Annotated in this window: 51 protein-coding genes and 2 other RNA genes (1 of these 53 running past the window's edge); 8 read left to right on the plus strand and 45 right to left on the minus strand. The window is 40.3% G+C overall.

The features are described from left to right. Positions 1-61: 61 nt before the first annotated feature. Positions 62-1,831: an aspartate--tRNA ligase gene (aspS, locus tag DBT50_RS05235; protein ID WP_111853234.1), complete on the minus strand. Its 1,770-nt coding sequence runs from the start codon at positions 1,829-1,831 to the stop codon at positions 62-64. After that, entirely contained in the window at positions 1,831-3,129 is a 1,299-nt protein-coding gene (hisS, locus tag DBT50_RS05240) for a histidine--tRNA ligase (RefSeq protein ID WP_111853235.1), read from the minus strand. The genes aspS and hisS overlap by 1 nt, the downstream gene beginning before the upstream one ends. Positions 3,130-3,570: 441 nt before the next feature. Between hisS and DBT50_RS05245 the strand changes: the two genes are divergently transcribed. Beyond that, positions 3,571-4,953 (plus strand): N-acetylmuramoyl-L-alanine amidase, encoded by a 1,383-nt coding sequence (locus DBT50_RS05245; protein WP_253286044.1) that lies wholly within the window; start codon positions 3,571-3,573, stop codon positions 4,951-4,953. An 82-nt stretch (positions 4,954-5,035) separates the two neighbouring features. Here DBT50_RS05245 and dtd read toward each other — a convergent pair whose 3' ends face one another. The 4 genes from dtd to DBT50_RS05265 form a co-directional block, all read right to left on the minus strand. Next, positions 5,036-5,482, minus strand: a complete 447-nt coding sequence (gene dtd, locus DBT50_RS05250; RefSeq protein WP_111853236.1) for a D-aminoacyl-tRNA deacylase — start codon at positions 5,480-5,482, stop codon at positions 5,036-5,038. A 79-nt stretch (positions 5,483-5,561) separates the two neighbouring features. Next, the gene (locus DBT50_RS05255; protein WP_111853237.1) at positions 5,562-7,808 is read right to left on the minus strand and encodes a RelA/SpoT family protein; all 2,247 of its coding nucleotides are present in this window, start codon (positions 7,806-7,808) and stop codon (positions 5,562-5,564) included. Positions 7,809-7,902: 94 nt separating this feature from the next. Beyond that, positions 7,903-8,853, minus strand: a complete 951-nt coding sequence (gene prmA / locus DBT50_RS05260) for a 50S ribosomal protein L11 methyltransferase (RefSeq protein ID WP_181566076.1) — start codon at positions 8,851-8,853, stop codon at positions 7,903-7,905. Positions 8,854-8,869: 16 nt separating this feature from the next. Further along, complete coding sequence (locus DBT50_RS05265; RefSeq protein WP_111853239.1) at positions 8,870-9,367, minus strand: hypothetical protein; 498 nt, start codon at positions 9,365-9,367, stop codon at positions 8,870-8,872. Positions 9,368-9,586: 219 nt separating this feature from the next. Between DBT50_RS05265 and gpsB the strand changes: the two genes are divergently transcribed. The 3 genes from gpsB to DBT50_RS05280 all read left to right on the plus strand — a co-directional run bounded on the left by gpsB (position 9,587) and on the right by DBT50_RS05280 (position 11,619). Next, positions 9,587-9,952 carry a cell division regulator GpsB gene (gene gpsB, locus DBT50_RS05270; protein ID WP_070560071.1) on the plus strand — a complete coding sequence of 122 codons (366 nt, stop codon included), beginning with the start codon at positions 9,587-9,589 and terminating at the stop codon, positions 9,950-9,952. 65 nt (positions 9,953-10,017) lie between these two features. After that, an RNA gene (gene rnpB / locus DBT50_RS05275) (RNase P RNA component class B) lies at positions 10,018-10,373 on the plus strand. Between the two features lie 103 nt (positions 10,374-10,476). Continuing rightward, positions 10,477-11,619: a THUMP domain-containing class I SAM-dependent RNA methyltransferase gene (locus DBT50_RS05280; protein ID WP_111853240.1), complete on the plus strand. Its 1,143-nt coding sequence runs from the start codon at positions 10,477-10,479 to the stop codon at positions 11,617-11,619. 136 nt (positions 11,620-11,755) lie between these two features. Here the strand turns inward: DBT50_RS05280 and DBT50_RS05285 are convergent, their stop codons facing one another. The 7 genes from DBT50_RS05285 to DBT50_RS05315 form a co-directional block, all read right to left on the minus strand. Then, the gene (locus DBT50_RS05285) at positions 11,756-12,280 is read right to left on the minus strand and encodes an AmiS/UreI family transporter (RefSeq protein WP_111853241.1); all 525 of its coding nucleotides are present in this window, start codon (positions 12,278-12,280) and stop codon (positions 11,756-11,758) included. 182 nt (positions 12,281-12,462) lie between these two features. Then, on the minus strand, positions 12,463-13,308 hold the full coding sequence (locus tag DBT50_RS05290) for an inositol monophosphatase family protein (protein WP_111853242.1): 846 nt from the start codon (positions 13,306-13,308) through the stop codon (positions 12,463-12,465). Then, entirely contained in the window at positions 13,283-14,758 is a 1,476-nt protein-coding gene (locus DBT50_RS05295; RefSeq protein ID WP_111853243.1) for an alpha-amylase, read from the minus strand. Before DBT50_RS05295 ends, DBT50_RS05290 begins: the two co-directional genes overlap by 26 nt. Positions 14,759-14,931: 173 nt before the next feature. Beyond that, entirely contained in the window at positions 14,932-16,194 is a 1,263-nt protein-coding gene (locus DBT50_RS05300) for a YkvI family membrane protein (protein ID WP_111853244.1), read from the minus strand. 188 nt (positions 16,195-16,382) lie between these two features. Beyond that, positions 16,383-18,200, minus strand: coding sequence for an FAD-dependent oxidoreductase (locus DBT50_RS05305; RefSeq protein ID WP_111853245.1), 1,818 nt, complete (start codon positions 18,198-18,200; stop codon positions 16,383-16,385). Positions 18,201-18,314: 114 nt separating this feature from the next. Continuing rightward, complete coding sequence (locus tag DBT50_RS05310; protein WP_111853246.1) at positions 18,315-19,199, minus strand: mechanosensitive ion channel family protein; 885 nt, start codon at positions 19,197-19,199, stop codon at positions 18,315-18,317. 137 nt (positions 19,200-19,336) lie between these two features. Next, positions 19,337-19,981 carry a TetR family transcriptional regulator gene (locus DBT50_RS05315; protein WP_111853247.1) on the minus strand — a complete coding sequence of 215 codons (645 nt, stop codon included), beginning with the start codon at positions 19,979-19,981 and terminating at the stop codon, positions 19,337-19,339. Between the two features lie 211 nt (positions 19,982-20,192). Here DBT50_RS05315 and DBT50_RS05320 point away from each other — a divergent pair, with 211 nt between their 5' ends. After that, complete coding sequence (locus DBT50_RS05320) at positions 20,193-21,041, plus strand: FMN-binding protein (protein ID WP_111853248.1); 849 nt, start codon at positions 20,193-20,195, stop codon at positions 21,039-21,041. Here the strand turns inward: DBT50_RS05320 and DBT50_RS05325 are convergent. The 27 genes from DBT50_RS05325 to DBT50_RS05455 form a co-directional block, all read right to left on the minus strand. Next, entirely contained in the window at positions 21,024-21,431 is a 408-nt protein-coding gene (locus DBT50_RS05325; RefSeq protein WP_111853249.1) for a ribonuclease HI family protein, read from the minus strand. The genes DBT50_RS05320 and DBT50_RS05325 overlap by 18 nt on opposite strands. Further along, the gene (locus DBT50_RS05330; protein WP_111853250.1) at positions 21,412-22,359 is read right to left on the minus strand and encodes a hypothetical protein; all 948 of its coding nucleotides are present in this window, start codon (positions 22,357-22,359) and stop codon (positions 21,412-21,414) included. Before DBT50_RS05330 ends, DBT50_RS05325 begins: the two co-directional genes overlap by 20 nt. A gap of 130 nt (positions 22,360-22,489) precedes the next feature. After that, positions 22,490-23,299 (minus strand): acetyl-CoA carboxylase carboxyltransferase subunit alpha, encoded by an 810-nt coding sequence (gene accA / locus DBT50_RS05335; protein WP_111853251.1) that lies wholly within the window; start codon positions 23,297-23,299, stop codon positions 22,490-22,492. Then, positions 23,289-24,170, minus strand: coding sequence for an acetyl-CoA carboxylase, carboxyltransferase subunit beta (accD, locus tag DBT50_RS05340; RefSeq protein WP_111853252.1), 882 nt, complete (start codon positions 24,168-24,170; stop codon positions 23,289-23,291). Before accD ends, accA begins: the two co-directional genes overlap by 11 nt. Before the next feature lie 12 nt (positions 24,171-24,182). Continuing rightward, complete coding sequence (gene accC, locus DBT50_RS05345; protein WP_111853253.1) at positions 24,183-25,586, minus strand: acetyl-CoA carboxylase biotin carboxylase subunit; 1,404 nt, start codon at positions 25,584-25,586, stop codon at positions 24,183-24,185. Positions 25,587-25,598: 12 nt separating this feature from the next. Continuing rightward, positions 25,599-26,057: a 3-hydroxyacyl-ACP dehydratase FabZ gene (gene fabZ / locus DBT50_RS05350; RefSeq protein ID WP_064292834.1), complete on the minus strand. Its 459-nt coding sequence runs from the start codon at positions 26,055-26,057 to the stop codon at positions 25,599-25,601. A gap of 101 nt (positions 26,058-26,158) precedes the next feature. After that, positions 26,159-26,641 (minus strand): acetyl-CoA carboxylase biotin carboxyl carrier protein, encoded by a 483-nt coding sequence (gene accB, locus DBT50_RS05355; protein WP_111853254.1) that lies wholly within the window; start codon positions 26,639-26,641, stop codon positions 26,159-26,161. After that, positions 26,641-27,885, minus strand: coding sequence for a beta-ketoacyl-ACP synthase II (gene fabF, locus DBT50_RS05360; RefSeq protein ID WP_111853255.1), 1,245 nt, complete (start codon positions 27,883-27,885; stop codon positions 26,641-26,643). Before fabF ends, accB begins: the two co-directional genes overlap by 1 nt. A gap of 33 nt (positions 27,886-27,918) precedes the next feature. Continuing rightward, positions 27,919-28,650, minus strand: coding sequence for a 3-oxoacyl-[acyl-carrier-protein] reductase (fabG, locus tag DBT50_RS05365; protein ID WP_111853256.1), 732 nt, complete (start codon positions 28,648-28,650; stop codon positions 27,919-27,921). Between the two features lies 1 nt (position 28,651). Next, on the minus strand, positions 28,652-29,596 hold the full coding sequence (gene fabD, locus DBT50_RS05370; RefSeq protein ID WP_111853257.1) for an ACP S-malonyltransferase: 945 nt from the start codon (positions 29,594-29,596) through the stop codon (positions 28,652-28,654). A gap of 105 nt (positions 29,597-29,701) precedes the next feature. Beyond that, positions 29,702-30,655 carry an enoyl-[acyl-carrier-protein] reductase FabK gene (gene fabK / locus DBT50_RS05375; RefSeq protein ID WP_256374787.1) on the minus strand — a complete coding sequence of 318 codons (954 nt, stop codon included), beginning with the start codon at positions 30,653-30,655 and terminating at the stop codon, positions 29,702-29,704. Positions 30,656-30,696: 41 nt separating this feature from the next. Further along, on the minus strand, positions 30,697-30,924 hold the full coding sequence (locus tag DBT50_RS05380; RefSeq protein WP_013668481.1) for an acyl carrier protein: 228 nt from the start codon (positions 30,922-30,924) through the stop codon (positions 30,697-30,699). A 56-nt stretch (positions 30,925-30,980) separates the two neighbouring features. Next, positions 30,981-31,949 carry a beta-ketoacyl-ACP synthase III gene (locus tag DBT50_RS05385; RefSeq protein WP_111853258.1) on the minus strand — a complete coding sequence of 323 codons (969 nt, stop codon included), beginning with the start codon at positions 31,947-31,949 and terminating at the stop codon, positions 30,981-30,983. Between the two features lie 253 nt (positions 31,950-32,202). After that, the gene (locus tag DBT50_RS05390; RefSeq protein ID WP_064292829.1) at positions 32,203-32,565 is read right to left on the minus strand and encodes a DUF2187 domain-containing protein; all 363 of its coding nucleotides are present in this window, start codon (positions 32,563-32,565) and stop codon (positions 32,203-32,205) included. A 248-nt stretch (positions 32,566-32,813) separates the two neighbouring features. After that, entirely contained in the window at positions 32,814-33,866 is a 1,053-nt protein-coding gene (gene sctE, locus DBT50_RS05395; RefSeq protein ID WP_111853259.1) for a type III secretion system translocon subunit SctE, read from the minus strand. Between the two features lie 206 nt (positions 33,867-34,072). Continuing rightward, entirely contained in the window at positions 34,073-35,398 is a 1,326-nt protein-coding gene (gene brnQ / locus DBT50_RS05400; RefSeq protein ID WP_111853260.1) for a branched-chain amino acid transport system II carrier protein, read from the minus strand. Between the two features lie 791 nt (positions 35,399-36,189). Next, the gene (gene greA / locus DBT50_RS05405) at positions 36,190-36,669 is read right to left on the minus strand and encodes a transcription elongation factor GreA (RefSeq protein ID WP_060778338.1); all 480 of its coding nucleotides are present in this window, start codon (positions 36,667-36,669) and stop codon (positions 36,190-36,192) included. Positions 36,670-36,751: 82 nt separating this feature from the next. Beyond that, the gene (gene mltG, locus DBT50_RS05410; protein WP_258521923.1) at positions 36,752-37,894 is read right to left on the minus strand and encodes an endolytic transglycosylase MltG; all 1,143 of its coding nucleotides are present in this window, start codon (positions 37,892-37,894) and stop codon (positions 36,752-36,754) included. A 232-nt stretch (positions 37,895-38,126) separates the two neighbouring features. Further along, entirely contained in the window at positions 38,127-38,423 is a 297-nt protein-coding gene (locus tag DBT50_RS05415) for a DUF1292 domain-containing protein (RefSeq protein ID WP_049776749.1), read from the minus strand. Position 38,424: 1 nt separating this feature from the next. After that, positions 38,425-38,847, minus strand: a complete 423-nt coding sequence (gene ruvX, locus DBT50_RS05420; RefSeq protein WP_070560030.1) for a Holliday junction resolvase RuvX — start codon at positions 38,845-38,847, stop codon at positions 38,425-38,427. A gap of 2 nt (positions 38,848-38,849) precedes the next feature. Continuing rightward, on the minus strand, positions 38,850-39,113 hold the full coding sequence (locus DBT50_RS05425) for an IreB family regulatory phosphoprotein (protein ID WP_013669229.1): 264 nt from the start codon (positions 39,111-39,113) through the stop codon (positions 38,850-38,852). 62 nt (positions 39,114-39,175) lie between these two features. After that, positions 39,176-41,827 (minus strand): alanine--tRNA ligase, encoded by a 2,652-nt coding sequence (alaS, locus tag DBT50_RS05430; RefSeq protein WP_111853261.1) that lies wholly within the window; start codon positions 41,825-41,827, stop codon positions 39,176-39,178. A 318-nt stretch (positions 41,828-42,145) separates the two neighbouring features. Further along, positions 42,146-42,964: a formate/nitrite transporter family protein gene (locus DBT50_RS05435; protein ID WP_111853262.1), complete on the minus strand. Its 819-nt coding sequence runs from the start codon at positions 42,962-42,964 to the stop codon at positions 42,146-42,148. Between the two features lie 237 nt (positions 42,965-43,201). After that, a complete protein-coding gene (gene recD2, locus DBT50_RS05440) occupies positions 43,202-45,667 on the minus strand; it encodes an SF1B family DNA helicase RecD2 (RefSeq protein ID WP_111853263.1) in 2,466 nt (821 codons plus the stop codon). 278 nt (positions 45,668-45,945) lie between these two features. Then, positions 45,946-47,070, minus strand: coding sequence for a tRNA 2-thiouridine(34) synthase MnmA (gene mnmA, locus DBT50_RS05445; RefSeq protein WP_111853264.1), 1,125 nt, complete (start codon positions 47,068-47,070; stop codon positions 45,946-45,948). 196 nt (positions 47,071-47,266) lie between these two features. After that, positions 47,267-47,614: a DUF1831 domain-containing protein gene (locus DBT50_RS05450; RefSeq protein ID WP_111853265.1), complete on the minus strand. Its 348-nt coding sequence runs from the start codon at positions 47,612-47,614 to the stop codon at positions 47,267-47,269. 31 nt (positions 47,615-47,645) lie between these two features. After that, positions 47,646-48,770, minus strand: a complete 1,125-nt coding sequence (locus tag DBT50_RS05455) for a cysteine desulfurase family protein (protein WP_111853266.1) — start codon at positions 48,768-48,770, stop codon at positions 47,646-47,648. A gap of 140 nt (positions 48,771-48,910) precedes the next feature. Between DBT50_RS05455 and DBT50_RS05460 the strand changes: the two genes are divergently transcribed. The 3 genes from DBT50_RS05460 to DBT50_RS05470 all read left to right on the plus strand — a co-directional run bounded on the left by DBT50_RS05460 (position 48,911) and on the right by DBT50_RS05470 (position 51,078). Then, entirely contained in the window at positions 48,911-50,185 is a 1,275-nt protein-coding gene (locus tag DBT50_RS05460; protein ID WP_111853267.1) for a replication-associated recombination protein A, read from the plus strand. A 94-nt stretch (positions 50,186-50,279) separates the two neighbouring features. Continuing rightward, positions 50,280-50,462, plus strand: a non-coding RNA gene (ssrS, locus tag DBT50_RS05465) — 6S RNA. A gap of 139 nt (positions 50,463-50,601) precedes the next feature. Further along, positions 50,602-51,078, plus strand: a complete 477-nt coding sequence (locus DBT50_RS05470) for a universal stress protein (RefSeq protein WP_111853268.1) — start codon at positions 50,602-50,604, stop codon at positions 51,076-51,078. An 83-nt stretch (positions 51,079-51,161) separates the two neighbouring features. Here the strand turns inward: DBT50_RS05470 and ltrA (DBT50_RS05475) are convergent, their stop codons facing one another. The 5 genes from ltrA (DBT50_RS05475) to ltrA (DBT50_RS05495) form a co-directional block, all read right to left on the minus strand. Further along, a complete protein-coding gene (gene ltrA / locus DBT50_RS05475; RefSeq protein WP_224785078.1) occupies positions 51,162-52,550 on the minus strand; it encodes a group II intron reverse transcriptase/maturase in 1,389 nt (462 codons plus the stop codon). Positions 52,551-53,045: 495 nt separating this feature from the next. Continuing rightward, positions 53,046-53,753 (minus strand): MIP/aquaporin family protein, encoded by a 708-nt coding sequence (locus DBT50_RS05480; RefSeq protein WP_070560020.1) that lies wholly within the window; start codon positions 53,751-53,753, stop codon positions 53,046-53,048. Between the two features lie 32 nt (positions 53,754-53,785). After that, positions 53,786-55,624 carry a type 1 glycerol-3-phosphate oxidase gene (glpO, locus tag DBT50_RS05485; RefSeq protein ID WP_070560018.1) on the minus strand — a complete coding sequence of 613 codons (1,839 nt, stop codon included), beginning with the start codon at positions 55,622-55,624 and terminating at the stop codon, positions 53,786-53,788. A gap of 36 nt (positions 55,625-55,660) precedes the next feature. Further along, on the minus strand, positions 55,661-57,160 hold the full coding sequence (glpK, locus tag DBT50_RS05490; protein WP_111853496.1) for a glycerol kinase GlpK: 1,500 nt from the start codon (positions 57,158-57,160) through the stop codon (positions 55,661-55,663). 228 nt (positions 57,161-57,388) lie between these two features. Continuing rightward, a protein-coding gene (ltrA, locus tag DBT50_RS05495; RefSeq protein WP_224785078.1) for a group II intron reverse transcriptase/maturase crosses the window boundary here: on the minus strand, positions 57,389-57,671 show its end. The gene runs 1,106 nt beyond the window's last position; only the last 283 of its 1,389 coding nucleotides appear in the window; its start codon lies beyond the right edge, outside the window; the stop codon is at positions 57,389-57,391.

The raw sequence follows: 57,671 nt of genomic DNA on the forward strand, positions 1-57,671 counted from the left end.
CTCTCTGACTAATAGTTACATTTATTTCTTACTTAATCAGGAATTTTCTTGCAAGCAGGAATTAGTCAAGGTCAATTTTAGTCACTTCTAAATTAAGTTCATCCAATTGCTTGTCAGAAACAGGACTTGGAGCATCGGTGAGCACATCCACCGCACGACCATTCTTAGGAAAGGCCATCACTTCACGAATATTGTCTTCTCCGGCTAAGAGCATCACTAAGCGGTCTAAGCCAATCGCTAAACCACCATGAGGAGGGAAACCATAATCCAAAGCATCTAATAAGAAACCAAATTGTTGGTTAGCTTTTTCTTCTGAAAATCCTAAAGCCTTTAGCATAGCTAATTGAACCTCTTTTTGGTGAATACGGATCGAACCTCCACCAATTTCATAACCATTCAAAACAATATCATAGGCTTGAGAATAGACAGATTCAGGTTCACTTTCTAAACGGTCAAGATCTTCTTCATTTGGCATAGTGAAGGGGTGGTGCATGGCAGTATAACGTTTTTCATCAGCATTGTATTCTAATAAAGGCCAGTCAACTACCCATAAGAAATTAAATTGATTCTTATCCATCAAGTCTAATTCACGACCAAATTTTAACCGGACTTCCCCTAATGAAGCGTTAACTACCGAAGCTTGGTCAGCAGAGAAGGCCAAAATGTCCCCTGGTTCAGCATTCATCCGTTCCATTAATGGTTGTGGGTTTTCTTTAAAGAATTTACCAATTGGCCCTGTTAGTCCATCTTCAGTCACTTTAATCCAAGCGATCCCTTTTGAGCCAAATGGTTTGGTGTAAGGGGTCAAGCCATCCAGATCTTTTCTTGAATATTGATCAGCAGCTCCCTTAATATTAATTCCCTTAACAATTCCCCCATTTTCAATGGCCATATTGAAGACCTTAAAATCATATTGGTCAACGATATCTGATAAATCAACCAATTCTAATCCAAAGCGAGTATCAGGTTTATCAGAACCATAGCGGCTCATGGCTTCATCATAAGAAATCACTGGGAAATCTTCTGTCATGTCAAGGCCTTTAACTTGTTTCATGACTGCTTTTAACATGTTTTCGACGATATCCCGAATTTCTTCTTGGCTCAGGAAGCTGGTTTCTAAGTCGACCTGGGTAAATTCAGGTTGGCGGTCCCCACGGAGGTCCTCATCTCTAAAACAACGCACAATTTGATAATAGCGGTCAAAGCCACTGGCCATTAAAAGTTGTTTTAATAATTGTGGTGATTGAGGTAAGGCATAGAATTCACCTGGATGAACCCGGGAAGGTACTAAATAGTCACGCGCCCCTTCTGGAGTTGATTTTGATAAGTAAGGGGTTTCAATATCTAAAAAGCCATCTTGGTCTAAGAATGAACGAATGGCGTGGGTCACTTGAGACCGTAAGCGGATATTATCTTGCATTCTCTGACGGCGTAAGTCGATATAACGGTATTGCATCCGTTTATCTTCATTAACATCGATAGTATCTTCTACAGGGAATGGTGGTGTTTTAGCGCGATTGAGAATGGTCAAATCACTGGCCATCACTTCAATATCCCCATTTTTTATTTTAGGGTTAATTTCCCCTTCTGCCCGAGCGACAACTTGTCCTTGGACTTCGATTACATATTCAGAACGTAATTTTTCTGCCCGATTAAAATGATCGCCCAGGTTGGCTTCATTAAATACCACTTGGACAAAGCCTTCGCGGTCACGCATATCGACAAAGATAACTCCACCTAAGTCACGGCGACGTTGTACCCAACCCTTTAAGGTCACTTCTTGGCCGATCATTTCATTAGAAACGAGGCCACAATAACTTGTTCTTTTCATTAATCATTTCCTTCTTTCATTGCTTCTTTTACCTGGTCAAAGTGTTCAATCACATCATCAATAGCGAAGTGACGCTCTTGACCAGAAGTCATATTCTTCACATTAATATTTTTATCCGCTAGCTCACTTTCACCTAAAGTTAAGGTATAGGCGGCACCATGGCGGTCTGCATCACGAAATTGTTTCTTAGGCTTACGTTGGTTGAGGTCAAATTCAACATTTAAGCCTTGGCGTCTTAAGGCTTGAACAATTTGTAAAGCTTCACTCACAACGCTTTGCCCAATGGTGACCAGATAGATATCGAGAGGATTTTCAACTGCTAAATCTGATTTTTGTGCTTCCAGTAATAAAATCAAGCGTTCCATCCCAATCGCAAAACCGAATCCCGGCACATCTTCCCGACCTTCGGAAAGTTCTTTCACTAATCCGGAATATGAACCCCCACCACAAATGGTAGTTTCCGCACCAAAGACTTCACTATTAGTCATAATTTCAAAAATAGTATCTTGGTAATAGTCGAGACCGCGAACCATATTAGAGTCAATTTGATAAGGAATATTAAGGGCTGCTAATAAGCTTTGGACTTGTTCAAAACGCTCTTTAGAAGCTTCTGATAAATAATCAAGAATGTTGGGCGCATCTTTAACAATTTCCTTATCCTTGGGGTCCTTACTATCAAGCACGCGCAAAGGATTTTGATAAAGACGGGTCTTAGAATCTTCGCTCAGTTCCTCTTCAAAAGGTTTTAAGTAATTAATTAAGGCTTCACGGTAGTCCAAACGCGCTTCATTGTCGCCTAGGGAATTAATCACTAACTTCAAGTCTTTTACTCCAAGAGTTTCAAGAATTTCCCAAGCTAAAGCAATCGTTTCAACATCACTAAGGGCAGTTTTCCCATCAAAAACCTCAACCCCTAACTGATGAAATTGACGTTGCCGGCCACCTTGGGGACGCTCATAACGAAACATGGGACTAATGTAATAGACCTTATAAGGCTTAATGTGTTCAGGGCCATACAGTTTATTTTCAATAAAGGCCCGCACAATGGGTGCTGTTCCTTCAGGTTTCAAAGCAATATGACGGTCACCTTTATCATAGAAATCATACATTTCCTTAGTGACGACGTCAGTTGTTTCTCCTACACCACGAGCAAAAAGATCATAAGATTCAAACATGGGTGTGCGAATTTCATTAAAGCGATATTTGGCCATAATATCTCGGGCTGTTTTTTCAATTGCTTGCCAAATTTCAACTTGACCCGGTAAAATATCCACAGTCCCTTTAGGTTTTTGAATCATATCCTGCCTCCTTTAAATATTTAGTGGTAATAAAAAACGCCCCTATTTCTGTTCAGAAATAAGGACGATGACAATCGTGGTACCACCTTAGTTTAGTAGTCTTACTACCCTTGTCGACTAACGCGCGATAACGGAATAGCTTTGCACTATCCACCTCAGGGGTTGTCTAAAAGTGTACGAAGTGACTCCCAGCAAATATCACTCTCTCTAAACCACACTTATCTAATGCTTTACTTGCATCCCCGTCATAGGTATTCCTTAGTAAGATTACCTAATTGTCTTAAAAATGTCAACTGATTTAATAAGTTTCCGCTGTTTTTATTAGGAATTTTTATTATAATGAATCATATGTATTCTTTCCAACACTTATTATTTATTCGAAAATCTATCATCTCTTAAAAAAGGCTAGACTTAAAAGAAAGTTCTAAGGGGGTTCAACTCTTGTCCAAAAATTCTCCTTCACAAACAAAAGATAAGAAAAAAAATACCTATTTAGTTTTCTCTATTATTATTCTGACCTTATTCATTATTGCTTTTGCCCTGATTTATCACGTTAAAGTCAAGTCGACCAAAGAAGTGACCACTGGTGTCATTAATATGCGAAATGGTCCCGGAATCACCTATGATATCTCCCAGCAAATTGACCAAGGAAGTCAATATCAGGTGCTTGAAGAAAAGCACGACTGGAAGCATATCATCCTTGATAATGGTCAAAGCGGCTGGATTCCCAATTGGTTAGCTAATGATAGCTTAGCTAATAATGAAGAAGAAGCGAAGGCAGGAACAGGATTTATTGCCACGGTTTTATCCGACCAGGTTAATGTTTATCAAGATGATTCCACCAATTCTCAAGTGATTGGCCAAGCCAATGATAATGAAAAATATAATATCCTCTACCAGTCGGGTGATATGATCAATATCCAATACAAGGACGACATTGGCTGGATTCCCCAAAATCAAATTGAAATCACTCCGGGAGTCATTACCCAAGCCCCAGGACGCCAACAGACTAAGGAAGAAAAAGCAGCAACAGACGCTTTCTTAGCTAATTATGACGCCTCAGTGACCGCTACCGCTGCCGGTGTCCATATCCGCAGCCAGGCAAGTAATGACTCAGAAATTATCTATAAGGGTCAAATCCATGAAAAATTTGCCTATCTTGGCCAAGAAGGTGCCTATTACCATGTCAAAGCCCAAGACGGTACGGAAGGTTACCTAGCCAATTGGTTAGCAGAATCGGATTCAACCGCCATGGAAGAGAAGGCAAAATCCCTAGCCAATACCTCAACCATTAAAGGGAAAACCATTGTCTTAGACCCTGGTCACGGGGGGAGTGACCCAGGAGCCATACGCGGTGATAAACAGGAAAAAAATGTCACCCTAAAAACCGCCCAAGTTGTTAAAGGGCTGCTCGAAGATTATGGAGTTAATGTCTTAATGACTCGGGAAGATGATACTTTCGTTGACCTAGCGCCGCGTGCAGACATCTATAATCAAGCCCAAGCGGATGCCTTCATTAGTCTTCACTATGATGCTGCTGAAGAAACGACAGTATCGGGAACCACCGTTTACTACTATGATGACGCTTCTATTCCTTTAAGTGAAAATGTCCAAGCGCAATTGATGGAAAAAATGCCCCTGGCAAGTAATGGCACTCGTTTCGGTAATTTCCAAGTCATTCGTGATTCAAGACCCCCTGCTATTCTGATTGAATTGGGCTACATGAGTAATCCAAATGATGTCAAGGCCTTTAGCCAAGATGAATATTACCAAAAAGTTGCCCAAAGCATTCTCAATGCCTTAATTATTAATTACCAAGAATAAAGTAAATAATGACAGAAAAAAACTCACTCAGGATTTAAAATTCTTGAGTGAGTTTTCATTTTATCGAATAAAATCGTGCAAGTTATTCATCTGAATCTAAGATAATCGTTATCGGACCGTCATTAGTTAATTGAACCTGCATATCTGCTCCAAACTGGCCAGTTTCAACTTCTAAACCATAGCTCTTGCGAAGTTCTTCATTCAGTTGTTGATAGATGGCATCTCCATGGTCTGCTTTAGCCGCATCAATAAAGCTTGGTCGGTTGCCCTTCTTGGTTCTCGCATAGAGGGTAAATTGAGAAATCGATAAGATCTTCCCGCCAACTTGATTAATATCCAAGTTCAATTTATCGTTTTCATCAGCAAAAATTCGCATTTTGGCAATCTTTTTAGCCATATATTTAACGGTCTCTTCAGTATCACTATCATGGACACCCACGAGGAGCACAAAGCCATGGTCAATGTGACCGACTGTTTCGCCATCAATACTTACACTAGCCTCTTTAGCCCGTTGGATAACAATTCGCAAAAAATCTCCCTTTCTATTCAATAAATTTTTATTCACTCAACTATTCTCTCATCGATCACTGACATTTTAAAGACATTCACTAAACCCGTTCAACATCATAAACATCGGGAACATTTTTAATGCGGTCAATAATCTTTTCTAGCTGGTCTAAACTTTGAATAACAATTCTAATGCGTACCTTCAAGTTATTGGTCTTATGATCAACATTTCCGTTGACGTTAGAAATATTGGTTACCAAAGGCGTAATAACCTGCAAGATATCGTTAAGAAAACCGTTACGGTCAAATCCATCGATCATAATTTCTACGGCATAGGAATTATTGTGGGTAGCCGCGTCTTCCCAATAGACTTCAATCAATCGTTGAGATTGAACCTCATTCATATTTTGGATATTTTGACAGTCTTGGCGGTGAATGGTTACCCCCCGTCCCATGGTGATAAAGCCAATAATTTCATCACCTGGTATGGGGTTGCAGCAATGAGCTAGGCGGAAGAGAACATTATCTTCACCTTCCACCACAATTCCATCATTGTGGCGAACGGCCATCCGCTCGGACTTGCCCCCCCGGCTGGATTGACCGTTATTTTTACGCTCCTCTTCTTCTTGGAGGAAATCTTCCAGTTTCGACTGGTGCTCTTCTTTATCACGGCGTTTCCGTTCATTTTCAGTGATCTTATTGGCGACAGCGGAAGCGGATAGTTCACCAAAGCCCACTGCTGCAAATAAGTCGTCGATACTTGAAAAATTAAAGCGTTCCAAACATTTAGCCTGCATATCCTTGTTGAATAATTCATTAAAGGAAAAGTCCATCTCTTTAACGGTTTTAATCACGGCTTCCCGGCCACGTTCAATATTTTCATCACGATCTAATAATTTAAAATGCCGTTTAATCTTATTTTTAGCCCGATTAGTCACCACGAAATTCACCCAGTCCCGACTAGGACCAGCAGAATTCTTAGAGGTTAAGATTTCAACAATATCACCGGTATGTAAGCCATAGTTCAAAGGAACAATCTTTCCGTTAACCTTAGCTCCTACCGTACTATGCCCGACTTCGGTATGGATTTGATAAGCAAAATCCAGTGGGCTGGCGCCTGAGGGTAATTCGCTCACATCACCTTTGGGGGTAAAGACATAGACCTTATCCTTAAAGATATCCTCTTTAACGCTTTCCACAAACTGAGTGGCATCATCCGAATCGTCTTGTAAATCCTCAATTTGATGGAACCACTCTAATTGTTTATCTAAATCGTCAGTTTCTACCTTGTCGGTAACCCCTTTTTTGTAAGCCCAGTGAGCTGCTACCCCATACTCAGCCACCTCATGCATATCAAAGGTTCTAATTTGAATTTCAACAGGTTGGCCATGTTCACCTAAGACCGTGGTATGGAGAGATTGGTAGCCATTGGCCTTAGGCATAGCGATATAGTCCTTGAAGCGTCCAGGTAGAGGCTTCCAGCTGGTATGGACAATGCCTAAGACAGCATAGCAATCCTTTACGCTAGGAACCAAGACACGGATAGCTAGGAGGTCATAAATTTCGTCAAAGGTTTTCTTTTGCTGGTGCATCTTTTTATAGATGGAATAGATATGCTTAGGACGGCCATAGATATCGTATTCGCCATCAATAATGGGCTTGACATATTTATTTAAAACATCAATCGTCGCGTCAATATAAGCTTCCCGTTCTTCTCGTTTTGAGTTCATCAAGTGAACGATCTGGTAATAAGCCTCGGGATTAATATAGCGCAAACAGGTGTCCTCTAGTTCCCATTTGATCTGACTCATCCCTAGACGGTCAGCTAAAGGGGCATAGATATCGAGGGTTTCTTCGGAAATGCTGACTTGCTTTTCAGGACGGTGCCATTTTAAGGTGCGCATATTATGTAAACGGTCAGCCAGTTTGACCACAATTACCCGCAAATCATTGGCCATGGCTAAGAGGAGCTTTTGGTGGTTTTCAGCTAGCTGTTCCTCTTTCGAACGATACTTCACCTTTCCTAACTTCGTCACCCCATCAACCAAAGTGGCAATGGTTTTAGAGAAAAAGTATTCTATATCATCTAAAGTAATACCAGTATCTTCAACCACATCATGCAAGAAACCAGTGGCTACAGTATCCGGGTCCATTTGTAAATCAGCCAGAATACTGGCCACTTGGGTGGGATGGATAAAAAACGGTTCCCCCGATTTACGTTTTTGTCCTTCATGCGCCCTCTCCGCAAAAGCACAGGCTTTTTTTATCATAGCTACTTTATCTTCAGGCATATATTGTTCACATGAAGCGATGACTTCTTCTTTACTTTTGTTTTTAATTTCTGACATAAGAAGCCCTCCATTCTACAAGATCTTTTAGACAGATATCTAAGTATATTATATCCATTATAACGCGCCTGAATGAATGTAGGCAATCATTTACTTACAAACTATTCTTATCCTTATGTTCTCTACCTTTTTTGGCTAAAATCCCATACCAATCCCCTGCCCGCATAATCCAAGGGAGATAGAAATCATTAGCAATTAATGCATCCTTTAGCTTGTCAACTTCAGTATAGTAGATGCCGGATAAGATAAAAGATCCATTATCTTTTAAGTTGTCATAGGCTTGGGGGATGAGCGGCAGGAGAATATCCGCTAAAATATTGGCAGTGATCACATCTACCTGGTCATGGATACCGTTGAGCTTATCGTTAGACTGAACAGTCACCTGATCCATGCCAGCATTGAGGTTGATATTAGCCTTAGCAGTTTCGATAATGCTCTCATCATAGTCATAGGCAGCGACACTTTGAGCCTCTAAGCGTTTTGCCGTAATCGCTAAAATACCTGAACCGGTCCCCACATCAATCACCCGATCACCCTTTTGTAAGACAAGCCCCATTAAATGAATGGCTAACTGGGTCGTGGGATGGTCTCCGGTGCCGAAAGCCATGCCCGGATCCAAATAAATAGCATTGGAATCAGCCTGTTGACTGTCTTTTTCCCAAACCGGAATAATTGATAACCAATGATTGACTTGAATCGGTTGATAATAGTCTTGCCAGTTCGACGCCCATGATTGGTCTTCCAGGCGGTTAATGCTTAGTCCTTGTGAGGACCAAGCAGGATCAAGTGCCTGTAATTTTTCGGCAACCACTTCTTTTAAGGCAGCTTGGTCCGTTTCGGCTGAAAAATAGCCTTTTACAATGGGGGAGTCCCCATATTTTTCTAGGACATCATCGCTTTTAAAGACACCAAAGGCTGAGGGAAGCTTTAAATAATCTTCGATATCTTGGATAGCGACCCCATTAGAACCGAGCGCCATTAAACAATCCGATACCAAGTCAGAGGGAATATTTTGACAATGTATAATTATTTCTAACCAGTCCATAATCTCACTCCTCCCTCTAGAAACAGAGTAAGGAAGCATCGTAACGATTGGCTACCTTCAAGTTATCAATAATGGTTGCTAAGGCTTTAGTGGACCAATGAATTGTCATTTGCTGGCGTACATTAGCTTCTAAGCCCCGTAATTGGTGAGCGGTTTCATTAACAAGTTGGTGAATAAGTTGTAAGCAAGCGTCAATATATGACTTTTCAAAAGCATTAGGCGCTTGATTAGCGGGAATGACAATGTGGTTACTTTGACTATCATTCTTCCTAGCATGTTTGGAAAATGAAAAGCTCAGGGCATAATAATCGAGATCATTATAGTATTGGCCAAAATGATCCTCAAAAGTCACTGGAGCAGTACGGTATTCACCAGCTGGGTTAGCAATAAAAAATTGTAATAATAGTTCGCCTCGCTGGCCATCTTCAATTAGGCGCCAAGGAAAAGCGCTGGGCTCTTTTTCTAGTTGTTCTTGAAGGTACTTTGCTAAGGAATAAAAACGTGTATTTGGCATGTCAATCTCCTTTTTAACTATCCCTTGCTCCCCTATTTAAAATAAAATGTCTATTGATTAGGAAAGCGAATTTTTATAATTAAATTTATTATAACAGTTATTGGTCAATCAAAAAAATTTCTTAATAATTTTCTTAAACCCAAGAGACCCAGTCTTAATAGATCTTCTTTTATGCTATAATGGTTTTATTACAATTATTACTAATTTGAGGTGTCTGGAATGTCTGCTCGTAACTTAACAACCAAAGATATACTACAAAAAGAATTTAAACCAGCCTTGCGTGGCTTTAATACCGAAGAAGTTGACGCGTTTTTAGATTTAATTATTCGTGACTATGAATCCTATGAAAAGGAACTAGCCTTTTTACGCCAAGAAAATAATCGCTTAAAACAAAATATCGAAAGTGAAAGCAAACAGACGAACAACACTAGCAGGAGTTCTAGTCAAGCGGCAACGACTAACTACGATATACTCAAGCGCCTTTCTAAACTGGAAAAAACGGTCTACGGACAAAGCATTCGCAAACAAAATGAGAACTATCAAGAAGACCCTGTTGAAGAAACTCGTATTTACCGTAGCGAATAAAAGTCAACAGAAAACACTAGCAATTTAATCGTATTTACGGTAGAATTCTAGAGTTGAACATTGTAAATTTCGGGTAATCGCGGGTACCCCGAGGTATCTGAGGAAAGTCCATGCTCGCACAAGCTGAGAGGCTTGTAGTGATCGTGCTTAGCGAAACCATAAGCTAAGGCTCAGACGGCGGACAAAAAAGCTAAGGACTTAGTCTAGGCTTGAGTCATCCTGAAAAGTGCCACAGTGACGAAGTTGAATGGGAAACCCTTCAAGTGGAACGCGGTAAACCCCTCGAGCGAGCAACCCAAACATTGGTAGGGGCACTTGACGAATCGGAAATGAACGAATTCGTCGGGGCAGTAATGCAGATAGATGATTACCGATCAAGTAGCTTCCTGATCTACTTGTGAACAGAACATGGCTTATAGAAATTTACATCAGGCAACATAAGAGGCTGGAACAATGTTCCAGCCTTTTTATCATAGCGATTTTCATGTTAAGATGTAACAGACAAATCAAAAAAGGAGACTATTATGAAACAATATTCCTTAATTGCCACCTGCGCTAGCGGGATTGAGGCCTTAGTATCCAAAGAATTAAAAGATCTGGGCTACTCAAGGCAAAATGAGAATGGCAGAGTTCGCTTTCAAGGTGACCTTAGTGATGTTGCTAAGACTAATATTTGGCTAAGAACTGCTGACCGGATAAAAATAGTTATGGGAGAATTTAAAGCGACCACTTTTGACCAACTTTATGAACAGACCAAAGCCATTGCTTGGGAGGATATCCTCCCCCTCGACGCTGAATTCCCCGTTTCAGGGAAATCAGTAAAATCTAAACTCCACCATGTGCCGACTTGCCAGAGTATGGTTAAAAAAGCGATCGTCGATCGCTTGAGTGAGGTCTACCATCGTCGTGGTCATTTACCAGAGACCGGTGCTCGCTACCCCATTGAGATCAGTATTCATAAGGATAAGGCCCTGCTGACCTTGGATAGTTCGGGAACTAGTCTTTTTAAACGAGGTTACCGTCAAGAAAAAGGCGGAGCCCCTCTAAAAGAAACTTTAGCTGCAGCCTTGGTTGATTTAACCACATGGTTTCCGGACCGCCCCCTTTATGATCCGACCACTGGCTCTGGAACCATCGCCATTGAAGCGGCTATGAAAGGGATGAATATTGCACCTGGTCTTAAGCGGTCATTTGTATGCGAGGACTGGGATATTTTTCCTAAAGAAGTCTTTGACCAAGTCAGAGACCAAGCGCGGGCTGCTATTGACCATGAGGTTCAATTAGATATTCTCGCTTGCGATATTGACCATCGCATGATCGAGATCGCTCAGAAAAATGCTGAAGCAGCTGGTGTTAGTCACCAGATCCACTTTAAACAAATGCAATTAGCTGATTTTACTACCCAAAAAAGCTTTGGCATTATTATCTCCAACCCACCCTATGGTGAACGCCTAAATGATGAGGACTATGTCCATGACCTTTATGAAAAGATGGGAGAAATTTACCGACCACTCAAAACTTGGAGTAAGTATATTTTAACCAGTGATGAAAATTTCGAAAGTTACTATGGCCAAAAAGCCACTAAAAAACGTAAGCTCTACAATGGGGCCCTTAAGGTGGACTATTACCAATACTGGGGCGAAAAACGTCCTCGTAACAAAGCATAAAGACTAAAAAAGACTGTCATTACCGCTTTCTCTTCACTTAGTAAGATTGACTAGGTGAATAAGATTGCTAATCACAGTCTTTTTATATGCCATTAATTTTTCTTTTAAAGTCAGGCCATGCCTATTTACCCTAAAACTATAAAGTACTTGGCCAGTTTCCGGTGAGAATGAGCAAGGCTGGAATCCAGCATGTCACTACCCCGGCAAAAATAGTCAAATAATATAACCAATCGCCGTATTTACGACCTAGATTGTGACTAAAATAGTTGGTTGCCCATAGGTAGCCCCACATGATCCAGTTAAAAACATCCCAATAATTACCGCCATTCCCCATCAGGATCCATACAGCAAAGAAAATCGAGTTAAAGGTAACAAATATGGAAAAGTAGCCTAGATTCCTGTTATCCCACTGTTTTATCCGGTTGACACCGTAGGATAAGTAGGTGTAACCAAATAAAAGACCTGAAATCGCTGTATAATAATAGGTGGAGTCTTTTTCAGCAAAAATTCCATGAACACAAATCATGACATTTAGAAAGATATACAAGAGACCAGTAAAAATATTAATCAGTGCGTTGGAATTATCCTCAACCTTATCGAGGTAGTTTAACCCATTAGAAATCAGAACAATTCCAGAAAACATTAATGTTATCCCTGACATTTGGACATTCTCCTTTGCATGTTAATGTATTTATCTTAACTATAGCAATTTGCCAATAACTTTCAATTGATAATTTGCCAGGGACGAACACTCTGATGATATTGTATCTATTGAATCTTTATTTAAAGTATATTTTATTTACTTATTCATTAATTATTGGAGTGGATCATTTAAGGATGATTTTAAATACTATAATTGCCCGTATCTGTATAAGACTGAATGAGGGGCTCAAGCTCATTAAAACAAGCTGGACTAGCGATGATAAAATTAGAGGGCTTAGTGTAATCAGGCATTTGATTAGAAAAATTTGAAAAATGAAGCCCCATCTCCTGAGCCATCAAAATGAAAGGCGCATAATCCCAGGGTCCCCCACCAGGGTTGACAAAGGCGCCATATTGGCCCTTGATTACACTGATTCCATCTAGTGAAGAGCAGCCATAATTTCGGATATCGAAGGCATTATCAGCAATATAATAGAAATAGTCGCGTTTGATATTATGTTGAGGAGAAATACCAATAAGAGAGTCTCTTAGACTAAGATCAGCCACTGGTTCTAAGCGCTTGCCATTACAATACACCCCGTCACCTAAACTGGCAGAGTATAGTTCATCACCAAAGACATCATAAACATAGGCTAGTTTAGCCTGTCCATGGGAAAAATAAGTGATCATCGTGGCGTAATTTTCTTTTTGCTTAACAAAGTTTGCTGTGCCATCAATCGGGTCAATAATCCATAGATGACTAGCCTCGGGATCTACCTCTGTTTGGCCATAAGTTTCTTCACCAATAATGGTCTGATGGCCGGGGAGTTGTTTAATATGGTTTTCAATTAATTTTTGAACAGCTATATCGATTTCAGTGGCTAAGTCACGAAAATCACGTTTTTCTTTGGTTTTGTAGCTGGTATTTTCTTGAATGAGGGCTTTAATTTCAGGGAACCAAGACTTTACTTCTTGGTCTAATTGGTCAATATTCATAGTGATCACTCCTTCATTTTGATAATCATTCGCTAGCTTCGTCTTCTTCATATTTGCTCCAAACAGCAACTCCTCCGGCTGGGCAGGAAAAACAAGCCAGTCCCTTTTCAGAAATGGTAACTGCAGACTGATCCGTATCCTTTGATGAAAAGACGAGTCTCCACTGTTCCTGGGCGTGCTCTTCCCCTACATACATCTCCTTATAGCCGGCCTCCCCGTTAGACATTAATACAGCCAAACCACTAGGATGGTCTTGATCTCCCTGCCTGGTAAAACCGACACAATTAGGATGGTCAAAATAGTTATTTTGTTTGCCATAGGCTTTATCCCGACGTAAGTCTAACAAGGTATCTAACATGGCTTGCATATTTGGGATAGGCTGGTCTCCTTGAATACCGTAATAATCGCCATAGAAAACACAGGGTAAGCCATTTTCATGGAGGAGAATGAGGGCGTAGGCTATAGGCTTAAACCAATCTTCCACCCAAGATTCAAGGGACTGTCCCGGTTGGGAATCGTGGTTATCAACGAAAGAGATGGCCAAGGTCGGGTTATTTTTCAATAAAGTATCTTCCAAAATAGTAGACATATCAAAGTGATCCCAAGAAGTTGATGCTGCATAAAAGTTCTGATGGAGCTTAACATCGAAAAGATCGATATTGAGTTCCGTTTCCTTTAAATAATTTTCTAAATTTTTATAATCTCCCTTCCAATACTCGCCAATAAAGTAGAAATCAGGGAATTCATCAAGTATTTTGTCACATAGACTGTCAATAAAATCATCATCAATATGTTTTAAGGCATCTAAACGAAAGCCGCTAACCCCCGTCTCCTTGATAAACCACAAGGCCCAGTCTAGAACTTCTGCTCTCACTTCAGGATTATCATAATCAATATCTGCATACATTAAATAGTCATAATTACCATTCTCATCATCGACATCTTCATTATCCGACCAACCCTTGTTAAGGCCCTTAATCATAAATATGCCCTTTTGATCCTTGGCTTGGTCATAATCAACCCCCGAAAAGTGGGTCCAATTCCAAGTAAAATCACTGTATTTCCCCTTTCGCCCCGGGAAAGTAAATTTTGTCCAGCCTTCAATGTCGTGGGCTTGGCTGATTTTTCTTTGCCTATTCTTGGGATCAACTTCATAGGCTTGAAATGTTTCCGTTTGATCAGCCCCCGCCTTATGATTTAAAACCACATCAGCTAAGGGGCTAATTTGTTGATCTTTTAAGGCTTGAATGGCAGCTAAATAATCCTTTTTACTGCCGTATTTCGTCCATAAGCTACCTTTCTGATCAAACTCTCCCAGATCATATAAGTCATAGATGCCATAACCTACATCATTCCTTCCAGTTCCCTTACAAGCTGGTGGCATCCACACATGGCTAAAGCCTTTTTCAGCCAAATGACTAGCATCACTGGCTAGGCGTTGCCAATGTTTCCCATCATCAGGAAGCTCCCATTCAAAATACTGCATCATGGTTCCATTCATGTTCTATCCTCATTTCCTTAATAAGCTTAATTACAATATATTCACCTCAATTATACTTAATCTTTTTAAAATCTTAGGATAAAAACCCCTTGTGAAAAAAGAAAGTTTGATAGAAGCTTGAAATTTTTAGTGACCCCTTAAAATATTGTACTCGCTTAATAATGGTTAAGGGCTTATTCCTCCGTGTTATTTTCTTCTTCGTAGATGGTTTTACCTAGCTCTTGAACTTCTGCTTTCAACTGTTTATTTTCAACATTAGATTCATCATACAAGCGCTCCATATGTTTCTTATCGCGAGTATCAAAGTCATATTCCTCATCAATACGATCAATTTCATGTTTTATCAATCGGTCTCTAATTTTATTTTCGCGATGAATTTTACGGTAACGTAATAGCCATTGAATAATTAATAGTGCCATCACAAAAATACCTAAATAACCAATTAAGGGGAAGAGATAGGCCACCAAGGTTTCAAAGCCGATAAATGAAAGAGCAAAGCCAAGGACTACTAAGATAATCATTGCTTTTGAAAAATATTGTGGCTTAGTACGAACAACCCTTTTAGCGAGAGCGTAATAGGTCCCTATAGCTGTGTTATAAATCATACCGAAAATAATCAAGGCCATGAGCGTTCCCAAAAACGGATGAACCTTATTATATAGTTCCAATAAAGGCATAGAACTGTTTGCTACGCTATTAATATTTAAACTAATGGAAAAGAAGGAGGCAAAAAGTAATAAAGTGACTAAGGCTCCCCCGAAGAATCCGCCAACCCCAGCTTGCTTAGGACTATATTGCTCACCTCCGATGACCATAGCCATCGACATGGCTAGCATGAGTGCTAAACAGGAATAATTAATAGTAGAAATAAACCAATTCGGTAAGGTCGTTTCCTGGGCCCAAGAAATAGCCATCGCTTCTTCAAAACTAAGTGGTAGTTGAACAAGGGTATAAATGAGCAGTGCGATTAGAAAAATAATAACAAAGGGTGTTATGGCACCAATCAAGGTGGTCACCTTATCGACGTCCAAATAAGCTGTTGCGATCACCAAAATGGACAAGACTAGGGCTCCGATCCAAATCGGCCAATCGAACTGTTGGTTGAGGTTAGTCCCTGCTCCAGCAATCATCACAAACCCGGTACAAAAGAGATTAAAGTTAATAATAAAGTCAATTACTTTAGAAACAAAGGGAGAAGAAATATTGTTAAAGACCTCACTGTGTTCTTGAGCCTTGTAGTAGGATCCAAATTGAAGGAGAATCACGCCACCCACAATAAATAAAAGCGCTGCAAGGCAGAGACCGACAATTCCCCACTTACCAAAAGAAACAAAATACTGTAACATTTCCTTTCCAGAAGCAAAACCGGCACCGATAATTACTCCTAAATAAGCAAGTCCAATATGGACCATATTTTTAAATTTCTGATTTTGCATTGCTTAATCCTTTCTTCTTTTCGCTTGCTTTCTTTCATTTATTTGATGATTTCTTGCTCGCTATTTTGTTAACCAATCCCTTCTCATTCTAGAAATAAAGGGCAGAAGTAATCGTTCCTTTCCTTAGTCTTAATGGCTATCAGAAAGTAACCATCACTTCTGCCCGTAAAATGTAATAATTAACTGAATTAAGCCTTAGCCATGGCCTGGGCTGCTTTACGCCCCTGGTGAATAATCCCTGAAATTGCCGTACCAGAACCAGGGTAGTAAGGACCAATCCACTCACCGGCATTGAGCCCCGCTGCGTATAAGCCAGGAATCACTTGGCCAAAAACATCCAGTACTTGGCCATCGGTATTAATCTTAAGACCTCCAAGCGAGCCCAGATTACTTGCTGAATTTTGATAAGCATAGTAAGGCGCTTGATCAAGGGCTTGAACGCCAGTTTTTCTTCCATATAGGGGGTCCAAGCCTTCTTGAGCAGAACGGTTCCACTCTTCAATCGTAGCGAGTAAATTCTCATAAGGAATCTCTAGCTTTTGGGCCAAGTCTTCCAAATTATCTCCACTAATCACCAGACCGGATTCTATATCTGCCTGAATATTTTCTTCAGTCCAAGGACTTCCTGGAGCGCCTAAAGCTCCCTGGTTAAAAATCATATAGGTTGGCTTGAATAATTTTTTCTCTTCTTGGAAAATTGACCGGTAGTGATAGGCATATGTTGCATCTTCACAGACGAAACGATCTCCTTGACCATTCACAAAGATCATTGGCAAAGTAGGCACCCGGTTATCCGTTGCGTTACCAGTTTTTCCGCAAAAGTCAATACATCCTCCAAATCCACCTATAGCTGCCCCTACGGACTGGCCTAAGAGAATTCCATCCCCGGTATTGGTTGCTGTTGAAAGACAAGTATTATATTTTAAATCATGATAGTGTTGGGGGCTTAAGTCACGGGCTAAGGCTGGATTATGGTCAATGGAAGCTGTTGCTAAGACAATCCCCTTATTAGCCAGGTAAAACTGTCTTTCTCCTGCCGATTTAGCCAGCAGTCCGACAACTTTTTCCCCTTTATGAACTAAAGAAACTGCAGTAGTATTATACTTAATCTCAGCTCCCGCTGCTAAGGCCGCTTGGAGGAGGTGTTGAGTTAAGACCACCCCTTGACCTCCGGCACCGCCTCCTTCATAGACATGGATACGATCCGCATGGAGGTCTTCTTCAATATAAGGAATATGGCTATGCCCATAAACAGAAGTCCAGTGAATACCTAAACCCTCTAACCACTTGATATTGTCTGGAGCGCCTTGGGCTAAATCTTTAACCAGTTCAGGGTCAACACTCTCTTCTCCTGCCTTTAACCATAACTGATAATGTTTTTCTGTGCTGTCATCAGTAAATTCGGTAAATTCTTTTTGTTGGTCAGTACCAGCAGCCTGTATTACACCGCCTGAATAATTAGTCGTTCCGCCGGCTATGCCTGCTTTTTCACAAATTAAGACCTTAAGGCCCGCTTGACTAGCTTCAACAGCAGCTGCTAGCCCAGCTCCTCCAGCCCCAACCACAATGACATCAAAAGTTTCAGCTGGATCAAGGTCATCACGGTATGGGATGGCTGGCTCTACCGGAGAAGTATTCTTAGGCCCGGATTTCGATTTTTGACTAGCCGACGAAGTTGCATCTATTCCATCCTCAACCTTAGCAAAAATGCTAGGATCTAAGGCATCGGCTTCTGCTATTTTTCCTTGAGCGAGTGCAACCGCTTTTTCAACAGCCGAACGGAAAGCCCGAGTTGAAAAACTGGCTCCAGTTATAGCGTCAACACTACTCGATCCCTTGGCGAGGATATTTTTCTTCATTTGTTCAATTCCTAGGCCACCTACCAGGGCCTGGTCACTATAATTCACATCAAGCGAATCAATTTTTCCTAGCTTTGGATCAATGCCTACTTCTACTTGAATCGGGCCATGGAAGCCCTCCACCACCGCTTTAAATTTATTACTCATAATCACATAACCCTTTCTTTTTTAATAGGAAAATCTTCTTATAGCTAGTGTACCATGAAAGCACTTTCCTACTAAAGCAAACTAAAAACGGCATATGAAAAAACTAGCCTAAGCCTAATTTTCAACCTTAACCACTGGAATAATTGGCACCTCAATGCCTTTATTCATAAAGGTTTGGTAAAGAGCGTTCTGCATCAACATCTTATTTTGACCAATAGCATCATAATTGGTAAAGAATTCAACAAAAACCTTATAGGCGCTATTTCCTACCTCGATACGAATCTTAGGCTTTTTATCTGCACCTAAACTCTCCATTTTTCGTTCAAAGATTTCTAGGGATTCATCGTCACATTTATCCATAAACTTACTGTATTGTTCATAAGCTACCCGAGCGGTAATCTTCATCACTTCTTCAGTATCTTCTTTGAAATCAACTGGTACCATGACATCAACCACGACAAAGGGACTGTCATGATTGTAATTATAGACGGCGTGGTCAAATATCCAACGGTTAGGTACCGAAACATAGCGCCCGGTATAGGAGCGTTTCTCAGTTAACTTGCCGATCTCAGCCAAGTTAATTTGTAAAAAGTCAAAATCGACTACTTCACCAGAAACGCCATTAATATCGATTGCACTCCCTATTCTCAGAGGCGAGCGCACATAAATATAAATATAAGCAACCAAGTCAACGATAATGTCTTTAGACGCTAAAGCCGCAAAACCAACCACGATAATAATCATTACACCGAATAATTCCACTCGGGTAAACCAAATACTTAAAATAAAAAAGCTAATTAAGAGGATCAAAATTAAACGGGTGACCCGGATAAAAGCCTGCGCTGTACTGTCGCGTTTAAATAAGCGGGGTAAAAACCAACCCAAGGCCTTCATAAATAAAAAACCGATTAAAATAAGTCCTAAAGAAATCAAGACATTTTTGACAAATAAATCGGAATCAGATTGGTCACTGTTTAAATAATCTAAGAATTGATGCATGCCCTCACCCTTTAAAGAACAAAAATTAGTCACGCTACTTATGCTTAGTTTAGCATGTATTTATAGATTTGTACCATCCAATCTAGCAGGCCTATTTTACCTGTTCTCCAAGCGAAGAAATGGCTGGACTAAAATATTTACTTGCTTTTGAGGTAGTCCGGTCGTTCAGAGACTTCTAACTGAACATCGTTTAAAATCTTTTGAATTTTTTCTTTAGTAATATATTGACGACTGGCTAGGTCTGAATCTTGAAACATTTCTAGAACCGCCCCAGGCGCATTCCTGAGTTCCCACTGAGTAACCTCGATCATTGGAATCCGCATCTCTTCCTTTACCCAACGACTGATCATCTCCAAACATCCCGCTGAAGCAAAAGAAAAAGCATAGAGGTCTTCAGTAGACACATAGTCACTGCCACTGGCTGCTTGTTTCATTTTAATTAGCCATTGATAAAAGTTATCAAAAATGAAATGTGAAAAGGAATTTTGTCCTACTGTTTTAAAGGCCTCTTGGTAATAAAGAGGATCCTTAGCAACAATATAATAATATTCAGCCACTGACCTGGCATAGAACTCTAAACTCTTCTCATAGGGTGAACTATTCTCAGCCAATTCTCTGACAAAGTAATAATTCATCACATCATACTTATCATGAAAACGGCGGTAAAAAGTCGACCGGGCAACGCCGGCTTCCTTTAATATATCTTCAACAACAATATGATCAAAACCCTTTTCAACCATTAAATAACGAAAAGCATTGGTAATTCGATTCTTAATTTTCATTGACGGACTCTCCCCTCACTTGCCTTTATTTTATAAGTAAGCTCTCATAAAAACAAAGGAAATATTTTGTATCGCTAAGAAGTCATAGCTTTATGATAAATTATAAGTAAAGTAAAGAATTAGGGGGCAAATAATCATAGATATTGTGAAAAAATAGATAAGTAGTGATTTTCATGACTAAGATCATAATCTAAGAAAAGGAGAATCGATTATGGCTAAATATAAAGCAGGAGTTTATTCTGGCGATGCCCAGGGCTTTGCTGGGCCACTAAAGGTTAATGTTACAGTTAGTGAAGAAGCTATTGAAAAAATTGAAGTCATTATTCAAAAAGAAACGCCTAATGTCGGGGGCAAAGCACTTCCTATTCTTATCGAGCGTGCTCTAGAAAATAATTCTGTGGATATTGATGGGGTTTCCGGGGCTTCAGGGACAACTAAGGCCTTTAAAAAAGCAGTAGGTAAAGCTCTAAACCGGGCGCAAGGCATTGAGGAAAAAGAAATTAGCTATACTCCAGGAACCTATGCTGGTGAAGCTAAGGGGTTCTCAGCCCACATTCAAGTCAATGTTACCGTTTCAAAAGATAAGATTGAAGACATTGAAGTTACCCAACAATATGACACGGCTGAAATTGGTGGGAGAGCCATGCCAATAGTCATCAAACGGATTCTTGCTGCGAATTCAACCGAAGTTGATGGCGTTTCTGGAGCTTCCCTCTCCTCAAATGGGATTAAAAATGCCGTTAACTTTGCCCTAGAAGTCGCTAGTGGCCAACGTGAACCCTTAGCTAAATACAAGGCAGGCAAGTACTCCTCTGAAAGTGATGACATGCGGCTGAAATTGAAGAAAGTTAAAGCAAAGATAAAGAAAACGACAATAAGCAAACAGACGCTAATTCCTCACCTTCAACCCTTTATTAAACTCATTTTACGCGACTGGGACCATATAAAAAAGCGACCGGGAAATCGATTCCTGGCCGCTTTTTTATTTAGTGTTCAGTATTTATGTCAAGCGTTATTATTTTATCGCAAATTATTTAATTTGCTATTTATGGGTTTTTGACTGGCGCATGGCTTGTCGGGCCAAGCGATCAGCTCCCTTGGTTTGGCTTTCAGGCACCCAGACTAAATTAAAGTTTGCAAATTTATCTATTTGCTTTAAACAAACTTTTAGTAAAGTCTTGTAGGGATCACGCTTGTGATATTGCTTATTCACCGAATCTACCACAATACGGCTGTCACTTTGACAAAGAATCCACTCTGCCTCTCTCCCCTTCTCGAGCAGAGCATTTAGGGCATAATGTAAGGCGTAAAACTCAGCCAAATGGTTATCCATTCTCTCCGTCAAGCTAAATTTTAATTGGTATTGCTCACCATTTTCGAGCCATACACAACCTATACCTGCATATCCCGTTTCCACATCAACGGATGCATCAATGATTAAGCGGATCATTTTGACCTCCAATGCCATCATAAATTAAGTTTCGAATAGTTCGAATTTTTTGATATTTCATATCATTTACTGCTTTAACATGGCCCATGATCTCGGTTAATCCCTTGATAACTTCTTTTACTTTCATGTTGAGGGTATCAAAAAAGGGATAAACCGCACAATAAAAGAGTAGCCATTCTTGGTGCATAATTTCCATCAAAAAAGGATCATCTTGATAAAAGTTATCGATATAACCAACCCCTGCCTTAAAAGCCGGCTCATCTGTAGCTAATTTCAAATCAGCAAAATCAACTAGCCGTTTTTCTCCTTGCCAGTCCCTTAAATAATAAGAACCCTTCTCTTGGTTTTCTACCAGAAGATGAATTAAATCCGTTTGAAAAATAAGATGAATTCGTTTAGATTGGAGGAGAATATAAATCAACTCTTTGGCTTCATCAAAAGGTAGGCTCTGTAAGTTTTGATAAATCAAAGTCTGTTCTTTAGCGTTTAATAAGTCAGTACTCATTATTTTCTCAGCAAATTCCTCAGGTGAAATAGGTAAATCATCAGCTAAAGGAGAAAAATCAGCGGATGTTAAAAGATCTAAAAATTCATAGGGAATTTTACTAGCTTTTTCATTGTTATAAGCCTCTTCTAAACCACTATAGCTATCCGCCAAATCTTCAAAATACTGAATCCAATTATTCGTTGTGTTGATACAATCTTGCTTAATAATTATCTCGTCAAAAAGATCAATGGCTTCTTGGTAGCAAGCTTTTTCACAAAAAACTTCTAAGGCAGATTCTTGCAGGTCAGTCAATGATTCAGCAATTTGTCGCGCTTGGTAAAAGAGATCGACCGCATCGTTATTGCGGTCGTCGAGATAAGCATCTACAGCTAGGCGTAAATACCGTTGTTCTTGTTTAGGAAATGATAGGGATTCCCCCATACGATTACCTCTTTCCGAGACTAAAAAATAGACTATATACAGTCCTAAAGCTCACTCATCATTGTAACAAATTCTAAAAGTAAAAAACAGACAAAAATTCGTCTGTTTTACTTTAGTTAAATGTTTACATTTAAAATTTTCTAAAGCGATCATATCGTTCTTGGACCAGTACTTGTCTATCAATAGCTTGCCATGCGCTTAATTGCTTTTCTAATTCCAGGCGGATGTTTTGAATAATGGCCTGCCAAGATAAATGTTCTTCCCCTTCAAAGACAGGAATCATCTTATCGATTACTTCATTTTCCAATAAATCATAGGCAGTCATTTTCATGACTTCGCAGGCTTCATCACGACGGCTAGCATCGCGCCAGAGTATGGAGGCAAAACCTTCCGGACTAAGGATTGAATACATGGCATCTTCTAACATCCAGACCTGATTGGTTGAAGCTAAAGCAAGAGCCCCACCAGAACCACCCTCTCCCATTAAGATAGCGATACTTGGGACTTTAAGGCTTGCCAAAGTTTGAATAGACTTGGCGATTGATTCACCAATTCCCCGGTCTTCGGCTTCAATATCACAAAAGGCTCCTGCAGTATTAATAAGAGTAATAATGGGGCGATTAAACTTTTCAGCCTGTTTAAACAAACGCACGGCCTTACGATAACCTTCCGCATGAGGGGAACCAAAATTAGCCGTAATATTTTCCTCAACATCATGTCCCTTTTGCGTACCGATAAAGCTAACGGCTTGACCATTAATCTGACCAATGCCACCACATATCGCCCCATCATCGCCATATTTGCGGTCACCATGAAGTTCATAAAATTTATGATCATCTGCTAAAGCAGTAAAAATTTCCCGTGCTGTGGGACGGTCGGATGAACGTGCTTCAGTTAAAATTTCTTTAGCTAAGAAATTTCTTTTAAGACTAGCAGCCATGTTTATCCCCCTCTCGGCGATGAAGTAAGAGTAAATCAGCTATCTCATCTCGCAATTTCTGACGGGGAACAATCCGGTCAACAAAGCCATGTTCTAACTGGTGTTCTGCCGTTTGAAAGCCGTCTTCAATCTTTTGATGGATGGTTTGCTCAATAACTCGTTTGCCCGCAAACCCTATAGTCGCTCCTGGTTCAGCAATAATGATATCACCTTGCATAGCGAAACTAGCCGTAACACCGCCCGTAGTAGGATCGGTTAATACAGTGAGGTAAAATAAGCCCGCCTGACTATGCCTTTCGACAGCGATTGATATTTTAGTCATTTGCATCAGAGAAATAATTCCCTCCTGCATCCGGGCTCCACCACTGGCCGTAAAAAGCAAGACGGGTAAAGCATGTTCTTTGGCATATTCAAACAAACGCGTAATTTTTTCCCCAACTATACTTCCCATTGACCCCATCATAAAGAAAGGATTCATAATTCCTAAAGCTAGTGGTTGACCTTTAATTTTTGCAAGTCCACAAGTGACCGCTTCGTCATAACCCGTTCGTTCCTGATTGGAGCGCTTTTTAGCTTCATAGTCAGGAAAATCAATTGGATTACTCATTTCATCTTGGTAAAAAAGTTCTTCTTCTAGCTGACCGTGATCACAAATTAATTGAATGCGTTGCTTAGGAGAAATTCGGAAATGATAAGAGCATTGTGGGCAAATCTTAGTTTCAGCCAAATCAGCACTTAAAACGGTCTGCTTACAATCAGGACATTTTTGCCACATCCCATCAGGAATATGGGGTTTATGAGTCTGATCCTTTTCATTTTTGTTTTCTTTTTCAGATACACTTAAATATTTTCTTCGTCTTAACAGCCGCACAAGGCTCACCTCCTAGACTTTTCCTTGCCTATCTTCTTCACTGGACTCCGCTTGAACTTCGGCCAACCATTGAGGAAGAAATTGACTTTCCAGGTATTCATTATTATAATTCCCTAGCTGAAAGGCAGGAGCAGCCAACAAATCATAGAGAAATTGCTGGTTAGTATTGACACCCTCGATGCATAATTCTTCTAAAGCCCGCTTCATTCTTAATAAGGCTGACTGACGGTCATCACCATAGGCGATAACCTTAGCAATCATACTATCGTAAAAGGCGGGCAAAGCGCTACCAGATAGGATGGCTGAGTCGACCCTTAAGCCTAACCCCCCAAGCGGCCAATGGATAAAATCAAATTTGCCCATCGAAGGGAGAAAGTTCTTTTCGGGTTGCTCGGCATTAATACGACATTCAATGGCATGTCCCGAAAAATGGACATCACTTTGCTGATAAGACAAGTCGTAACCATAAGCCACTCGAATTTGTTCAGCTACGATATCAATACCGGTAACTAATTCAGTAATAGGGTGTTCCACTTGAATCCTGGTATTCATTTCCATAAAATAAAAGTTTTCATCGTCATCGACTAAAAATTCAATAGTTCCCGCCCCAGTATATTGAACATTTTCTCCAGCACGGACAGCCGCTTGGCAAATGGCTTGGCGGGTTTTATTATTGATAAAGGGACTTGGGGTTTCTTCAAGAACTTTTTGGTGATTTCTTTGCAAGGAACATTCACGTTCCCCCAAATGGATGACATGACCATTTTGATCAGCCAGAATTTGAACTTCAATATGGTGGGCCGGATGAATCACCTTTTCTAGGTACAATCTGGCGTCGTTAAAGCCTTGTTGGGCCTCACGACTCGCTTCATCAAATTGTTTTTGTAAGTCTTCGGGACAATCAACCTGGCGCATCCCCTTACCACCACCACCTGATGTGGCTTTCAGTAAAACTGGATAGCCTACTCGCTCAGCTTCAGCCAAACCTTCACTAGCGCTGTGAATGAAATCCTTTGAGCCAGGAATAACCGGGACATTAGCTGCCATCATCGTTTGTCTGGCGTGTTGTTTGTCACCCATTTTGTCAATGACTTCAGCACTAGGTCCGATAAAAGTGATATTCATTTCTTGACAGAGTCTGGCAAATTTACTATTTTCTGAGAGAAAACCAAAGCCTGGATGAATGGCTTCAGCATTAGTCACATAAGCTGCAGATAGAATTGCTTGCATGTCTAGGTAGGAGTCCTTAGATTGGGGCCCGCCTATGCATACTGATTCATCTGCTAATTGCACATGTAAGGCATCTTTATCAGCAGTTGAATAAACTGCCACGGTATCAATGCCCATTTCCTTACAGGTTCTAATCACCCTAACCGCTATCTCACCCCGGTTAGCAATTAAAATTTTTGAAAACATAAGTCACCAGCTTTATTTCGCTTCTCCAACAGCAAAGGTCATTAAACAGGAAGAAACCACCTTACCATCTTCGCGACGGATTTCAGCCTTTGCTGTCCCTATCGATTTTTTCATTTTTAAAATATTGACTTCAACAGTCAAAACGTCACCTGGGACGACTTTTTGACGGAACTTTACCTTGTCTACAGCCGCTAGATAACCGGTCATTTTCTTGTCCTCAGTATTTAAGCCCTTAAGTAAGGCAATCGAACCGACCTGGGCCATTAATTCAACTTGAAGAACTCCTGGCATTACCGGTTCTCCTGGAAAATGCCCTACAAAGAAAGGTTCATTAATTGTCACATTTTTACGAGCAACGATTCGCTTGCCGACCTCAAGTTCGTAAACCGCATCGACTAAAAACATGGGGTAGCGGTTAGGAATAATATCCATAACCTCTTGGGCGCTTAAAATCGGTTCTTGATTTTCCATTTTTATTTCTCCTTTTATACTAGTAGTTGTTATTAGCTAAGAAGAAACGAATCTCTCCTTAAATTCTTTATAACGCCTATATTCTAAGACAGTGACAGCCTTTAGCTAATTTCAAAAAGCTTTTGGCCGTATTCAACCACATCACCATCATTGACAAAAATATTAGTAATTTCACCTGAAGTGGTGGCGTGAATTTCATTCATTATTTTCATGGCTTCAATGATGCATAGACTTTGGCCTTTTTCAACATGGTCGCCAATTTTAACAAAGTTGTCTTTATCTGGAGCTGGTGCTAAATAAGCAACCCCGACCAGAGGACTTTCTACGATTTCCCCCTGAACTTCATCAGTTTGGCTGACTTGTTGATTAGCTTGGCTGGAAGCTTCGGAGGATTCTTGAGCTTGATCAGCAGGAGCAGGTTTTTCTGCTTTTGTAATAGCTGGCTGCGTTTCATTAGTAAACACTTGTGGTGCTTGTTCATTTTTAGACAGGTGAAGCTTGAAGTCGTCATCAACAAATTCAAATTCTCTTAGGCTTGATTGGTCAATTAAATGGATAAGTTCTTTAATTTCTTCAGGGGTCATTAGTCACTCACCTTTTTCATACATAAAACTGTGTTGTGGCCACCAAAGCCGAGCGTGTTGCTAATCGCTACATTGATTGCTTGTGAACGTCCTTCATTAGCTACATAATCCAGATCACAATCAGGATCACTGACTTGATAATTTAAGGTTGCAGGAATATAGGAATCTTCCATGCCCTTCAAGCAGGCAATGGCTTCAACTGCTCCAGCTGCACCTAATAAGTGCCCTAGCGCTGATTTCGTTGAGGATACCGGAATCTTATGGGCCAATTCTTCCCCAAAGGCTAACTTAATTGCCATAGTCTCAGCTCGATCATTAGCTGGGGTTGAAGTCCCATGGGCATTAATATAGTCCACATCGTTCACAGTTAAAGCTGCTTCAGCTAAGGCTTGTTCAATAGCAGCTTTAGCTCCTAGTCCTTCTGGGGTAGGCGCAGTGAGATGATAGGCATCAGAACTTTGACCATAGCCGACAATCTCACCATAAATTTTTGCCCCCCGTTTTTGAGCACTTTCTAAACTTTCTAACACTAACATGCCAGCGCCTTCGCCCATAACAAAACCATTGCGTTCCTTGTCAAAAGGAATGGAGGCACGATCAGGATCTGTGGAGAGGGATAGGGCTGTTAAATTAGCAAATCCAGCGATGGCGATCTCACAAATAGCGGATTCACCCCCACCAGCAAGCATATAGTCAGCATAACCATGTTTTATATAGCGGAAGGCCTCTCCAATAGCATTGTTAGCTGATGCACAAGCAGTAACCATGGTCAAGGCTGGCCCGTGTAGACCGAGTTGCATGGAAATGTTTGCGGCACCCATATTGGAAATAGCCATTGGGACAAAGAGAGGGTTAACCCGTTTAGGACCACGTTCAACTGATTTTTTTACCCCTCTTTCAATTTCTTGAACCCCACCAATACCGGTACCAAAATATACCCCAAAGCGGTTTGTGTCCATGTTATGAGTATCTAAACCAGCATCCTTTACTGCTTCCATAGAAGCGACCACCCCATAATGAGCATAGGGATCCATTCTTTTAACCGATTTACGATCAAGGTAGTCTTTGGGATCGAAGTTTTTAACCTCAGCCGCCAAAGTCACTCCTGTATCGCTGGCATCAAATTGTGTGATTGGAGCAAAGCCATGTTTGCCTGCCTTTAAATTTTCCCAAAAATCACTGACATTATTTCCAATTGGTGTTACCGCTCCTAAGCCCGTAACAACTACCCTTCTAGTATTCATTAAGTTCCTCCTTTATCCTTCTCTGTATTTCATTTATTCCATATATAAACCACCATTAACATTTAAAGTGGTTCCAGTGATGTATGAGTTTTTGACTAAGAAGTAAACGGCATCAGCAATATCTTCTACTCGCCCAAAATCCCCTAAAGGAATTTGCGCAATCATCTGCTCTTTTACCTTATCTGATAATTTATCTGTCATATCACTGGCGATAAAACCAGGGGCAACAGCATTGACCCGAATGCCACGACTAGCTAATTCGCGTGCAGCCGTCTTAGTCATAGCTATCACGCCTGCCTTAGCAGCGGCATAGTTAATTTGACCAGCATTACCTATTTGTCCAGATAAGGAAGCTATGTTAATAATATTGCCGCTTTTTTGTTTTAACATCACTTTTGAAACATGACGCAAGAGGTTAAAACAACCTTTTAAATTAACGTCAATTACTGCATCGAAATCGGCTTCCTTCATTCGCATAAGAAGAGTATCACGGGTGATTCCAGCATTATTAACTAATACATCAATGTGAGCATACTCTTCTTTGCAGCGGTTTATAATTGCTTGAGCTTGGTCGAAGTCTTGGACCTCTGCTTTCAAATCAAGTACTTTAGCTCCTCTTTCACTTAAGTCATCAAGATGATCTTGGCTGGATCCTGACCGGCTTACCAAGGCCAAATTGTAACCCTTATTGGCAAATTCTCTAGCGATAGCTGCTCCGATACCACGGTTTCCGCCAGTAATGAGTGCTGTAGGTTTTTCTGTCATTTTAATCTCCTTGTAAAATAGTCAATGCTTTATTTAAAGTGGCTTCATCTTCAATATTTAAGGCTGTCACCGACTTATCGATTTGCCGGGTAAAGCTGGTGAGTGTTTTTCCAGGTCCAATCTCTATAAAGGTATCCACCCCTGCTTGAATGAGATACTCAATCGAATCCGCCCATTTGACCGGTGATTGAATTTGTTGAAGTAAATCTTGTTTAATCTCTCCATCTTCATGAACTTGTCCACTTGTGTTAGCGACAACAGGAATTTCTTGAGGGGAAAACTCCACATCTTTAAGTACTTGGGCTAATCGTAGAGAGGCAGGATGCATCAGCTGGGTGTGAAAGGGCCCGGAAACCTTTAGAGGAATTAAACGCTTAGCCCCCGCTTCCTTCAATTCATCCCTAGCCAGGTCGACTAAATCACTATTTCCCCCGATGACAATTTGCTTGGGAGAGTTGTAATTCGTCGGATAGACATAGCCAGAATGATGGTCCATAATATTTTCACAGACCCTCTCAATCAACTTGCGGTCAGTTTTCATGACAGCTAGCATTTTCCCTTGACCGGGAGCAACTGCTTGGCTCATATATAAGCCACGTTTTCTCAGTAGTTTTAACCCGTCAACAAAGGAAAAGACACCGCTATAAGCTAAGGCAGTGTATTCGCCTAAACTTAATCCAGCTAAATAGGCAGGGGGTTCAGGAAATAATTTTCTCCAGACGGCTAGAATAGCTAATGAGACTGTATAGATGGCAGCTTGGGTATATTCTGTTTGATTAAGCAGGTCATTTTCTTCAAAGCACATGGCCTTTAAATCATAGCCAAGAACTTTCTCAGCCGTTTCAAAATATGGCTCCATGACTTCAGCATGATGTTCGAATAAATCTTTGCCCATACCAGGGTATTGTGCCCCTTGGCCAGAAAAAAGATAAGCAATTTTTTTCATTCTTTGCCCTTTCTTTTAATAAAGTTTTAATTTTTATCATTAAATAAAGTAATTTGGGTAAAAAAAAGCAGTGAAAAAATATTTTCTTCACTGCATCTTATTTAATTATAGCCATTCGCTAGCTTTTTCTCGGATCGTTGCCTGGCATACATCCATATAGGATTGGAGTATTTCCTGGCAGCTCTCTTCTTTATTAATTAAGCCAGCAATCTGACCAGCCATCAGGGAACTATTTTGGGTATCCCCTTCTACAACAGCTCGCCGTAAAGCTCCTCTTCCCAAAGCTTCTAAGCGCTCCCAATCAGGATTTTCCTTACCCGCTTCAATTCGCTCAACTCGCAAGTACTCTTTGGTCAAGCGATTGCGCAAAACCCTAACTGGATGGCCTGTAGCTTCTCCTGTTGTGACGGTATCAATATCCTTAGCTTTAATAATCTTTTCCTTAAAATTAGGGTGGGCATTGGATTCCTTGGCACAAACAAAGCGTGTACCTACTTGAATCCCACAGGCTCCAAGCATCAATGCTGCTGCCATTCCCCGACCATCACCAATTCCTCCTGCAGCGATAACAGGAATATTAACCGCGTCGACTACTTGGGGAAGTAAAGCCATGGTCGTTGTTTTTCCTACATGACCACCAGATTCCGTCCCTTCGACAACCACTGCATCAACGCCTTCTTTTTCCATGCGTCGAGCAAGTGCTACGGAAGCAACAACTGGGATAACCTTGATATTTGCTTCACGAAATTGCTTCATAAAGCGACCAGGTGATCCTGCTCCAGTAGTGACTGTTGAAATACCCGATTGACATAGGTAGTCAACAACTTCTTCAACATGTGGATTGAGTAACATCACATTAATTGCAAAAGGCTTATCTGTTTTTGCTTTCATGGTTTCAACTTTTTCTCGCACCACTTCAACAGGATCATTCCCCGTCCCTACAACTCCTAAACCACCAGCATTTGAAACGGCAGATGCCAGATCTGGATCTGCTACCCAAGCCATGGCTCCTTGAATAATAGGATATTTAACTCCCATTTGCTTCCATAGAGTGTTCAAAGCGATTCACTTCCTTCATTATCCCAATACATTAGTAAGGATTATTTATTGTTGTCAACAAAGTCAACTAAGTCTTGGACAGTTTCCATATTCAATTCATCTTCATCGATAGTGACATCAAATTCGTCCTCAATATCATTGATAATTTGGAATAAATCCAAGCTATCAGCATCTAAATCCGATTGAAATTTAGTTTCAGGAGTAACTTCTTCCTTATCTAAATCAAGCTGGTCACAAATTAATTCTTGAATTTTTTCAAATGTACTCATTATAAATTCCTCCATTGATTTTTTTATAGTGTCTTTCTCAATACTAACATTGTCGCTCAACAATTGACAATACAAGTCCCCCAAGTCAGGCCTCCGCCAAAAGCTGATAATAATATCTTCTGACTGCCATCCAATTTAAGCGCTCCTGATTTCCGCAGCTCATTCAAAACAAGGGCTACCGATGCAGCGGAAGTATTCCCATAATTTTGAATGTTTTGGACCAGGCGCTCCTCTGGTATTTTAAGCTTACGCTGGCAAACTTTTAATATTCTTGCATTTGCCTGATGTAAGACAAAATAGTCTATATCATTAATAGTCAGATTGGCAGATTTTAAAACCGCTTCTATTTGCTTTGGTACTTGCCGGGTAGCAAAGTCATAAACTTGCCTGCCCTTCATCTTTAAACTAGGGTCTTGGTAATAAGAATCAGAACTGACTGATCGAGCTAGGCTAGTACCTCCAGCAACTATCGCCGCTCCTTGATTGCCATCACAAGCGAGTGATTCTTGGATAATAGCTGAATGGCCATTTGCTTGAACCAGAATAGCTCCAGCAGCATCACCAAACAAAACACAAGTTGAGCGGTCTTTCCAATTCATGAGATTGGTCATTTTCTCAGCGCCGATAACTATGGCATAACCGTTTCGGTAATAAGCCTCTAATTTATCAGCTAGGGAGAAAGCTTGGACAAATCCGCTACAGGCAGCTGAAATGTCAAAACAAACTGCCTTAGTAGCTCCTAATTTAGCTTGAACTTGACTAGCTACACTTGGTGAAGAATGCTCTTGTGACATACTAGCAACAATGATTAAGCCAATTTCATTAGGAGAAATATTAGCTTTATTGACTAAATTTTGGGCAGCTGCTTGGGCCAAAGAAATGCAAGATTCCTCAAGGGCAACATAACGTTGCTTAATCCCCGTTCTTTTGCTTATCCACTCGTCACTAGTATCTACGAACTGCTCCAAGTCCTCATTCGACATAACTTTCCGCGGTAAGGCGGATGCCGTTTCAACTATTTTCATAGCAATCACATCATTCTTAATTTTTAAATTTAAGTTAATCAAAGATCAACATGTATTGATAATAAGCTATACAAATTTAATTGTCAAACCTTTTTCGCTATTTTATCAGCTATACTATTTATTTTGTTAGTGTTTATCATTTATTTTTGTATGTAATAAACCTTATTTTTGAAAGGATTTTCTATAAAAATATAAAAAAAGAGAAATCAACTTGATTTCTCAAAAAATTGCTTTTATTGTTATTTCTTATCTGTTATTTGTCATCGTCACTAGAAGCTATCGACACATATTCTTCAATATCTTTAAAATTGACTACAGTTCTCTCTTCAAGGATATCTCTAGCTGGACGACTTGACTGACTCCAATCAATTTTTAAAATGGCAGAGTTAGTAAGAAGCTTTTCGATTTCTCCAATAATTGTATAGGTTCTGAATTGAAACTTGACAACATCACCTATATTAGGCCGAATAGATTCCTTAATAGTATCAATGATTTCATTTGCCTGTTCATAAGGCATATCTAATAAATTAGCTATCCGTGAATTACTGGTTCCTCGCCGAAGTTCAGTTTCCACTAGTGACTGCATTTCCGCCGTTATTTTTGGTTTACGACCCATACGCTCGTCTCTCCCATCTAATACAAGCTGGCTGGCTATGAAATTAAATATATGAATAATATTAACATACTATCGATTGCAGCACAATTTATAGCAGTTAATTCATTAAGCATAAGCCATATTTATTACAAAACCAGCTTAAATGCTTACTATTTAAAACAGATCACCATTCCTCTAATAATAAGGAGTAGTGATCTGTTTGTTGTTAATATCATTTTATTCTAAAGACATGATGTCTTTAGATCAAACTACATATTAGTTTCATCAACATTTCCAGTAACTGATTTAGTACCTAATAAACCACCTAGGCATGATAGGACACAGCCTAATAGGACACCAACAAATGCCCAGATTGAGCCTTGTGAGATGCCATCTGAAACATCATCAGCATCTTGACGTAATTGTTGAATATTATTGTCAAGTTGTTGTTGGGTACTTTGAATGGCATTATTAGCATTTTCAATTTGGTTACGTGCTTCATTAGCAGCTTGGTTATATCCATCAATAATATTTTGAGTAGTTTCTTCTGCTTCTTGTTGAGTTAGATCAGTGTTAGAAGCAATAGCGTTAGAAACAGCCTCTTGGTCTACGTTTTCTGAAATATTGTCGACACGGCTAGTTAATGTATCTGCCAAGTCGTTAAATACTTGTTCAGAATTTTGTGGATTGACGACAACTTCACGAGCTGCATTAGCAATATCATTTGTCGCGCCATTTAATTGGTCGGATAAATATTCTGGTTGTAATTCGCGAATGTCAGTATCTCTTAAGACTTTTTGAACGTCTTGGTTAAGATTTTGAATATCTTGATTATTCACATCAATATTGTTTGCTAAAGCATTTACGCCTTCGCTTACAGCATCTCCAGCGTTTGAAGCAACACTTGTGACAGCGTCACCAGCAACACTAGCAGTTTGACCAATAACATTACCAGCAAAACCTAGAACAGAAGCAACAATTTGTCCTAGTAATACAACTGTTACCACTAGGGAAATTGCCCATGATAAAAAGCCATGGACTGCGCCTACTCGACGTGCAGTTACCCCAGCAACAAAGCCTGATCCTAAAAATGATAGTGCTAATGAAATAACTGACCAGACCATAACACCGGTACCAACACCATCAAGTGGATTTTGTGCACTCGGTTGGATCATACCAAATCCAATGGCATTTCCAATTAAGGAAAAAGTAATTAATAAAGCAATAAAAGTTACTAGGCCAGCAAATACAGCTCCCCAGGATAAGTTATACCCGGCTTCTGCATCGTTAGCACCTAGATAGGTTCTAAAACGATTTCTCATAAAATCGCTCCTTTTAAAATAATATATAATATTGTATTAAACAAAGCAAGCAAAAGCCCTTGAAATAACTAATATTCATACAATTAGTTAAAAATATTGTATTATCATTTCTAAACATCTATAAACAGTTTAAAAACTAGTAAGCAAATAAATTTATCAATTGCCTACAAAGAAAAAAGGCCAGATAAGAAATCTAGCCTTCTCGCTTATTTTGCATAACCTTTTATGATCTTTCCACGGTAACTACCATGTTGAATTTTCCACACCATAGTACCGATACCCGCTCCCAAAAGTGCCATAGTCACCCAGCCAAAACCTTGTGGGCCAAAGGGAACTATTCGAATAATGTCTTCGAAGATTTTAGGAGAAAAGTCTAATTGAATAAGCGCTTCAACCACCGTATAGATACTGGTTAATAAGACTGCTCCCTTAGTCGTTCCGTCATTAGGAATATATTTTCTAAATAAACCGATTAAAGTAACAATGATTCCTAATGGATAAGCAACTGCGAATAAGGGTTCACTCAATCCAACAATTCTCTCTACCCCGACTGTCCCTTGCACCACACAAAAAATACAAAAGACAAAAACGATAAAAGTATAGGGATATTTCTGACGAGTAAGCTCCTGGGTAAAGTTTGCCACTGAAGCTAATAGTCCCGTAGCAGTTGTTAAACAAGCTAAGGTAATAGCGATGGAGAGAATAATTTTTCCAGCGCCACCAATAGTTTGTTCAACAATGGCAATTAATAACTGGGTTCTTTCAATATCAGGGCTATAAATCGTTGACGCTGTAGCCCCCAGCCATAACAAGCTACCATAAATAAACAATAATAAGGCACTAGCTATAACAGATGCCCAGATAGTCATCCGCATCCCTGCTTGATGGTTATATTTTTTATGTCTAATTGTCATAATCATGACACTAGAAAAGAGTAATCCAGTTATTAAATCCCCCATTTGATAACCTTCGGTAAAAGCCCAACCGAAGCTATTATCGACTTGGGCAGCCGCCATATTGGGGCTGACTGGGTTAATCATACCAAAAATAATAATTCCAATGACCATTGCAATCAAAGCAGGGGTAAGATAGCGTCCAATCTTATCAACCACGCCCAATTGATCGACAGTGAGGAAGTAAACAACAGTAAAGAAAACAATTAAAACGACATAGTTAGGTAACCAAGGAAACAAGGAACGAAAACCTACTTCATAAGTCGTTGCACCAGTACGTGGGATTAAAATAAATAAGGCAATTAAATACATGGTAATGCAGTTAAAAATCTTATAAAACCAGGGAGCAATTGGTTCGGAAACTGCTTTTACCGATCCTCCACCTTTAACAATAGCTATCATTGATAAGACCGGCACTAATATCGCGGTTAAAGCCAAACCAATAACACTGGCAGACCAATTTTCTCCTACAATAATTCCCATATATGGAGGGAAAACCAAATTACCTGCTCCAAAAAAAGTAGCAAACAAGGTAAAACCAACCACGATCGTATCTACAATAAAGCGCCTATTTTTCATAAAACCAAACCTTTCAGTATAAGTATAGGGCTGATCGTCAACTCATATAAAGTTGTCAAAAGAAGAACGATTAAAAGCATTATTCGCCTACTAAAGGCTGATTTAAGAGCAAAATTTAACATATCGATTTGCCCCAGGTCGCTTTAAAAGTTCCCTATATCTATTAGTATTTTTATTTCATGTGAAATTTATAATACGCTATTTATTGTGAAATAATAAAGATTTGCGCCTTTTATAAGCAGATATTATCTATCATAAAATCTGCATCTCAGCGCCCATAAAATCGTTATTCACAGATTAAATATTGACATCTAAAGTTGTTTTTCACATAAATTAATTAGGCTAAATCCCCAATTTACCAATAGGAAAAGCGACTTCTTCTTATAAAGAAGTCGCCTTCAACAACTTATTCTATTATTATACCATTTTTGCTAAGTAGCGAAATATTTTTATTTAATTATTTTATATACAATAAAACAAGGATGTGAGGAAGGATCAGGGAGTGCGATTCCTTGGAAAAAAAGATGAAAAGATCAGCTTGCTGATCGTTCAACTTTTCTGAAAGGACATCCCCTCCCCCTTCCGAACTCAACTAAAAGAATTTGGGAGCGCCACTAAGGACTTGAATGACAAGGCAAGTGATTACCTAACTGATAGACAATTTGAACAGCTATCGTTAAAGATCAACTCTTTAAAAGATATTTCAGTCAGCCTTTTGACAGGCTTTACTTCGAATGCGCATAAATAAAAGGAGGCTAGATCTCTCGTCCAGTCTCCTTCAATTAACTTTATTAAGCAGTTTCTACTGCGAGTATTCTAACACTGAAAGCCCCGCCTGGAGTTTCAATTTCCACTTCATCGCCAACTTTTTTGCCAATTAAAGCATTTGCTATTGGTGACTCATTTGAAATTTTACCACCAAGAGGATCTGCTTCAGCTTTACCGACAATTTCGTATTCTTCCTCTTCACCATCAGGAAGCTCTTGAAATTTAACCCGTTTACCAATGCTTACCGTATCCTTACCTAAGGCATCAGGGTCAACAATTTCAGCATAACGGATCATATTTTCGATTTTAGCAATTTGACTTTCCAAAATGGATTGTTCATTTTTAGCGGATTCATATTCTGAATTTTCTGATAAGTCCCCAAATGAACGAGCAACCTTGATTCGGCTAATCACTTCAGGGCGTTTATTTAATTTTAAATCTTCTAATTCCGCTTCTAAACGTTCCTTACCTTCTACGGTCATTGGGAAAGTTTGTTCTGACATCTAACATTCTCCTAACACATACGATTAAAATATACAAAATAATACCATATTACTAACTTTTTAGCAATGTAAATATGGCTTTTTATTGTTCTTGAAGCTTGGCATCCTCTGGACTAACGTATTCTTGGACTAATTGATCATGTTCTTCGTAAGTTTTTGAGAAATAGACATTCCCAGTGCTTAAATCAGCTACAAAATACATATAATCATTAGGGGTTGGGTTTAAGGCCGCTTGAATAGCACTCTCACTTGGGTTATTAAAGGGACCAGGTCCTAAACCAGTATTTTGGTAGAGATTATATGGCGAATCAATCATGGTATCTTCGATAGTCACATAGGTAGAATGCTCATTATGGGCATAATTCAAGGTAATATCCGATTGTAGGGGCATATTCTCGGCTAAACGGTTATAGAAGACTCCTGATACCATTTTACGATCTTCGTCAGTAGAAGCTTCTTTCTCAATAATTGAAGCCAGGGTTAAGATTTCATGCCAGGAAAGTCTCTGTTGTTTTAAAGTGTCACTATACTTTTGTCGAATAGTCTCACTAGCTGCCAGCATTTTGTCGACAAAACTTTCTACGGTATCGGATTGAGTTAATTCATAGGTGGCCGGGAAAAGGTAACCTTCCAAGGGATAGCGTAATTGGTCATTATTCACCACATCTTTGAGTAATTCTGGGTACTTAGCCGCTTCTTCTGCCAATAAGTCCTCCGAATTAATCCGCTTCAAGGCTTCTTCCTGAGTAATTCCAAAATAATCTGCCATCACTTGAGCAATTTCTTCAACATTCATGCCCTCTTTGACTAAGACCGCTTGGGTAGCCGGACCTTGGGCATGTGAGAGTTGATTCATGACTTCACCAAAGCCAGACGAGGTTTTCAATTGATAGCTTCCTGCTTGAATTGGATCATGATTGGATAGACGGAGGTAGATCTTAAAGAGGCTTTCATTAAAAATGACATCATTTTCTTTAAGAATATGAGCAATTTGACTAGTACTTGCTCCCTGAGGAATGGTCCCTTGGGTTTCTTTTTCCTCTCCAAAACCACCAGTAGCTACTAAGGTTCCCATTAGTAGAGCAAAGACAATACAGATAAGGAGCAAAGTAATAATAATCCAGCGGATAATCCGATTAGCCTGAACATTTTCTTGTTCTTCTAAAGCATTGACCCTAGCCTGGTCTCGCTTTACTCTTTTTTTCTTTTCTTCATCATTAAACATCGTGCTTCCTCATTTCATAATAAAAAGACTCTGCTTTGAACAAAATAAGCTATTATGCATTTTACTGATAAAGATGCTATTTGTAAACTTAGAGCCGAAAATTTAACCAGAATGAAACATTTATCCTATCATCACATAAAAAGAGGCGGTGACCAAGGTCACAGCCCCGTATGTCAACCGCCACTAACAATAAAAGAGAATATGACCTCATATCATATTCTCTTTCCTTGGCTTATTGATTTAAGTTTGGGTCTTGAACGAAAGTATTAAATACTTCCTCTACCATATCCCATTCTTCTTCACTTTCAATTGGCAATAAGCTACCTTCTCCGTCTTCGCCCTCTTCATAGGCATAGGCTTCGATATTTAACTCTTCGCCTTCCTCTTCGGCTGGGTAAACTAAGACGTAAGATTTATTCAGATCTTTCGAATCGAAACTAAATAAAATTTTATATAAACGCTCATTACCTTCTTCATCATATAAAGTAATTAAATTATCTAAATCTTCAGCCATACAATGCTCCTTCATACTAATGTGAATGACTATCTAAATAGTTCTGTAAAATGAGAACAGCAGCTAACTTATCGATCACCTTTTTACGTTTCTTTCGGCTCACATCTGCCGCCTCAATCAGAAAACGTTCCGATTGCTGGGTAGTTAACCGTTCATCCTGATAAAAAACTGGTAAGTCGAATAATTCAATAGCCATATCGCCATAATGACGCGATGCTTCAGCTCGAGGGCCTTCTGTGTTATTCATATTTTTAGGCAATCCAATAACAAGCTTTTCTACTTGATAAGCTTCAATTAATTGCCTTAGGCGTGAAAAACCGAATTCCCCTGCCTCTTCGTCAATTTTAATGGTTTCGATTCCTTGGGCAGTCCAGCCAAAAGGGTCACTTATGGCTACGCCAACCGTTTTAGAACCCACATCCAAACCCATAATACGCATGCTTATTCTCGACCACTTTGCTTCATATAGCTTTTAACAAGTTCTTCTAATAACTCATCGCGTTCATGGTAACGAATAAGATTTCTAGCTTGATTGTGACGTGGGATATACGCAGGATCGCCAGATAATAAATATCCTACAATTTGATTGATTGGATTGTAGCCCTTGCTTACTAGGGCGTCGTAAACTATTTCAAGTGTCTCTTTTACATCTTTTTCTTTACTTTCATCGAAGCGAAAGAGTACTGTTTCATCTTTTCCACTCATTTAGACACCTCCACATCATTTTGAATCTATTGTAACGAAAAATCTAGCGACTAACAAGCACTTTATTTATTCAGAACTTCCTCTAAAGCCTTAAGCGCATCAGGGATACCAGCTGGGTTCTTACCACCTGCTTGGGCAAGTTCAGGACGACCGCCCCCGCCACCATTAATATATGGAGCAAGTTCCTTAATGATGTCACCAGCTTTTAAGCCTTCTTTAACCTTGTCAGCTGAAACAGCAACTAACATGTTGGCTTTATCACCGTTAGCTGTAGCGAGAACGAGGACATCTGAATAGTTATTTTGTTTCCATTCGTCACTAATTGCTCGCAAGTCATCCATAGTTTTATGGTCAAGTTCTTCAGCAATGTAGCGTACCCCGTTACTTTCTTTAACGGCATCAAATATTTGACTAGCAGCCATTTGGTTAGCCTTAGCATGGAGAGATTCTACTTCAGATTCTAGGCTCTTGCGTTCACCTTCCAATTGTTGGAGACGGTGTGGTAAATCTTCCGCTTTCTTAACCTTCAAATCATCGCGAACTTGGTTTAAGAGACCTAATTTAGCTTCATAGTATTCATAAGCAGCTTTTGAAGTCAAGGCTTCAATCCGGCGTACTCCAGAACCAATCCCTGATTCGGAAATAATCTTAAATAGGCCAATGAATCCGGTATTCTTAACGTGGGTCCCACCACAAAGTTCCATGGACCAGTCATCAATATTAATCACACGAATTTCATCATGGAGTTTAAGGTATTTTTCACCGAAGAGCGCGATGGCCCCATGTTCCTTAGCCGCCTTAACTGTGGTAAAGATGGTTTCAACCGGGATTTGTTCCCAAATTTTTTCATTAACTCGTCTTTCAACTTCTTCAAGTTGTTCTGGACTCACTTGTCCAAAATAAGTGAAGTCAAAGCGGAGATAATGGTCATCAAGTAAAGACCCCGCTTGGTTAACTTGTTCACCTAAGACATCTTTTAAGACCCGGTGTAATAAGTGAGTAGCGGTGTGATTATTACGGATTAAGCGACGACGAGCGCTGTCCACTTCTAAGCGAACTTCTTGGCCCACACTAATCGGTTGAACGGTGTCAATATAATGTAAGTTTTGGTCATTAGGAGCGTGTTTAGTATCACGGATATAACCTAATAATTCGCCATCCAAATTGTAAAGCTTACCTGAGTCACCAACTTGTCCACCACGTTCACCGTAGAATGGTGTTTTTTCAGCAATGAAATAGGCCTTGCTATTGGCTGGTGCTTCCTGGCTGATTTCATCTTGGTAAACAATGGCATTAATCTTGGTTTCAGTAACATCTTCTTCATAACCGGTAAAATGAGAAGGCACATCAATTTCACCGAGCACTGTTGATTGAACCGCTAAGCCACCTTGGTCTTTTCTAGCCGCACGTGCCCGTTCCTTTTGTTCCTCCATGGCCTGATTAAAGCCATCAATATCAACAGAAAAACCTTTTTCAGCCAGGTATTCCTCAGTCAGTTCTAATGGGAAACCATAAGTGTCGTATAATTTAAAGGCGGATTGGCCGTCAAGTGAATTTTCACCAGATTCTTCCAATTCAGCGATTTTGTTTTTAATAATATTTTCACCGTCAGCGATGGTTTCTTGGAAACGTTTTTCCTCACGATCAACGACTTCTTGAATAATGGCCTCTTTTTCTTTTAATTCTGGATAGTGTTTTTCCATCTTATCTGCCACAATTGGGACCAATTTGGCCAAGAAACTTCCTTGGATGCCCAAACGACGACCGTACATCACGCTACGACGGATTAAACGACGTAAAATATAGCCCCGGCCTTCATTTGATGGTAAGGCATTATCACCAACTGCAAAACTAACGGCGCGGATATGGTCAGCAATAACCTTCATTGCGGTATCAGTTTCCTTGCTTTCCCCATATTTTTTACCATCAGATAATTTTTCAACTTCTTTAATCAGTGGGAATAAGAGGTCGGTTTCGAAGTTTGTTGGGGTTTCTTGTAAAACAGAGGCAATCCGTTCCAGTCCCATCCCAGTATCCACGTTATGTTGTTTTAATTTTTCATAGCTACCATCGGGCATGTGGTTAAATTCAGAGAAAACGATGTTCCAGATTTCTAGATAACGTTCATTTTCTCCCCCAGGAAACATTTCTGGGTCATCATCGTCGAGATCTTGATAAGCTTTCCCCCGGTCAAAGAAAATTTCCGTATCAGGACCACAAGGACCGGCACCTAAATCCCAAAAGTTATCTTTTAAAGAAACAAAGTGATCTTCTGATAAACCAGTCACCTTTTGCCATAATCCATGGGAGACATCGTCATCAGGATAGTAGGTCATATAGAGTAGTTCGGGATCCAGTCCTAGCCATTTTTCATCAGTTAAGAATTCCCAAGCCCAAGGAATAACCTCTTCTTTAAAGTAATCCCCTACTGACCAGTTACCGAGCATTTCAAAGAAGGTTTGGTGGCGAGCGGTAACTCCAACATTTTCAATATCGTTAGTCCGAATACATTTTTGCGCATTAGCAATTCTTGGATTTTCCGGCACTTCTGACCCATCTAAGTAATGTTTTAGGGCAGCAACCCCGGAGTTCATCCAAAGTAAAGTAGGATCGTTGTCTGGAACTAAGGAAGCACTAGGGTAAATATCATGTCCCTTGCCCTTCCAAAAATCCATCCACATTTGACGTATTTCTTCACCCGTTAATTTCTTCATGATATGTTAAAACCTCCTATAAAATAAAAAAGCACCTTGATGTTATTAGATGAGGGCGCCGTAGCACGGTACCACCTCATTTATAACATCAACGTGCGATATTATGTCTTCATTAAAATACTGGATAACGCGAGTAGCGGCAAATTTTCATTTGCATTGTCAAAAGGGAGCATTTCTATTACTGAGTGCTTTCACCAGAGCTGCACTCTCTCTATCAACTAAATAGAAACATGGCCTTTTCAATCATTTAAGCGAATTTATTATACGCTTTTTAATTTTCATTTGTCAACTATTAATGATTCCTAGCGAATAAGAAAACTAGTCTACATAGGAAGTTTCTTTATCTCCTAACCAGGAATAGACATAGCCAATGACAAAGCCACCACCAACAAGATTACCTAAGAAAGTAAAGACAAAGTTCTTAAGCACATTAGCCAAGGTCATCCCGTCAACAGGGCCTCCATTGGAGAAGAAAGCTAATGGGAAGGAAACAAAGTTAGCAATCACGTGTTCATAACCTAAGAAGGCAAAAATAAAAATAATAAAGATAATCGCATAAACCCGTCCATCTGCGTTGACCATCCGATTGCTAGCAACCACAGCACTATTAACGATAATATTAGCTAAAATCCCCTCAATAAAAATTGTAAGCGCTGATTTAACAAATTTTCCTGAAACTGCTGTAAATAAATAATGATCAGCAGGTAAATCTTGGAAAATCGTGGTTCTTGAAAAAATATAAGCACAAACAAGGCCACCAATAAAATTAAATAAAACACAAACCATTAAAATCGTAAAAGCCTTTTGCCAGCTGATATATTTTTTTCGTGCTCCAACTACCAAAAAGTTCATATTAGCAGTCGCTAATTCACCATTCATATAAATAATAAGTACCAATGACCATGCAAAAAAGAAGGCAAAAGTAAATTTACCTAAGCCTGGGGCTACTAAATTCGTTTGTTGGGCGGTCATCATAGCGATTGCTGTCCCAAAAGTTAAGAATAAAGTGGCGTATACACTCCTTAGCGCGTATCTCCAAAAACTTTTATCAAATAGTTCTGTCTTCTTCTCTACATTATCAAAAGTTAAAGGGCCTAGAATTCCTTTCTCAGGGCGCTTGCCATTAATATAAGCCATTGCCGTCAGTCCTTTCTAAATGAGCTAAATTTCTAGCCTAACTAAATAAATCCAATACTCACATTTTATCGATATTTTAAGAAATAAACAAGATTTTTGCAATATTTGAATAAATTTATTAGTTTTTATAAACTCAGGATCAGCAAATTTAGCTTCTATCTGCTTTAACTAGGCTTTTTCGGCTACTTTTTGCACGTGGGTAGTAAAAGAGAAAAAATAAACGGCTGATTTCATTTCTTAAAAATCATAGGGGCTGATGCCATCCATACCAATTAAAGGATCGATCTGACCACTTTCAAGTAAGTCAGGAGTTAACCAATCGACCTTTACATTCATTCCCGAGTTTCCAGTATCCTCTTGCTGGTCCCCTGACTCATCTCCTTGAGACCTGGTACTTTGATCCTGACTAGGACTTGCTTCACTTGACTGCGAGTTCAGTTTAGGAAGTAATTCGTCTTCTTCAAGTAGGGAGCGGTAAAGGTTAGTATGGCGTTGGCTGGCCTGGGTTTGAATGGCAGATTGGAAGGCTTGAACTTCACCGCAGAGAATTAAGGATTGCTTAGCTCTGGTGATCGCTGTATAGAGCAAATTGCGTTGGAGCATGCGTTGGTATTGACTGATTAAAGGGAGGATAACGATAGGAAATTCGCTTCCTTGCGATTTATGAATCGAAACACAATACGCCAAGGTTAATTGGTTAAAATCTTGCCGGTTGTATGTGACCTCATTGCCGTCGAAATCAACCACTATTTCATCACTTTGGCTGGTCGTTTCCTTGGCATAAAATATCGCCACGATTTCTCCCATATCCCCGTTAAAGACATTCATTTCAGCTTGGTTTTGTAACTGCAAGACCTTATCCCCTAAGCGAAAAAGACGGTTGAAGTGGCTAACTTGGCGCTTATTGCCATCAGTATTTGGATTTAAACTTTCCTGCAATTTCTGATTAATCTGATCGATGCCGGCCTGCCCCTTATACATGGGGGCCAAAACTTGAATATCTTTAACATCATAATCTTTTTCAAGAGCACGTTTAGCCACCGCTGCAATAAAATCAGCTAAGTGGAAATAATCTACCCGGAAAAATGACCGGTCAGCCTTATTTTTGGTAAGATCGACAGGCATTTCCCCATTTTTTATATCATGAGCCAATAAAGTGATGGTTGAATTGGCATCTTGACGAAATATTTCGTCGAGCTCGCGCCAGGCGATTGTCTGACTTCTCAAGAGATCTGACAGCACTTGTCCTGGACCAACTGAGGGCAGTTGATCTTTATCCCCTACCAAGATAATTTGCATATCATCAGGAACTGCTTCTAATAATTGAAAGAATAACCAAGTGTCTACCATAGACATCTCATCAATAATCAGTAAGTCCCCTGCAATAGTCTCTTTATCCGAAGTTATGATATTATTTTCATCTTCTTCACCAGTGAGACCGATTAAACGATGAATAGTGGTTGCCACTAGGCCAGTAGTTTCACTCATCCGCTTGGCAGCCCGTCCAGTTGGAGCTGCCAAACGAATAGGAAAATCACTCGGGTCATAATCCCCTAGGCGGATATTATTTAACCGGCAATAAATATCGATGATTCCTTCTAAAACCGTGGTTTTTCCCGTACCCGGTCCCCCAGTTAGAATAAATAATTTCTCTTCTAGGGCTTCAATAATTGCTTTCCTTTGAGCGGGTCCATATTGAATACCTAATTTTGCTTCGGTTTCCTCTATTTCATTAGCCAAATTATCATTCTCATATTTAGACTGAGTTCGTTCATTCTTGATACGTTTTAAACGTTTAACAATCCCCTTCTCTGCATAATAGAGACTAGGAAGAAAATAACCCTCTTCAGTCGCAATCACTTCATTGGTATCTACCAAGTCGCTCAAGCGATCAGCCACTTGCTGCATGTCAACCATTTGTAGATTCATTTGGCTTTTATTTAATAGATTGAGAACCTGCTGGAATAGTTCTTCCTTCTTAACATAAGTATCCCCATTGCTATAACAAATTGTTTCTAATGAAAAAGTAATCGCCCCTTGGATGCGTAAAGGCGAGTCATAGGCAAATTCTAAACGTTGGGCCAGTAAATCAGCCTTTTGAAAACCAAAACCCTGAATATTTTTAACCAAGAAATAGGGATTTTCTTTAATCAATTCAACCGCTTCATCTTGGTATTTAGCATAAATCTTGCCTGCCAAGTGGTTAGAAAAGCCCATCTCCGATAATTGAATAAAGGTATCCTCATTGCCACGATTAGCCTTTACTTTCTCATGTAACATTTGCTGTTTATTCTTGGTCAGGCCCTTAACTTCTTTCAAACGTTCGGGTTGATTTACAATTAAGTCAATGGTCTTCTCACCTAAGGTATTGACCACACGTTCAGCCAATATTTTCCCAATTCCTGGAAATTCATCGCTGGATAAATATTTGATTAAGCCATCTTTACTGGTAATTTTTATTCCTTCATAATGGGAGACTTTGAATTGAACCCCGTACTTAGGATGATCAACTAAGTTCCCGAAGAATTGGTATGTAGTTCCGTCCTGGATAGTTCCAAAATTTCCTGTCACGACAATATTTTTTTCGGAGTAAAGGGTGTTGGTATCATCAACCGTAATCCGCATCACCCGATAATAATTATCTGGATTAGAAAAAAAGGTAGCTTCTACTTCGCCGATGAAATAATCTTCTGTAGCTGCCATTCCCTTATCCCTCCTAGTCACAATCTTTGCTTATTATATCACAGAATATCACTGGATTTATCCTCCGCCAAGCCCGCCCTCTGCTCACCTTTCTTCTATATAAATGCCCGCTATACCATTTTCTCTCTTTCACGCCCTAAATAAAGAAAAAGCTGTAGCTTAGCTTCTAGCTTCCAAGTTAGATAAGGTCTTCCTGGATAAGCCAAAAACTAGTTACAGCTGTATCTTAAAATCATCCTAATTTATAGTCTGCTTTTAGAAATGATTCATCTATTTGATTATTGGTATTGTAACTTTTTATCATCCTTATAGGCAGCGTCAATGGTTGCTCCCCCTAAACAAACTTCATCTTGGTAGAAGACTACCGACTGTCCTGGTGTAATAGCCCGAACTGGCTCTTCAAAGTCTACCCTTAACTGATCATCAGATAAGAAGCTGACTTTCACTGGGATATCTTTTTGCCGGTAACGGAACTTAGCAGTGCAGGTAAAGTCTTCACGTGGAAAATGGTCACTGGTAAAAGAAACTTCACTGGCTAATAAGTAGTCAGCATAGAGCAAGGGATGATGGTAGCCTTGGCCGACATAGAGTTCATTTTTAGCCTGGTTCTTTCCAATAACAAACCAAGGTTCATTATTACCAACCTTGGTGCCTCCAATTCCCAAGCCCTTACGTTGACCGATGGTATAATACATCAGTCCATGGTGCTCAGCCATCACTTGGCCGTCTAAGGTTTTCATTAGACCAGGTTTAGCTGGTAAGTAATTGGAAAGGAAGGCATTAAAGTCGCGCTCACCAATAAAACAGACCCCGGTGGAGTCCTTTTTATGGGCCGTCTTTAGATTATGATCTTCGGCAATTTTTCGCACTTCCGACTTTTCTAATTCGCCAATCGGAAAGAGCGCGTGTTGCAATTGCTCTTGAGACAATTGATTTAAAAAGTAGGTTTGGTCCTTATTACTATCCACCCCACGAAGCAAGTCTACTTCGCCTTGGTCATTTGTTCTCACCCGAGCATAGTGGCCCATAGCTACGTAATCTGCTCCTAGGTCCAAAGCATAATCGAGAAAGGCCTTGAATTTAATCTCTTTATTACACATGACGTCTGGATTAGGGGTACGGTCATGACGATATTCATCGAGAAAGTATTCGAAGACGCGGTCCCAGTATTCTTTTTCAAAGTTGACTGAATAATAAGGAATACCTATCTGACTAGCTACAGCTTGTACATCCCGGTAATCTTCGGTTGCTGTACAAACGCCATTTTCATCAGTGTCATCCCAATTCTTCATGAAAATACCAATGACGTCATATCCCTGTTCTTTCAGCAAGAGCGCGGAAACACTGGAATCCACTCCCCCACTCATGCCTAAAACAACTTTTTTATTTTTCTTATCACTCACAACATCACCATCTTTCTTAACAAAATTTACGATTGAAGGTCGCACGTTTTGTTGTGTTGATAATCTTAGATAGGCCTCAATTGCCTTATCCAGGTAGTAATCATAACAATTTACCTAAAAAACTCAAGTCATTTGATTGAATTTTTATTAAATCTTCAAATGTCCTTGAGTTTGGAGAATGATTATATGTCCATTTTTAGTCTTCACTGATTGCTAAGACTTGCTTGTCAACTAAGTCAGCTAAAATTTCCTCTAAGCGTTTGGCTAAATCTGCCATATCGGAATTTTGGTAAACATTAACCGCCTTCAGCCCCGTCTTATTAGTGACGTTCATTTGCAATTTATCCACTGACTTATCAATTTGAACTTTTAATAAGAGATAGTGACTGGCTTGAAATTCTGGACGAATAGGAATTTCAATTTGATAATTACCTGCCTTAGTGGAAGTAAATCCATAGTCCCGCAAAGTATATGCCTTGCAGTTAGGATGAACTTGATAGGATTTTTGACTTCCTTTTAAATGTTCTTTTTCTTTAAAAGCCATTTCATTCCTCCTTAATCTGTTTACACGACAACTAAGCAATGCTTAATAAAATATCTAAGAATTCATCGATTTCTTCAATTGTGGTCAGCTGACCGAATGATATACGAATACTTTGACTGATCCGAGGGCTTTCTTCACCAAACATCGATACTAAAATCCGACTCGGTTCTAGCGATCCAGCTGAGCAGGCTGACCCAGCCGATACATAAACGTCTTTTAAATCTAATTTAATTAGAACTTGGTCACTAGGATGATTAGGCCAGTAGACATTTAAAATATGAGCTAGTTCAGCTTCCTTAGGACCATTAATTTCGAAATCTAGACCACGTTCTCTAGCTTCTTTAAGAAAATATTTCCTTAAATCAAGCAATTTTTGGTGATGGTCATCCCTAGACTGATAGGCGATTTCAATGGCCTTACCCATGGCCACAATTCCAGGCACATTTTCAGTACCGGCACGATGGCCATGTTCTTGGCCTCCCCCTCTTAGGTAAGGGGTAAAATCACTCACTGCATTACGATAATAGAGAAAGCCAACTCCCTTGGGTCCATGGAATTTATGGGCAGATACGCATAGGCCATCGATATGCATAGCTTCAACATCAATAGGGATGTTGAGATAGGCTTGAACCACATCCGTATAGAAGAATAAGTGGTGATCATGGCAAATCTCTCCAATGGCTTGGATATCTTGGACAGAGCCGACTTCGTTATTCCCTGCAATAATTGAAACCATAATGGTATCATCTTTAATGGCATCCTTTAAGGCTTCAATTGAGATGTGACCATATTCATCGAAAGGCAAGAAAGTCACTTCAAATCCCTGTTTTTCCAGATATTTTGCCGTCTTGTAACTTGAAGGATGTTCAGCTTCGGTGGTAATAATATGACGGCCTTGCTTTGCTAACCGTTTTGCGGTTTGTATCAGGGCACTATTAGTAGATTCTGTGGCCCCACTGGTAAAAATAATATCGTCGGCCTGAGCATTAATCGTCTCCGCTATATTCTCTCTTACTCGAGTCAATTGTTCATGTGATTGACGACCAATCCGGTAGGTACTTGATGCATTGCCATAATTTTCACGCATGGCCTGGTTCATGGCCTCAATAACTGGTTGGGTCATCGGTGTGGTTGCTGCATAATCAAGATAGATCATTCGTTCGCTTACCCCCTTGTTTTTCACTATTGTATCACTATCTGGTCCTAGACAACAGAGGAAAAGCCAAAAGCGCTCTTTTTAAAAACGGATGTGTTATACTGATTGACGTTATCAAACACTTAGAAAGGAGTTTCAGTGTGAATAAGCAAGCCCCCCTAGCCTACAGAATGCGACCGAAGACCCTAGAAGAAGTTGTTGGTCAAGAACACCTAGTTGGTTCTGGCAAGATCATCTGGCGAATGGTTAAAGCGAAGCAGTTAAGGTCAATGATTTTATACGGTCCTCCTGGTATTGGTAAAACCTCAATCGCTAGCGCTATTGCTGGTTCCACGAAGTTAAGTTTTCGGCAATTGAATGCGGCGACAGATAATAAAAAGGCCCTACAAGAAGTCGTGGCCGAAGCAGAGTTTTCTGGCGGTCTTATTTTAATGTTAGATGAAATTCACCGCCTGGATAAAACGAAACAAGACTTTCTCCTGCCTCATTTAGAAAGCGGCCTACTGATTCTAATCGGAGCAACCACCGAAAACCCTTATATCAATATCAATCCTGCTATCCGGTCGCGAACACAGATTTTTGAGCTTCACCCTTTAGAAGCTGATCAAATCAAAGTAGGTATTGACCATGCCCTCGAAAATAAAGAGCGGGGCCTGGGCAAGTACCCTATTCAATTAAGTAATGAGGCCAGGGACTACTTAGCCAATTACTCCAATGGCGATTTACGGTCAGCTCTCAATGCATTAGAACTAGCGGCTTTATCAACTGAGGAGAATGCTGAAGGCCAAATTCTGATCGACTTAAGCGTAGCAGAGGAATGTTTACAAAAGAAGGCCTTTGACCATGATGAAGATGGAGACATGCACTATGATGTGGTGTCTGCCTTTCAGAAAAGTATTCGTGGCAGTGATGTCAACGCTGCCCTTCATTATGCCGCCCGTTTAATTGAAGCTGGTGATTTGAACAGTCTCTGCCGGCGCTTAATGGTATGCGCTTATGAGGATATTGGTTTGGCTAACCCAGAGGCCTGTCAGCGGGCGGTCACTGCCTGCCAAGCTGCCCAGAAAATTGGACTGCCGGAAGCCAGGATTCCTTTGGCTCATGCCATTATTGACCTGTCCCTATCCCCTAAATCCAATTCGGCCATCAAAGCCATTGATCAAGCCTTAGCAGATATTCGTTCAGGAAAAGCTGGCGTCATCCCCAAACATCTCCGTGATGCCCACTACAGTGGTGCTAAGAAATTGGGAAGAGGAAATGCTTACAAGTTTCCCCACGATTACCCCAACCATTGGGTCGCTCAAGATTACTTACCAGAAACCTTGTCGGACAGGCAATACTACCAGGCCTGCCAAACAGGCAAATATGAGCAAGCCTTAGAGCAAATGCGGCAAATGCGAGAAAAACAAAAATAATTTTTATAAGCGATAAATCCAGTATAAGATGTTGTCACTTTAAGCTTTCCTGCTTGCCAAAAAGCCCTAGACATGCTAAATTAATAGTAATGTAAGTTCTCTAAGATATGCGTGCATCTTTTAAATGTGCTGACCGAACAACTACTATCTAGGGATCTGCGAGCTCCAATGGATGTTACGCCTCTATTACGTGGACAACTGAAGTTGGATACCGGAACCCACCTGCTATATCGCGGGTTCAGACAGATAGAATTTCCACGGTATCATTGGAGGCTTACATAAAAATAATCGAATTATTTTTTAGCCTAGGTGTGAAAGCCTAGGTTTTTTCAATAGGAACATTATTTAAAGTTAATTTTTTTATCCGCTTTCATGCTATAATAGCTATAGAGAGAAAAAGAAAGTGAGGGATCCTTATGTATAAGAATTATGAACATATATTGACACCTGTGGATGGTTCTGATGAAGCTGAATTAGCCTTCAAAAAAGCGGTAGAAGTTGCCTTACGTAATGATGCTGAATTAATCATTACCCATATCGTTGATACACGCTCGATTCAAACGACTACTGGTTACGAAGGCACCCTATCCGATGAATTAGTCAAACAAGCTAAAGAATTACTTAATGACTACAAGAAGTATGCATCGGAAAAAGGCTTAAAAGAAATCCAAACCGTCATTGATTATGGTTCACCAAAGGTTCAAATTGCTAAAGAACTTTCCAAAGAATACCATGCTGATTTAATCATGATTGGTGCAACGGGACTAAACGCTGTGGAACGCCTCTTCATTGGTTCTGTTTCAGAATACGTCATCCGTAACGCTAATTGTGATGTCTTAGTGGTAAGAACCGACTTAGACAATGTGAAACATGAAAAAGGGAAGAAAGCATAAAAACTAAATCGAGTAGGACTCTGTCCGTTAGTCGGACAGAGGACCTCTCACACCACCGTACGTACGGTTCCGTATACGGCGGTTCAATATCTTAAATAGGCAGACTCCGCCAGGAGGGTTAATGATTTTAATCCCCACTGACGGAGTCTTTTTGTTGTCAGAGCGTAGTGCACCTCCGGTGTCTTGGATAGACGCCAATACTTCTTGCGTGAGAAAGCAATACGCTTCGCGCTTTCACTATCCAATCCCAACCGCATGAGGCGTATAATCTTCGTTCGACAGTTTTTCCATCGCTTCAAAATGAGTTGCCTTAGGCGATGGTTTAACCATTGTTCTATCTCTTCAATATAGGTTTTAATATAGCCTACTCCAAAATAGTTGATCCAACCTTGTGTGACTTGGTTGATCTCTTTTACAATGGTTTTAAAGGTACCTGGTCGCTTTCGACTTGTCAGACGTTTTAACTTTGCTTTGAATTTCTTCTTCGCTTCATTCGTCGGACGAAAACGACAACCCTTTCGGGTAGGCTTGATAAGGCAACCCAAGAATTTTAAACGGGTTGGCGAACCCACTTGACTTTTCTCATGGTTAACGGTTAATCGAAGATCTTTTTCAATGTAAGTAGTAATACTTTTTAGCACACGTTCTCCTGCTCGCTTAGATTTGACGAAAATCGCAAAGTCATCTGCGTAACGTACAAAACGATGTCCACGACGTTCTAATTCTCTATCCAATTCATTTAAATAAACATTACATAGAAGCGGTGAAATAACACCCCCTTGAGGGGTACCCGTATGACTGTCAATAAATTGACCAGACATATCAATAACACCTGCACTCATAAAACGTCTAAGAATACGTGATATCGCTGGATCTTTTACCATTTGTTCCAAGTAATGAATCATTTTATCTTGATTAAAATTATCGAAACAATTCTTTAGATCGCAATCAACCACAACTTTATAGCCTGTTTCGTAATAGTCGACACATTGTTTCAGTGCACTATGTGCACTCTTGCCTTTACGAAAGCCATGACTATAAGGTGATAGTTGAGGATCTATGATTGGTTCAATCACTTGTCGAATGGCTTGTTGAACAATGCGATCCCTGACCACAGGAATACCTAATCGACGAACTCCTCCATTGGCTTTGGGAATTTCTACCCGCTTGACCGGTTGAGGTTTATATGTTGCATTCATCAATTTCTGTTGTAAGGGTCTAAGATACTTTCTTACTTCAGCTTCCGCAGCTTCTGCGGAAACACCATCAATACCAGCTGCTCCTTTGTTCTTACGAACTAATTGAGCTGCTCGCATGAGGTTTTCTTCTCTGACAACGAGACTCATTAGAGACCCATCATGTCTTTTCATATATTCAATAGCTCTACCACTAAGCACATCTACATACTTTTCAGGTTCCACCTTATTCCTCTGTAGGCTGCGTTGCTTCCGCAACTTTTCTGCTTTTCCCATAATTGAGCTACCTCCCATCTAAATAAACATGGATATTGTTCAGTCCTTCGTTTCCTCTGGAAACTACTATGACTTCGGCTGACTTCTCACAGTAAACCTTTTTCGACCGGCTTCTTATAAGGGGACTCCTGCGCCGTCTGTGAGATCTCCCTGGGTAAGAACGACAACTTTCTACTCATGTCACTGCTTCATCTACTGTCTCAGATTCGTGCAGTATTGGACTTCACTTTGTCTGGCAAGCTCATCCATCTTTTGACAGCCTTTCTTTATGAAGTTTCTGTACGTCAGTGCAAGTATTTGCCTCCAACTTCCTTCAGATTCCACCTCACGGTGGACACCCTTGTCATTGGCTAACAGTTCCTACTGCAAAGGCCTGTAGTGGACTTTCACCACCGAGTTGTCGCCCATGCCAGGCGCACGAGTAATTAAAAGGCCTCACTCCTTGAAGTGAGGCCTTTTTTAACTGCTCATGATACTTTTACTTATTACTAATCATTAGGGTATCCACTGAAAGACAATGGCAGCTAACACACCACCAATGATGGGTCCGACAACGGGTACCCAAGCGTATGACCAGTCTGAATCTCCCTTGTGGGGGATTGGTAAAATCGCATGGGCAATCCGAGGCCCTAAGTCGCGGGCTGGATTAATCGCATATCCCGTCGGTCCTCCTAAGGAAGCCCCGATGCTGACAATCAATCCCCCTACCAAGGCAGTAGACAAACCAGGAGCCAGGTCATTTTGAGCAAAGGACATGATTCCAAAAGTTAAAATAAAGGTGCCAATCGCCTCACTGATTAAATTGTTAGCTGGTGCATAAATCTCAGGAGCGGTAGCAAAGCTTCCTAATATCATGTCAGGATCTTCTGTTACATTAAAATGATCCCGATAATGAAGCCATAAAATCACTGCCCCTAAGAAAGCACCTAGCATTTGTCCAATAATATAGGCAGGCACTGAGGACCATGGTGTCGAACCTTCAATCGCAAAGGCAATGGTCACTGCAGGATTCAGATGGGCTGGGCTTAAATAACCTGAAGCATAGGCAGCCACCATAACCGCCAAGCCCCAGCCAATTGTTATAGTTAACCAGCCGGCATTATGTCCCTTGGTCCGTGCTAAATTGACATTAGCACAAACCCCATCCCCTAAAAGGACCAGAATGAGTGTCCCTAAAAACTCACCGATTACTTCTGTCGCCATCCTACTTCCTCCTCTATCAAAACGTTATCTTATTAGCTATTAGCCTTCTTCTTTAAGTCAACAAGATCATTGTTGGCCAGTGTTTCTTCTAATTCCTTTTGGTAAGCTTGACGACTTTGATCATCCCAGTCAAAATAATCACTCATGGCTTGAACGACGGGTTCAAGTAAGTGGTCTAAGCGGTCACGCATGAAGAGCATGTAGTTGGTCCGACGTAAAAAGTAATCAACAGGGGTAAGAACCATTTCCTCTTCTAGGGCATAATAAAGCATGATGGTTTCAGCTAAAGACAAGCCTTCAATCTCTGGCACTTGGTCAATTAAGGCATATACCTTAGGGACATTAGATCCGTAAAAGGCTGCTAGATAATAAGCTTCTTCTTTAGATAAACCTCGTTTTACCCCCATTTGAGCATAAGAGGAGAACTCTCCTTCGATATTAGCCGGATTAATTTCCCCACCAGAAACAGGATAGGTTTTTGAATTAATTAGGCGGAAGGATTTATCGTGTTCCTCTTTGAGGAGCTTAATAATTTTTTCCATAGCCCCGGCAGCCATCTTCCGGTAGTCAGTAATTTTTCCGCCGGCGAGAGTAATTAAGCCGTTTTCATCACGTTCTAGACTAGATCCCCGTGATACTTGAGAAGGGTCTAGAGTTTCTTCCGATAAGGAGCCTTCCAAGTTAGCGACAGTACGTTCCACTTGGTCTCGTGTTTTTTCTTCATTTAAGTAACCCTTAACCACAGCAATTAAATCCTCAAAGCTTTGGTCATTAATTTTACCTGAGTCTCCACCATTATAGTCAGAAGCACTGTTTCCGGCGATGAGCGGTCTCAAACCGGCCCAGGAGGACTCAATATCATCGATACTTATCTTAGCCTCAGGGAAGCGATTGTTGACAGCTCCAATGAGATAGTTAACATCATCAGCCTCTACTTCAGGATGTTTGTAATCACCCGTGTAGTCGGTATCAGTCGTGCCAAAATAGGTCTTGTCTTCCCGAGGAATGACAAAAATCATCCGACCATCGTCATAGCCCGAATCAAAGTAAACCGGCTGACTGACTTTTAAACGGCTGGCATCAATAACCAGGTGAATCCCTTTAGTAGGACGCATCATTTCGATACGGTTGTCTTCTTCATCGAGATTGCGGGTTTCATCACTCCATGGTCCGGTCGTATTGATGACATAGCGGGCGTGAATATCAAAGCTTTCATTACTTAAGTGATCTAGTGCCTTTACGCCATTGATCTTGCCCTCTTGATCATAGAGATAGCCGATCGCTTCTACTCGACTAGCAACCAGGGCACCATCTTGGTGAGCTCTTTTGATATTTTCAATCACCAAACGGATATCGCTATTGTTAAAGTCTAGATATTGGCCTCCACCTTGTAAGCCTTCTTCTTTTAAACCTGGCACATGTTGGAGAACTTCTTCTTTGGATAGAACGGTATTGGCATAGCTAGAATCGCTCACCCCAGCTAAGGAATCATAGAGGTCCATAGCTACTTTCAAGCGAAACATCGTAAAAGTAGCGCCCTCTTCATCGTAGATGGGAATAACCATCGGGTCAGGTTTAGGAATGTGAGGGGCAATTTGTTGAACGACTGCCCGTTCACTAACCGTATCGGCAACCACTTCCACATCAAAGTTTTTTAAATAGCGGATACCACCGTGGACTAGCTTGGTGGACCGACTACTGGTGCCTTCCGCAAAATCTTGCATTTCGATTAAACCGGTTTCTAAACCACTCGCTGCTGCTTGCAAGGCTACCCCTGCTCCAGTAATTCCGCCGCCAATGACCAATAAGTCTAGGGTACGTTCTTGTAATTTGGTCAGAGCTTGTTGTCTATTTTTAACAGAAAATGTCATCTGATAATACCTCCATCATAAGCTTTATTCTCTTTCTTATTCATCTGCTGTAAAGACGCGGGTAGCTTTCACTGCCTGTTTCCAACCACGATAAAGTTGTTCTTTATGGGCATTATTCATTGAAGGGGTAAAGTTTTGTCCAGTACTTTGTAAACTCTTCAATTCATCAGTATCTTTCCAAAAGTCTACTGCTAAGCCAGCTAAATATGCAGCACCTAAGGCAGTAGTTTCTAGGTTTTTGGCCCGAGCAATTTCAATACCTAGAATATCCGCTTGGAATTGCATGAGATAATCGTTCATAGCAGCTCCGCCATCGACCTTTAATAGGTTAATATCAATGCCTGTATCTAGTTCCATGGTATCGATAATATCCCGAGTCTGATAAGCTAAAGACTGCAAAGTCGCCTTAACAAAGTCATTGCGGTTCGTTCCCCGGGTGAGGCCAAATACGGCTCCCCGTGCCCTGGAATCCCAGTGGGGTGCTCCGAGTCCTGTAAAGGCAGGAACCACATAAACCTCATCATCATCTTTAGATTGTTTAGCCAGATCTTCTGACTGAGGAGAGTCCTCAATCAAACCCATCTGGTCTCTGAGCCATTGGATCGCTGAACCGGCCACAAAAATCGACCCTTCTAGGGCATAAGTGACTTCTCCATTCAACCCGTAGGCAATAGTAGTCAACAGATTGTTCTCTGAGACTTGAAAATCAGTCCCCATATTCATGATGATAAAGGCGCCCGTGCCGTAGGTGTTTTTCACCATACCTGGCTCTAAGGCAAGTTGACCAAACAAGGCAGCTTGTTGGTCCCCCGCCATTCCAGAAATCGGAACCTCCGCACCATAAAAGTGGAAAGGAATCGTTTTGCCGTAAACTTCTGAATTGGATTTGACTTCAGGCAGAAGTTCACGCGGGATATTTAATAAGTCTAGGATTTCCTGGTCCCATTCTAAATCCTTCACGTTGAATAACATGGTCCGACTAGCGTTCGAATAATCCGTCACATGGACAGCGCCGTCGGTTAATTTCCAGACGATCCATGTATCAATGGTCCCAAAGAGTAATTCTCCATTTTCTGCTCGCTCTTGAGCGCCATCAACCTGGTCTAAGATCCAACGAATTTTAGTCGCTGAAAAATAGGGGTCAACCACTAAACCTGTTTTCTCTTGAATCATGTCTTTATGGCCATCAGCTATTAGTTGGTCAGCTATACTGCTAGTTTGACGCGATTGCCAGACAATGGCGTTATAAATAGGACGCCCAGTTTCCTTGTCCCAAATTACCGTCGTTTCCCGTTGATTGGTTATCCCAATTCCTTTGATTTGACGCGGCTTAATTCCCGTCTCAATAAAGGCTCCGGCAATGACTGACTGGACAGAGTTCCAAATTTGATTGGCATTGTGTTCGACCCAACCAGGCTTAGGAAAGATTTGGTCAAATTCCTTTTGATAGGAACCGATACTTTCTCCTTGGTGATTATAAATCACGGCTCGTGTACTTGTTGTTCCCTGGTCTATTGCTAAAATGTATTCTTCCATTTCACAGCCTCCTTTTAGCTGAAAACACCAACTAGGGTCATTATAGTGAAAGCGATTACATTTTGTACAGTAAATTGTTTTTATCACTGGAATTTTTCTTATGAAAGCCCTATAAAGGCAAATTTTAAAAACAATAATGTTTTTTCAGGAGAATCGAGTAGGACTCTGTCCGTTAGTCGGACAGAGGACCTCTCACACCACCGTACGTACGGTTCCGTATACGGCGGTTCAATATCTTAAATAGGCAGACTCCGCCAGGAGGGTTAATGATTTTAATCCCCACTGACGGAGTCTTTTTGTTGTCAGAGCGTAGTGCACCTCCGGTGTCTTGGATAGACGCCAATACTTCTTGCGTGAGAAAGCAATACGCTTCGCGCTTTCACTATCCAATCCCAACCGCATGAGGCGTATAATCTTCGTTCGACAGTTTTTCCATCGCTTCAAAATGAGTTGCCTTAGGCGATGGTTTAACCATTGTTCTATCTCTTCAATATAGGTTTTAATATAGCCT

The organism is Aerococcus tenax (assembly GCF_003286645.3).
GTDB classification, from domain to species: domain Bacteria; phylum Bacillota; class Bacilli; order Lactobacillales; family Aerococcaceae; genus Aerococcus; species Aerococcus tenax.

Bases quoted from the DNA above. Each gene is read 5' to 3' on its own strand.
- DBT50_RS05330 (WP_111853250.1), bottom strand. From the start codon at position 22,359: ATGGGGGAATCCCTATCATTTCCTAAACAAGAACAACGGTATTTACGC.
- fabG (WP_111853256.1), bottom strand. From the start codon at position 28,650: ATGACAGAAAAACCTACAGCACTCATTACTGGCGGAAACCGTGGTATC.
- aspS (WP_111853234.1), bottom strand. From the start codon at position 1,831: ATGAAAAGAACAAGTTATTGTGGCCTCGTTTCTAATGAAATGATCGGC.
- sctE (WP_111853259.1), bottom strand. From the start codon at position 33,866: ATGAGAAATCGTTTTAGAACCTATCTAGGTGCTAACGATGCAGAAGCC.
- greA (WP_060778338.1), bottom strand. From the start codon at position 36,669: ATGTCAGAACAAACTTTCCCAATGACCGTAGAAGGTAAGGAACGTTTA.
- DBT50_RS05480 (WP_070560020.1), bottom strand. From the start codon at position 53,753: ATGGCGACAGAAGTAATCGGTGAGTTTTTAGGGACACTCATTCTGGTC.
- DBT50_RS05285 (WP_111853241.1), bottom strand. From the start codon at position 12,280: ATGTCAGGGATAACATTAATGTTTTCTGGAATTGTTCTGATTTCTAAT.
- DBT50_RS05255 (WP_111853237.1), bottom strand. From the start codon at position 7,808: ATGTCAGAAATTAAAAACAAAAGTAAAGAAGAAGTCATCGCTTCATGT.
- fabZ (WP_064292834.1), bottom strand. From the start codon at position 26,057: ATGGAAAATCAAGAACCGATTTTAAGCGCCCAAGAGGTTATGGATATT.
- DBT50_RS05455 (WP_111853266.1), bottom strand. From the start codon at position 48,770: ATGATCTATCTTGATTATGCAGCAACCACACCGATGACCCAACCAGTT.
- DBT50_RS05265 (WP_111853239.1), bottom strand. From the start codon at position 9,367: ATGCCAAATACACGTTTTTATTCCTTAGCAAAGTACCTTCAAGAACAA.
- DBT50_RS05290 (WP_111853242.1), bottom strand. From the start codon at position 13,308: ATGAAGAAGACGAAGCTAGCGAATGATTATCAAAATGAAGGAGTGATC.
- DBT50_RS05380 (WP_013668481.1), bottom strand. From the start codon at position 30,924: ATGAGTACATTTGAAAAAATTCAAGAATTAATTTGTGACCAGCTTGAT.
- brnQ (WP_111853260.1), bottom strand. From the start codon at position 35,398: ATGAAAAATAGGCGCTTTATTGTAGATACGATCGTGGTTGGTTTTACC.
- ltrA (WP_224785078.1), bottom strand. From the start codon at position 52,550: ATGGGAAAAGCAGAAAAGTTGCGGAAGCAACGCAGCCTACAGAGGAAT.
- accC (WP_111853253.1), bottom strand. From the start codon at position 25,586: ATGTTTTCAAAAATTTTAATTGCTAACCGGGGTGAGATAGCGGTTAGG.
- glpO (WP_070560018.1), bottom strand. From the start codon at position 55,624: ATGACATTTTCTGTTAAAAATAGACAACAAGCTCTGACCAAATTACAA.
- DBT50_RS05325 (WP_111853249.1), bottom strand. From the start codon at position 21,431: ATGATCCGCTTAATCATTGATGCATCCGTTGATGTGGAAACGGGATAT.
- DBT50_RS05300 (WP_111853244.1), bottom strand. From the start codon at position 16,194: ATGCAAAATCAGAAATTTAAAAATATGGTCCATATTGGACTTGCTTAT.
- ruvX (WP_070560030.1), bottom strand. From the start codon at position 38,847: ATGCGTATTATGGGTTTGGATGTGGGTTCTAAAACGGTTGGCGTAGCC.
- DBT50_RS05385 (WP_111853258.1), bottom strand. From the start codon at position 31,949: ATGAAAATAGTTGAAACGGCATCCGCCTTACCGCGGAAAGTTATGTCG.
- fabD (WP_111853257.1), bottom strand. From the start codon at position 29,596: ATGAAAAAAATTGCTTATCTTTTTTCTGGCCAAGGGGCACAATACCCT.
- DBT50_RS05305 (WP_111853245.1), bottom strand. From the start codon at position 18,200: ATGAGTAATAAATTTAAAGCGGTGGTGGAGGGCTTCCATGGCCCGATT.
- DBT50_RS05295 (WP_111853243.1), bottom strand. From the start codon at position 14,758: ATGAATGGAACCATGATGCAGTATTTTGAATGGGAGCTTCCTGATGAT.
- prmA (WP_181566076.1), bottom strand. From the start codon at position 8,853: ATGGACTGGTTAGAAATAATTATACATTGTCAAAATATTCCCTCTGAC.
- DBT50_RS05390 (WP_064292829.1), bottom strand. From the start codon at position 32,565: ATGGGTCGTAAACCAAAAATAACGGCGGAAATGCAGTCACTAGTGGAA.
- recD2 (WP_111853263.1), bottom strand. From the start codon at position 45,667: ATGGCAGCTACAGAAGATTATTTCATCGGCGAAGTAGAAGCTACCTTT.
- hisS (WP_111853235.1), bottom strand. From the start codon at position 3,129: ATGATTCAAAAACCTAAAGGGACTGTGGATATTTTACCGGGTCAAGTT.
- DBT50_RS05280 (WP_111853240.1), top strand. From the start codon at position 10,477: ATGAAACAATATTCCTTAATTGCCACCTGCGCTAGCGGGATTGAGGCC.
- mltG (WP_258521923.1), bottom strand. From the start codon at position 37,894: ATGTTTAATGATGAAGAAAAGAAAAAAAGAGTAAAGCGAGACCAGGCT.
- DBT50_RS05435 (WP_111853262.1), bottom strand. From the start codon at position 42,964: ATGGCTTATATTAATGGCAAGCGCCCTGAGAAAGGAATTCTAGGCCCT.
- DBT50_RS05315 (WP_111853247.1), bottom strand. From the start codon at position 19,981: ATGAAAATTAAGAATCGAATTACCAATGCTTTTCGTTATTTAATGGTT.
- alaS (WP_111853261.1), bottom strand. From the start codon at position 41,827: ATGAAGAAATTAACGGGTGAAGAAATACGTCAAATGTGGATGGATTTT.
- glpK (WP_111853496.1), bottom strand. From the start codon at position 57,160: ATGGAAGAATACATTTTAGCAATAGACCAGGGAACAACAAGTACACGA.
- accA (WP_111853251.1), bottom strand. From the start codon at position 23,299: ATGGCTGCTAGTCTTAAAAGAAATTTCTTAGCTAAAGAAATTTTAACT.
- DBT50_RS05310 (WP_111853246.1), bottom strand. From the start codon at position 19,199: ATGCATCAATTCTTAGATTATTTAAACAGTGACCAATCTGATTCCGAT.
- DBT50_RS05425 (WP_013669229.1), bottom strand. From the start codon at position 39,113: ATGAGTGGAAAAGATGAAACAGTACTCTTTCGCTTCGATGAAAGTAAA.
- gpsB (WP_070560071.1), top strand. From the start codon at position 9,587: ATGTCTGCTCGTAACTTAACAACCAAAGATATACTACAAAAAGAATTT.
- DBT50_RS05415 (WP_049776749.1), bottom strand. From the start codon at position 38,423: ATGAAGGAGCATTGTATGGCTGAAGATTTAGATAATTTAATTACTTTA.
- fabF (WP_111853255.1), bottom strand. From the start codon at position 27,885: ATGAATACTAGAAGGGTAGTTGTTACGGGCTTAGGAGCGGTAACACCA.
- DBT50_RS05470 (WP_111853268.1), top strand. From the start codon at position 50,602: ATGTATAAGAATTATGAACATATATTGACACCTGTGGATGGTTCTGAT.
- DBT50_RS05320 (WP_111853248.1), top strand. From the start codon at position 20,193: ATGGCTAAATATAAAGCAGGAGTTTATTCTGGCGATGCCCAGGGCTTT.
- accB (WP_111853254.1), bottom strand. From the start codon at position 26,641: ATGACCCCTGAAGAAATTAAAGAACTTATCCATTTAATTGACCAATCA.
- DBT50_RS05450 (WP_111853265.1), bottom strand. From the start codon at position 47,614: ATGGCTTTTAAAGAAAAAGAACATTTAAAAGGAAGTCAAAAATCCTAT.